The 57,671-nt window shown below is 46.1% G+C and carries 48 protein-coding genes (1 of these 48 running past the window's edge); 23 read left to right on the top strand and 25 right to left on the bottom strand.

The window, feature by feature from the left end:
• Together FCL48_RS16395 and asnB are read left to right on the top strand one after the other, a co-directional pair.
• A protein-coding gene (locus FCL48_RS16395) for an FAD-dependent oxidoreductase (RefSeq protein WP_136873587.1) crosses the window boundary here: on the top strand, positions 1-339 show its 3' end. It extends 1,146 nt beyond the left edge of the window; the window shows 339 of its 1,485 coding nt (coding positions 1,147-1,485); the start codon falls outside the window, past its left edge; its stop codon occupies positions 337-339.
• Positions 340-376: 37 nt separating this feature from the next.
• Positions 377-2,230, top strand: a complete 1,854-nt coding sequence (asnB, locus tag FCL48_RS16390) for an asparagine synthase (glutamine-hydrolyzing) (protein WP_136873584.1) — start codon at positions 377-379, stop codon at positions 2,228-2,230.
• Between the two features lie 141 nt (positions 2,231-2,371).
• Here the strand turns inward: asnB and FCL48_RS16385 are convergent, their stop codons facing one another.
• The 4 genes from FCL48_RS16385 to FCL48_RS16370 form a co-directional block, all read right to left on the bottom strand.
• Entirely contained in the window at positions 2,372-3,466 is a 1,095-nt protein-coding gene (locus FCL48_RS16385; protein ID WP_136873582.1) for a Xaa-Pro peptidase family protein, read from the bottom strand.
• A gap of 169 nt (positions 3,467-3,635) precedes the next feature.
• The gene (locus FCL48_RS16380; RefSeq protein WP_136873580.1) at positions 3,636-4,916 is read right to left on the bottom strand and encodes a TRAP transporter large permease; all 1,281 of its coding nucleotides are present in this window, start codon (positions 4,914-4,916) and stop codon (positions 3,636-3,638) included.
• A complete protein-coding gene (locus FCL48_RS16375) occupies positions 4,916-5,389 on the bottom strand; it encodes a TRAP transporter small permease (RefSeq protein ID WP_136873578.1) in 474 nt (157 codons plus the stop codon). Before FCL48_RS16375 ends, FCL48_RS16380 begins: the two co-directional genes overlap by 1 nt.
• A gap of 94 nt (positions 5,390-5,483) precedes the next feature.
• Positions 5,484-6,509: a DctP family TRAP transporter solute-binding subunit gene (locus tag FCL48_RS16370; protein ID WP_136873576.1), complete on the bottom strand. Its 1,026-nt coding sequence runs from the start codon at positions 6,507-6,509 to the stop codon at positions 5,484-5,486.
• A 447-nt stretch (positions 6,510-6,956) separates the two neighbouring features.
• Between FCL48_RS16370 and FCL48_RS16365 the strand changes: the two genes are divergently transcribed.
• Positions 6,957-9,086: a bacteriohemerythrin gene (locus FCL48_RS16365; protein ID WP_136873574.1), complete on the top strand. Its 2,130-nt coding sequence runs from the start codon at positions 6,957-6,959 to the stop codon at positions 9,084-9,086.
• 90 nt (positions 9,087-9,176) lie between these two features.
• Here FCL48_RS16365 and FCL48_RS16360 read toward each other — a convergent pair whose 3' ends face one another.
• The 4 genes from FCL48_RS16360 to FCL48_RS16345 all read right to left on the bottom strand — a co-directional run bounded on the left by FCL48_RS16360 (position 9,177) and on the right by FCL48_RS16345 (position 14,236).
• A complete protein-coding gene (locus FCL48_RS16360) occupies positions 9,177-10,136 on the bottom strand; it encodes an NADPH:quinone reductase (RefSeq protein WP_136873572.1) in 960 nt (319 codons plus the stop codon).
• A 112-nt stretch (positions 10,137-10,248) separates the two neighbouring features.
• Positions 10,249-10,848 (bottom strand): glycerol-3-phosphate 1-O-acyltransferase PlsY, encoded by a 600-nt coding sequence (plsY, locus tag FCL48_RS16355; RefSeq protein WP_136873570.1) that lies wholly within the window; start codon positions 10,846-10,848, stop codon positions 10,249-10,251.
• Between the two features lie 212 nt (positions 10,849-11,060).
• Entirely contained in the window at positions 11,061-11,558 is a 498-nt protein-coding gene (locus FCL48_RS16350) for a universal stress protein (RefSeq protein ID WP_136873568.1), read from the bottom strand.
• A 95-nt stretch (positions 11,559-11,653) separates the two neighbouring features.
• Complete coding sequence (locus tag FCL48_RS16345; protein ID WP_136873566.1) at positions 11,654-14,236, bottom strand: TRAP transporter permease; 2,583 nt, start codon at positions 14,234-14,236, stop codon at positions 11,654-11,656.
• A gap of 503 nt (positions 14,237-14,739) precedes the next feature.
• Here FCL48_RS16345 and def point away from each other — a divergent pair.
• Genes def through FCL48_RS16325 form a run of 4 tightly spaced genes read left to right on the top strand, consistent with a single transcriptional unit; the run spans position 14,740 to position 17,863 of the window.
• Positions 14,740-15,246 (top strand): peptide deformylase, encoded by a 507-nt coding sequence (def, locus tag FCL48_RS16340; protein WP_136873564.1) that lies wholly within the window; start codon positions 14,740-14,742, stop codon positions 15,244-15,246.
• Between the two features lie 16 nt (positions 15,247-15,262).
• On the top strand, positions 15,263-16,201 hold the full coding sequence (gene fmt / locus FCL48_RS16335; protein ID WP_240744865.1) for a methionyl-tRNA formyltransferase: 939 nt from the start codon (positions 15,263-15,265) through the stop codon (positions 16,199-16,201).
• Positions 16,202-16,226: 25 nt separating this feature from the next.
• Positions 16,227-17,402 (top strand): nickel pincer cofactor biosynthesis protein LarC, encoded by a 1,176-nt coding sequence (gene larC / locus FCL48_RS16330; RefSeq protein ID WP_136873560.1) that lies wholly within the window; start codon positions 16,227-16,229, stop codon positions 17,400-17,402.
• The gene (locus FCL48_RS16325; RefSeq protein ID WP_136873558.1) at positions 17,399-17,863 is read left to right on the top strand and encodes a phosphatidylglycerophosphatase A; all 465 of its coding nucleotides are present in this window, start codon (positions 17,399-17,401) and stop codon (positions 17,861-17,863) included. Before larC ends, FCL48_RS16325 begins: the two co-directional genes overlap by 4 nt.
• A gap of 216 nt (positions 17,864-18,079) precedes the next feature.
• On the opposite strand, the gene cydB is transcribed toward FCL48_RS16325, so the two are convergent.
• The 5 genes from cydB to FCL48_RS16300 form a co-directional block, all read right to left on the bottom strand.
• Positions 18,080-19,201, bottom strand: a complete 1,122-nt coding sequence (cydB, locus tag FCL48_RS16320) for a cytochrome d ubiquinol oxidase subunit II (RefSeq protein WP_136873556.1) — start codon at positions 19,199-19,201, stop codon at positions 18,080-18,082.
• A 1-nt stretch (position 19,202) separates the two neighbouring features.
• Positions 19,203-20,735, bottom strand: a complete 1,533-nt coding sequence (locus tag FCL48_RS16315; protein ID WP_136873554.1) for a cytochrome ubiquinol oxidase subunit I — start codon at positions 20,733-20,735, stop codon at positions 19,203-19,205.
• Between the two features lie 17 nt (positions 20,736-20,752).
• Positions 20,753-20,980 carry a DUF4492 domain-containing protein gene (locus tag FCL48_RS16310; RefSeq protein ID WP_136873552.1) on the bottom strand — a complete coding sequence of 76 codons (228 nt, stop codon included), beginning with the start codon at positions 20,978-20,980 and terminating at the stop codon, positions 20,753-20,755.
• A gap of 343 nt (positions 20,981-21,323) precedes the next feature.
• Positions 21,324-21,662 (bottom strand): P-II family nitrogen regulator, encoded by a 339-nt coding sequence (locus FCL48_RS16305; protein WP_136873550.1) that lies wholly within the window; start codon positions 21,660-21,662, stop codon positions 21,324-21,326.
• 15 nt (positions 21,663-21,677) lie between these two features.
• The gene (locus FCL48_RS16300; RefSeq protein ID WP_136873738.1) at positions 21,678-22,979 is read right to left on the bottom strand and encodes an ammonium transporter; all 1,302 of its coding nucleotides are present in this window, start codon (positions 22,977-22,979) and stop codon (positions 21,678-21,680) included.
• A 614-nt stretch (positions 22,980-23,593) separates the two neighbouring features.
• On the opposite strand from FCL48_RS16300, the gene FCL48_RS16295 reads away from it, so the two are divergent.
• Positions 23,594-23,983, top strand: coding sequence for a hypothetical protein (locus FCL48_RS16295; protein ID WP_136873548.1), 390 nt, complete (start codon positions 23,594-23,596; stop codon positions 23,981-23,983).
• Positions 23,984-24,050: 67 nt separating this feature from the next.
• Here FCL48_RS16295 and FCL48_RS16290 read toward each other — a convergent pair whose 3' ends face one another.
• A complete protein-coding gene (locus FCL48_RS16290; protein ID WP_136873546.1) occupies positions 24,051-25,205 on the bottom strand; it encodes a hypothetical protein in 1,155 nt (384 codons plus the stop codon).
• A gap of 163 nt (positions 25,206-25,368) precedes the next feature.
• Between FCL48_RS16290 and FCL48_RS16285 the strand changes: the two genes are divergently transcribed.
• Positions 25,369-26,514 carry a glycosyltransferase family 4 protein gene (locus FCL48_RS16285; RefSeq protein ID WP_136873544.1) on the top strand — a complete coding sequence of 382 codons (1,146 nt, stop codon included), beginning with the start codon at positions 25,369-25,371 and terminating at the stop codon, positions 26,512-26,514.
• A gap of 143 nt (positions 26,515-26,657) precedes the next feature.
• Here FCL48_RS16285 and FCL48_RS16280 read toward each other — a convergent pair whose 3' ends face one another.
• Positions 26,658-28,541, bottom strand: a complete 1,884-nt coding sequence (locus FCL48_RS16280; RefSeq protein WP_136873542.1) for an AAA family ATPase — start codon at positions 28,539-28,541, stop codon at positions 26,658-26,660.
• Between the two features lie 323 nt (positions 28,542-28,864).
• Here FCL48_RS16280 and FCL48_RS16275 point away from each other — a divergent pair, with 323 nt between their 5' ends.
• Entirely contained in the window at positions 28,865-30,196 is a 1,332-nt protein-coding gene (locus tag FCL48_RS16275; protein ID WP_136873540.1) for a lipopolysaccharide assembly protein LapB, read from the top strand.
• 70 nt (positions 30,197-30,266) lie between these two features.
• Here FCL48_RS16275 and FCL48_RS16270 read toward each other — a convergent pair whose 3' ends face one another.
• Positions 30,267-31,157, bottom strand: a complete 891-nt coding sequence (locus FCL48_RS16270) for a M15 family metallopeptidase (RefSeq protein WP_169309252.1) — start codon at positions 31,155-31,157, stop codon at positions 30,267-30,269.
• A gap of 325 nt (positions 31,158-31,482) precedes the next feature.
• Here FCL48_RS16270 and FCL48_RS16265 point away from each other — a divergent pair, with 325 nt between their 5' ends.
• From FCL48_RS16265 to FCL48_RS16250, 4 genes are all read left to right on the top strand, one after another.
• Positions 31,483-32,199, top strand: a complete 717-nt coding sequence (locus FCL48_RS16265) for a glycosyltransferase family 2 protein (protein WP_136873536.1) — start codon at positions 31,483-31,485, stop codon at positions 32,197-32,199.
• Positions 32,196-32,858, top strand: coding sequence for a lipid-A-disaccharide synthase N-terminal domain-containing protein (locus FCL48_RS16260; protein ID WP_136873534.1), 663 nt, complete (start codon positions 32,196-32,198; stop codon positions 32,856-32,858). Before FCL48_RS16265 ends, FCL48_RS16260 begins: the two co-directional genes overlap by 4 nt.
• Positions 32,836-34,320: a glycosyltransferase family 39 protein gene (locus FCL48_RS16255; RefSeq protein ID WP_169309251.1), complete on the top strand. Its 1,485-nt coding sequence runs from the start codon at positions 32,836-32,838 to the stop codon at positions 34,318-34,320. Before FCL48_RS16260 ends, FCL48_RS16255 begins: the two co-directional genes overlap by 23 nt.
• 179 nt (positions 34,321-34,499) lie before the next feature.
• Positions 34,500-35,087, top strand: a complete 588-nt coding sequence (locus FCL48_RS16250; RefSeq protein ID WP_136873530.1) for a DUF2062 domain-containing protein — start codon at positions 34,500-34,502, stop codon at positions 35,085-35,087.
• A gap of 253 nt (positions 35,088-35,340) precedes the next feature.
• Here FCL48_RS16250 and FCL48_RS16245 read toward each other — a convergent pair whose 3' ends face one another.
• Positions 35,341-35,979, bottom strand: a complete 639-nt coding sequence (locus FCL48_RS16245) for a bifunctional 2-polyprenyl-6-hydroxyphenol methylase/3-demethylubiquinol 3-O-methyltransferase UbiG (protein WP_136873528.1) — start codon at positions 35,977-35,979, stop codon at positions 35,341-35,343.
• Between the two features lie 413 nt (positions 35,980-36,392).
• Here FCL48_RS16245 and FCL48_RS16240 point away from each other — a divergent pair, with 413 nt between their 5' ends.
• Positions 36,393-37,055: a CAAX prenyl protease-related protein gene (locus FCL48_RS16240; protein ID WP_136873526.1), complete on the top strand. Its 663-nt coding sequence runs from the start codon at positions 36,393-36,395 to the stop codon at positions 37,053-37,055.
• A gap of 473 nt (positions 37,056-37,528) precedes the next feature.
• Here the strand turns inward: FCL48_RS16240 and FCL48_RS16235 are convergent, their stop codons facing one another.
• From FCL48_RS16235 to FCL48_RS16205, 7 genes are all read right to left on the bottom strand, one after another.
• Entirely contained in the window at positions 37,529-39,376 is a 1,848-nt protein-coding gene (locus FCL48_RS16235; RefSeq protein ID WP_136873524.1) for a U32 family peptidase, read from the bottom strand.
• Positions 39,377-40,030, bottom strand: a complete 654-nt coding sequence (locus tag FCL48_RS16230) for a lactate utilization protein (protein ID WP_136873522.1) — start codon at positions 40,028-40,030, stop codon at positions 39,377-39,379.
• 118 nt (positions 40,031-40,148) lie between these two features.
• Positions 40,149-40,496: a DsrE family protein gene (locus FCL48_RS16225; RefSeq protein WP_136873520.1), complete on the bottom strand. Its 348-nt coding sequence runs from the start codon at positions 40,494-40,496 to the stop codon at positions 40,149-40,151.
• A 49-nt stretch (positions 40,497-40,545) separates the two neighbouring features.
• The gene (locus tag FCL48_RS16220) at positions 40,546-41,112 is read right to left on the bottom strand and encodes a DOMON-like domain-containing protein (RefSeq protein WP_136873518.1); all 567 of its coding nucleotides are present in this window, start codon (positions 41,110-41,112) and stop codon (positions 40,546-40,548) included.
• A gap of 198 nt (positions 41,113-41,310) precedes the next feature.
• A complete protein-coding gene (locus tag FCL48_RS16215; protein WP_136873516.1) occupies positions 41,311-42,888 on the bottom strand; it encodes an MBL fold metallo-hydrolase RNA specificity domain-containing protein in 1,578 nt (525 codons plus the stop codon).
• Positions 42,889-43,015: 127 nt separating this feature from the next.
• A complete protein-coding gene (locus tag FCL48_RS16210) occupies positions 43,016-43,849 on the bottom strand; it encodes a class I SAM-dependent methyltransferase family protein (RefSeq protein ID WP_169309250.1) in 834 nt (277 codons plus the stop codon).
• Positions 43,850-44,281: 432 nt separating this feature from the next.
• On the bottom strand, positions 44,282-44,482 hold the full coding sequence (locus tag FCL48_RS16205; RefSeq protein WP_136873512.1) for a cold-shock protein: 201 nt from the start codon (positions 44,480-44,482) through the stop codon (positions 44,282-44,284).
• 403 nt (positions 44,483-44,885) lie between these two features.
• On the opposite strand from FCL48_RS16205, the gene FCL48_RS16200 reads away from it, so the two are divergent.
• A complete protein-coding gene (locus FCL48_RS16200) occupies positions 44,886-46,424 on the top strand; it encodes a bifunctional GNAT family N-acetyltransferase/carbon-nitrogen hydrolase family protein (protein WP_136873510.1) in 1,539 nt (512 codons plus the stop codon).
• A gap of 57 nt (positions 46,425-46,481) precedes the next feature.
• Here FCL48_RS16200 and mgtE read toward each other — a convergent pair whose 3' ends face one another.
• Complete coding sequence (gene mgtE / locus FCL48_RS16195) at positions 46,482-47,846, bottom strand: magnesium transporter (protein WP_136873508.1); 1,365 nt, start codon at positions 47,844-47,846, stop codon at positions 46,482-46,484.
• A 527-nt stretch (positions 47,847-48,373) separates the two neighbouring features.
• Here mgtE and FCL48_RS16190 point away from each other — a divergent pair.
• From FCL48_RS16190 to FCL48_RS16160, 7 genes are all read left to right on the top strand, one after another.
• Entirely contained in the window at positions 48,374-49,018 is a 645-nt protein-coding gene (locus FCL48_RS16190; RefSeq protein ID WP_136873506.1) for a DUF599 domain-containing protein, read from the top strand.
• 765 nt (positions 49,019-49,783) lie between these two features.
• Entirely contained in the window at positions 49,784-51,076 is a 1,293-nt protein-coding gene (gene nhaD / locus FCL48_RS16185; protein ID WP_136873504.1) for a sodium:proton antiporter NhaD, read from the top strand.
• Between the two features lie 174 nt (positions 51,077-51,250).
• A complete protein-coding gene (locus tag FCL48_RS16180) occupies positions 51,251-52,600 on the top strand; it encodes a sigma-54 dependent transcriptional regulator (protein ID WP_136873502.1) in 1,350 nt (449 codons plus the stop codon).
• 190 nt (positions 52,601-52,790) lie between these two features.
• Positions 52,791-54,632: an ATP-binding protein gene (locus tag FCL48_RS16175; RefSeq protein ID WP_136873500.1), complete on the top strand. Its 1,842-nt coding sequence runs from the start codon at positions 52,791-52,793 to the stop codon at positions 54,630-54,632.
• A 136-nt stretch (positions 54,633-54,768) separates the two neighbouring features.
• Positions 54,769-55,209: a response regulator gene (locus tag FCL48_RS16170; RefSeq protein ID WP_136873499.1), complete on the top strand. Its 441-nt coding sequence runs from the start codon at positions 54,769-54,771 to the stop codon at positions 55,207-55,209.
• A 67-nt stretch (positions 55,210-55,276) separates the two neighbouring features.
• On the top strand, positions 55,277-55,819 hold the full coding sequence (locus FCL48_RS16165; protein ID WP_136873497.1) for a CBS domain-containing protein: 543 nt from the start codon (positions 55,277-55,279) through the stop codon (positions 55,817-55,819).
• Positions 55,820-55,835: 16 nt separating this feature from the next.
• On the top strand, positions 55,836-57,317 hold the full coding sequence (locus tag FCL48_RS16160) for an SLC13 family permease (RefSeq protein WP_136873496.1): 1,482 nt from the start codon (positions 55,836-55,838) through the stop codon (positions 57,315-57,317).
• Positions 57,318-57,671 lie beyond the last annotated feature (354 nt).

Genomic DNA, 57,671 nt, shown 5'->3' with positions numbered 1-57,671 from the left:
TTTACAACAGCACGACTGGTCGCCGAAAAAATCTGGGGCATGGTCGGAGGAAAGAATCCGGCATTTTTGTCAAAGCCTGCGCCGATGCCTGTGGTCAGGCAGAGTTTTTATGAAAGCGGTCCCATGACGACGGAGGCTATTGCAAAGCTCAAAGCAGAAGACCCGACTATTGTTCATCTTGATGACCTGTTACTGCGTAGATCGACACTCTACGAAGACGCTGATCATAATGAAATGCAAAGAGTCGCTATCGCCCTTGGTCTTGAAGAACCGGAAATAGCCGAAGAAATAGCGCGTTGCACCCCCAAACTCCAACACCTCGCTCTAGAGCAGAAGTAAGTGTTGAGCTGAACAGACAGATTATGAGGCACCCACAATGATTTCAGGCATATTTAGGAGTTCAGGCGGATCAGCCGTTGCCGATAAGGCGTTTGCATTTGCCAGGACAGCGAGTTCCGGCACGATGGTCTTCACGGATGAAAACCTTCTGCTTTTTGACGCTGCAGACCCGGATAAACTTGGTCAATATCCATGTGAAGTTGCAAGGGACGAACAGGCCCAGACAACGGTTCTTTTTTGTGGCAGATTGTACGATACAGATACTCTCCATGATTACACTGGAAAGATCGCAGATAATTCTGCTGAGCTGGTTGCCGCTTTATATCGCAAGGAAAAGGAACAGTTCGTACAGCGACTCAACGGTACCTATGCGATTGCCATATACGACAGGAATGAGAAAAAACTGCTGCTATACAGAGACCGTTTCGGTGTTGAACCACTGTACTATCAGGACCAGCAGGGTTATCTCGCTTTTTCCTCCACGATCAAAGGAATAGCCGGGCTGACGGGACAACAGGGAGAGCTGAATAAACAGTCCGTCGCCAAGATTCTGCTTTTTAACTATAACCCCGGCTGTAACACCATTGTAGCGGGCGTTAAAAGTGTTCCTCCAGCACACTTTCTATCACAGCTGGAGGACCAGCAACCTGTTTTGCAGCGCTACTGGAATGTCAGCTTTGAACAATCCGCCATGACGGAGCAGGAGGTTAGAACCGAACTCCTCAATAAGCTTCGTTCCGCCGTAGGACGCTGCACAGGCAAGGACGAGAAGGCTGGGGTATTTCTCAGTGGAGGTATGGACTCAAGTACCGTCCTTGCTCTCTCGGGCGAGAGGAAAATGAAACTTGATACCTTCTCGTACAGATGCCGCGCCGCATCTTTTGACGAATCACATTACGCAAGAGCCATGTCAGATTTTGTCGGCACCAGTCATCATGAATGTGATTACGGCAGTGCCGAGGTGATGCTCATGCCTGAAGTCGTCAAGGGCATGAATGAACCTTTCTGCGATGTCGGCATTAATATTGCCACTTTTCTCCTGGGAAAAACCGCTGCTGCAAGCAATGCATCACTCATTATGACCGGCGATGGAGGGGATGAACTCTTTGGTGGGCATCCTGTCTATGAGGCGGATAAAATTGCGGCATATGCCGACGCGCTGCCAGGTTTTCTCCTTAAACCTGTTCTTTCACTCTGCAAAAAATTACCGGATTCCGATCAGAAAAAAAGTCTGCCGGTTAAGCTCAAAAGATTTGCAGAGAGTATGAGCTACCCGCGCGAGTTGCTGTCTCATCGATGGAGAATTTATTACGATGCAGCAGAACTGACTGCTTTGGCTACCCCCTCATTTCAGGGGGATGCCCAGTGGCAGAGTTTACTTGGCGACATTCTCACCATCAACAGTGAAGTCAAGCAGTGGGATATGCTGTCAAAAAGCCTGTACAGCGACTACCAGACCGTTGTTGACTTCTACCTGAGACGAAATGATCTGGTCCGTCGTTTTGGCCTGGAAATACGCTACCCGCTCCTCGACCATGAACTGGTCGAATTTTGTGCCTCCATGCCAACAAACATGAAAATTAAAGATTGGTTTGACACAAAATATATCTTTAAAAAAACCATGGAAGGCGTGCTTCCCAATACAATTATCTACCGTAAAGACAAGCTCGGACACTCCATTCCTCTGAAGAACTGGATCCGTGACGAGAAAGCAGTACGGGAAATGATCCTCGATCATCTATCAGAAGAAACGGTACTCAGAAGAGGAATGTTTAATCCTGGCTATATCGCGACTCTGGTTAACGACCACCTCTCCAAAAAACGCAACAATTCACATCGCCTCTGGACCCTTGCTGTGCTGGAAATGTGGATGCGGGAACATATGAACTAAAAAATCTGATCTTGCTGATGGCTCGTCTTACCGGTACTCGCATATCGGTAGCGGTAAGACTGAGAATTTACAAGAAAAAAAACGAAGTATGAGCAAATGTGCTGGCTCCTGCATGGTCAATTAGATATACCTCTGGAGATTTTAACCCAGCTGCCTGAGCTCTCTCGTCATGGTCGAAAGTGACACCGGGCCCTGAGCTGTTATGAGCACATCATCTTCAATCCGTACCCCGTTTTGGCCCGGAAGGTAGATGCCCGGCTCCACCGTATAGGTCATACCTACTTCAAGGAGCTGGCCATTGCCCTGACGCATGTAGGGATCTTCATGGCATTCAAGACCGATACCATGGCCTGTTCTGTGGGTAAAATATTGCCCGTACCCACCCTTTTCGATCACCTCACGGGTCTGTCGGTCCACTTCCTCGCATGCCACTCCAACACCACCTGCCAGACGGCCTGCTCTGTTTGCCCTATGAACAAGACCATATATTTCTTTTTCTGTGGCCCCCGTATCCCCTATGCCAAAGGTTCTGGTAAGATCCGAGGCGTAGCCATTCCAACAGGCTCCCCAATCGATAATAAGCAGATCTCCATTCATGAACTTCCTCGAAGATGGGGTCGAGTGTGGATTGGCGCCATTGGGACCTGCTGCCACAATGGGTGAAAACGGCAGGGAATTTTCTGACCCATATCGCATGAGCTGTAAAAACAGTTCTGAGGCTATTTCCTTTTCGTCAACCCCTACTTTCACAAGAGGCAGGGTCGCTTCGAGTGCATCTTCGGCAATTTTTACCGCTTTTTGCATACATGCGATTTCCTCCTCACCTTTCACTGCCCGAAGTGCAGCAAGAACGGGTGTGCCATCGACAAAATCGGCGGCGACCGCCTGTTTCAACAGCTCATACTCAAGAACCCGGAGTTGTCTTGGCTCAATACCAATTTTCTGCTTTCCAAGATTCATATCCTGTAATGCCTCGCAAAACACCTGCCGCCAGGAATCTGGGTTTTCACCATAGGAAAATACCTCTGCATCAAATTGCAGCTGGTTCAGTTTTGTTTTTTCCAGTTGCGGTAGAATAATCACCGGTTTTCCCTCGCATGGAAAGACAATGACCACCGGTCTCTCCATAAGGTGAAAATGAAGTCCCGTCAGATAGGTAAGACTTGGGCCTGCATTGACCGCAATAGCTGCAAGCGCATGCTCATCCATAAAGCGTGTCAGTTTTTCTCTACGCATAATTTTCACTAAAATAAAGTAAGAGTATCTCCCCAGCGCAGCTCTCAAGCCTCAGCTTATACAGCGGCGCTTAAGGCACCGATTACCGGCCCCGGATAAAGCCAGTCCATCCACTAAAGACAATCAAACAGCCGAAACAAACACTGCCGGCTGCTTGACTATATATCTACTACATCAGACCAAAAAATTGAGGAATAAAAAGAGAGAGTGATGGGAAAATAACCACAACCACAAGCGCGACCAGCATGGCAATAACCATGGGCCAGACTGCTTTAAACGTTTCTTCCAGTCGAATATCAGCCAGCTGGGTGGTAACATAAAGATTGACGGCCACAGGTGGGGTGAACTGGCCGATTGCAAGATTCAGGGTCATCATAACCCCAAACCATACCGGGTCCCAGCCATAATGCGCCATTATAGGAAGAAAAATTGGCAAAAAGATGTAAAAAATCGAAATGGCATCAATGAGCATTCCGCCAACAAAAATAAGCAGGTTAATGATAAACAGTACAACCCATTCGTTGCTGCTGATGCCCATAACAAGGCCTGCCAGAGAATCCAGTATGCCAACTGTTGACCCTGCCCAGGAAAATAGTCCGGCAAAGGCCACAATGAGCATTACAATTGCCGAGGCTTCACTGGCGTCGACTAAAATTTCATAAATTCTCTTGAAACTCAAGGTTCGATAAATAACAACTCCAAGAAAAAGACTGTAGAAAACTGCAACGACGGCAGCTTCTGTCGGAGTAAAGATTCCTCCATAAAGACCACCGAGAATGATAACCGGAGCAAGAAGACCCCAAAAAGCCTCAATAAATGAATCCTTAAGGCTTATCTCGTCTTCCCCCTCCTGTTCAGAGCCGTAGCCCCTCTTTCTGGCAATCCAGATTGCGGGGATGAGCAGTGACATTCCTGCCAGAAAGCCAGGTATGGCCCCCGCCGCAAAAAGTGCTGGTACGGAGGTGTTGGTTATTGCCCCATAAACAATCAGAGCAATAGATGGGGGGACAATGATGGCGGTCGAGCCCGCGGCTGCTATAAGGGCAGCACTGTAGCCCTTGCTGTATCCCTGGGCAAACATGGCGGGAATCAGAATCGCCCCGATGGCCGCTGAATCGGCAGGCCCTGAGCCGGAAACTCCCCCAAAAAAGACACAGACACCAATGGCTACGATGGCAAGGCCACCTCTCCGCCTGCCCACCAGGATGTTGGCAAATCTGATAATACGCTGGGAAATACCGCATCTTTCAAGAATAAACCCGGCAAGAATAAAAAGTGGGATGGCAAGCAGGGGGAATTTGGCAATCCCTGAAAAGAAATTCGGGGCAATAACCGCAGTTCCCAGATCAGCTCCCCAGATAACCAGAAAAGAAGGTACTGCAATGGCAATAGCAATGGGAACACCAAGAATCAACAGCGCAAAAAAGCCTATAAAAAGAGCAATACCCATTACAGTTGCTCCTTTATTTCCCTAAAACTTGCCTGGATAATTCTAAAAACAATCATAGAACAGCCAACGGGAATGCCGACGGTATAGTACCATTGCGGTATCCCAAGAGATTCAGAGGTAATTTCAAGAATTCGTTCATCGACGATCTGCAGATAACCTAAAAAACCAAGAGTAGTAAAAAGACCTATGCCCATACAAGGAATGAGAACCTTTAACGCCCGGCGAAGAGAACCGGGAAGCTTATCCTGGAAATAGAGCATGCTTAGGTGCTTGCGCCTTCTAAAAGCAGAAGAGGTGCCAAACATGGTCAGCCAGACCAGGGCATTGACTTCTAATTCCTCTGTAAAGGCCAGGGGATACTGAAAGACATATCTCGTGATAACGTTTGCAAAAGCAAAACAGGCCATGACAGCCAGCAGTGATGCTCCGAGCATTTCTTCGATATGCTCTATAATCCAGGTTAAATTAAACAACGTTTCCTCTCTTTGCGGTTCTATTGTCAGGTTATTTTTTTTGAATGGGAAGCACAAAATGCCCGGGATAATACCTCATCCCGGGAAATGAGCATTAGCGGGTCGTAGCAATGGCCGCTTCAGCTTTTTTAACGAGATCAGCTCCAATGACCTCTGTCCATTTTTCATACACTGCACTGGTTTTGGCCCTGAAGATATCACGGTCTGCCTGACTGAGCTCAACCACCTCCATACCATTTTCACGCAGAGTATCCAGAGCACTCAGGTCAGGTGCAATCAAACCTTTACGGACGATACCTCGCTGGGTCGTTGCCGCTTCCATGGCTGCCTGACGAATAATTTCCTGATCTTCAGGAGTAAAGCTTGCCATCACCTCATTATTAACGGTGAGCATCAGGGGGTCGATAACATAGCGCCAGATGGTTGCATACTTGTGGAACTGCCAGATTTTAACCGGAATTTCAATGGCTACGACTGGGTTTTCCTGACCATCAACGACTCCTTGCTGAAAAGCCACCTGAGCATCACCCCAATTCATATTCACAGGATTGGCCCCCAGTGCCTGCATGGTTTCTATAAAAATTGGCGTACCGACAACACGGATTTTTAAGCCTTCAAGATCCGCTGGCGTTTTTATAGACCGCTTTGAATTTGTAATTTCCCGAAATCCATTCTCACCCCAGGCAAGGACAGTAACGCCTTTCTGCTGGAGCATTTCTTCCAGTTCCTTCCCTGGCTGGCCTGTGATTACAGCATCAAGAGCTGTATAGTCTGGAAAAAAGAATGGAAGATTAAAGAGATTCAGAGGCTTAATGGTCGTTGACCAGTTGATGGTCGAGGCGAAACAAAAATCCGCAACACCCTGTCTATGCAACAGGAACTCATTGGTCTGTTTGCCGGCCATGAGTGCTGAAGAAGTGTAGACTTTTATGTTAATTCTGCCATCTGTCCGCTCACGGACGAGGTCCGCAAAGGCTGTGGCCCCTTCACCCCATGGAAGTTTGGGACCCACCACCACACTCATTTTATATTCATCTTTATACTTTGCCTGTGCAAATACAAGGCTTGGCAGTAATACCAGACATGCCATCAAAGTGAAAAGTGACAATCGTGTTTTCATACTTCCTCCAGAATTGTGTGTTTACGAAAAAATTGAGCTTCTCCAGGACAGTCATCGCACATTCGTGCTGTCATAACCTCAAAACCAGATCATAAATAAAGCAGATCCAGCTAAAAACCGTAGAAAATTAAGACCCAGGCATAATAGAGTATAAGGTCTATTCGGTCAACCAGTTGTGACAGGATAAAACACTGAAAAGTGTCAGCAGAAACTGCTGCAATCGCCATCAGACCATTCAGGGCACCATGGATCAGCTGTTAACACCGATATCTTTAAAAGATGTAAACCTGCTTTTTTCTACCTTTTCGGTAGCTCACCAAAATAAATCAGTTGAAAATTTGATTTTTCCATTAGCGCAGAGATATACTTCAACAGAATTCCTCTCTCAGATTTACCGTATAACCTTTGTCTTCAATTGAATGTAAAAATATAACCGAAGGAGCATCTATGCGCTGGAAAGATTCATCTATAAAAACCAAACTCTTCATAGGTTTTGGTCTTATCTTAATTTTCCTCACAATTATAGGGGGATTTAGCTGGTATGGTTTTCACACTTTCTCAGAAGAAATCGCCCATGAGAAGGCGCATATCGAGGTGATGAAAGAGATGGGGGAAAGAGAAATAGACCATCTTGTCTGGCAAGCTTCCATATCCAAACTCTTTATTGATGAAAACACTAATAGTCTCACAACCCAGGACGACCACACTAAATGCGGTCTCGGAAAATGGCTCTACGGGGAAGGACGTAAAACTGCTGAAAAAGACATCCCCGCAATTGCCAGGCTCATAAAAGAAATGGAAGCACCTCACCAGAGACTCCATGAAACCGTAACAGAGATGAAACAAGTCATCGCACAGAACAATGGCAACCGAGAGAATTTCCTCGCATCGGTAAGAGATATTTATAACAACAAAACCCTGCAAGAACTCGATACAGTAAGGGGTAAGTTACAATCAATCGCCTCAGAAGTTGATGGTGAAGTACTGGGCCTTCAACAACACATCGTCAATCTCTCCGGGAAGATGCAACAATTGATCGTTGTTCTTTTTGCCATTTCTCTTACCATTGGAATTGCTCTCAGCTTTTTCATAAGCCGGATGATCGTTAAAATCCTTGGTCAGGCGGTGAGTTTTTCGCAGAGAATGGCAGATGGAGATTTTTCACAGAAACTCGAGCTTCAACGTAAAGATGAATTTGGCGTCCTCGCCCAGGCACTCAACGAAATGAGCACTAAAGTAGGGAATATTATAGGGAAAATGAACGACGAAGTTGTAACACTTTCCTCCACCTCCAACGAATTGTCCGTCATCTCACAAAATATGACAGAGGGTGCAAACGAAGTTGCCAATCATTCCACCAGCGTGGCCGCCGCAACAGAGGAGATGAGTTCCAATATGAATACAGTAGCAGCCGCCAGTGAGCAGGCTTCTACAAACGTCAATATTGTGGCGACCGCCTCAGAAGAGGTTTCATCTTCCATCGACATCGTTGCAGGTAAAACCAAAGAAGCACGAGAAATCACCCACGATGCTGTAAATCTCGCCAGTAGTTCTCAGGAAAAGGTTGACGCTCTTGGCAACGCTGCCAACGAAATCAGCAAAGTTACTGAGGTCATAACCGAAATATCAGAGCAGACCAACCTGCTGGCACTCAATGCGACAATAGAAGCCGCGCGAGCGGGTGAAGCGGGGAAAGGCTTTGCAGTGGTCGCAAACGAAATAAAAGAGCTGGCCCGCCAGACCGCAGCTGCAACCGGTGAAATTCGTGCCAAAATTGATTCCATCCAATACTCAACTGGCGCGACTGTTACAGAAATTCGTCAAATTACTGCGGTTATCAATAAAGTGGATGCCATCGTCGCAGATATCGCTATCTCTGTTGAAGAACAGAGTGCCACGACCTCAGAGATTTCAGAAAACGTTCTCCAGGCCGCTCAAGGGATAAGTGAGGTGAACGAAAACGTTGCCCAAAGTTCAGCGGTAGCTGATAAAGTCGCAAAAGATATTGCAGATGTCAGTCAATCTGCATCGGCTCTTGCAAAAAATGGTGAAGACGTCGAGGAGAGTTCTAAAGAGCTGCAAACCGTTGCGAACCGTCTTCAAGCTATGATCAGCCAATTTAAGATCAATGTAAATAATGAAATGCCCGCTCAATCCACAGTACATATTCCGGACCTGATGCCGTGGGGAACCAACCTGATGATTGGAATCAAGCGTGTTGACGACCAGCACAAAATTCTGGTTCGTATGATCAACGATCTGCATAAAGCCATGAAAACACGGCAGGGAAAACCCGCTCTCGAAAAAATTATGGCTGAACTTGTCGACTACACAGTGATGCATTTTGGTATGGAGGAAAAAATCTTCGCTCAGTATGGATATGAGGAAGAAACACAACATAAGGCTATCCATAAAAAGCTTGTGGATCAGGTTCTGGATTACCAGAAAAGACTTATTGCGGGTGATCCCACAGTCTCTATTAACCTTATGACCTTCTTAAAAGATTGGCTCACCAGCCACATTAAGGGAATAGACACCAAGTACGTGCCGTTTATGAAAGAACACGGCATCAAGTAAGATTAGCCAGATACGAGTAATGCAGGTTCCGCTCCTCTCTTTAAGACCATGGTATGGGAATAAAGGGAGGAGAACAGAAGATTTCAAAACTTATGGGATGAGAACAATCTTCCCCCCATTGCCATCTTTCATGACCTGTACATGGGCTGCAGGAGCATCTTGTAGAGAAAACTCCCGGCTGATCTGGGGAGACAAGATCCCATCTGCCATCGCTTTTGCCAGACCATCATGAGTTACTGCCAGCTCTGCCCTGGTTGCATTAAAGAGTGCCAGCCCTCTGATGTCGCTTTCCTTGCCCATGGTGGCCCTGGGATCTATTTCAATACGCCCTCGACTTCCGATAATGACAACCCGGCCTCGCACAGCCAGCATATCCAGATCCTTTTCAAGATTTTTATTGGCCAGCATTTCCAAAATAAGATCAAAGCCTTTTCCGGAGGTTGCTTCCATCAGCACCTTTTCATAGCCGGGCGTATTATGATTACAAGAAAGTGCCCCAAGCTGTTCCACCATCCGACAACCTTCAGCCGACCCTGCTGTACCAAACACTTCCATTCCAGCAGCCCTGGCCAACTGCAGTGCCGCCTGACCAACAGAACCACTAGCCCCATGGATCAGTACCCGCTCCCCTGTTTTTGCTTCTCCACGGAGAAACAATCCCCGCCATGCTGTAGCCGCAGGAACACCTAATGCAGTCCCCTGAGCAAAAGAGATAGTCTCAGGTAAAAAAAACACATCATCGCTTTGGCAAATCGTTTTTTCTGCATAGGCCCCGGTAACTGTTGCAGCGCTGTACACCCGGTCTCCTGCTTTAAAACTGGTCACTCCTTCGCCACATGCTTCAATCGTACCAGAAACATTACCACCCGGCGTATACGGGAGTTGCGGTAATCTGGGGTAGGTCCCTGCACGGATATAGGTTTCAACGGGATTTACTCCAATCGCTTCGACTGCGATCAAAACCTCGCCTGCTCCTGGCGCTCTCAGCTCACAATCAAGGACCTTCATCACCTCAGGGGAGCCAAATTCTTTTACAACTATAGCTTTCACAGCACCCTCCATGTATAAAACTTTATATCGAATGTATTCTCGCCACGACCCAGAACAGCCTTCGATGAAGATGAATTGCTCTCCTCCTCACAATTACAGTCCTCCGGGTTCTCTACTGCTTGGCTTTCTTCCAGCTTTTTTCTTTGCCCTGAAGCAGCCGGCCAATATTTTCGTGGTGTTTGATCCAGATAAGCAGTGCCACCAGGAAGGCTGCCAGAATTGTCGTTTTTGATGCACCAAGGAAATACAGCCAGAACGGGATCAAGCCTGAAGCCAAAAGCGAACCAACGGAGACAAAACCGCTGAGAGCAACCGAAGCCACAAAGACAACAAGGCTGAGAACTATTGCAACAGGAGAAAGATAGAAGAATACCCCCAGCCCCGTGGCAACACCTTTGCCGCCTTTAAACTTGAGATATATGGGAAACATATGGCCGACAACAGCCATAACACCGGTGATTGCCATGACCATTTCCCTTGATTCACTTTCCGGAAGCACGTAAGAAACCAGAGCCATAGGTATAAATCCCTTCAAACAGTCGCAGACAAGCGTCAGAAACCCCAGCTTTTTGCCGAGCACCCGGCTGACATTCGTCGCACCAATGTTACGACTTCCTTCCTGACGAACATCGGCCCCAACCATTTTGCCAATGACCAGACCAAAAGGAATAGAGCCCAATAAATAGCCAATGACAGGAAATAATATTTGCATAATCGTTCAATAAAAAAAATTTCTCTAATACAACCTGATATCAACAACATGATCGATTGCAACACTCTGGAAACCAACACCCAACAATGGCCTTTTATTGTTGCCCACAAGCTTTAGTCCATAAAGTACTCCAGCGAATGAGAGACAGTTGAACAGGCCTGTTCAACTGTCTCTCATTCTTCCAACACACCGAACGGAAAGGATCTTCTTGATCACTCTTTTTCCCGCTGTTTTTCAAAATTCTTGCGTAAACGCAAGGCAACATCATCTCCACGATAAGAGACAAGAGTCACCGGACATTTTCGAAACATTCTCTCTGCCACAGATCCTGTAAAAATATGACTGAGGCTATTGCCCTTCACTCCCATGACAACCATGTCAACATTCCGATCAACGACCAGTTTCAATAATTCATTTGTTGGCTCACCCACGCAAAAGGTGTAGGTCACTTTATTATCTGCCAGAGTAAGGTCGGCAAGCAGCTTATCAAGTTCCTCCTTACGCTCTTTCTTAATGGTTTCAACGTAATGTGCGACATCTACCTTGTAACCGTACGAGGTGATTTTATCGACGGCTTCAAGGTCTCTTTCGTTGATGACATGCGCCACAATAAGTTCAGCTTCGCTAAATTTTGCCAATTCTGCGGCATAGTTCAAAATACCTTTCGAGTACTTTGTAAATGCGATCGGAACCAATATTTTTTGAACCATGAAGTAATCTCCAGTAAATTTTCATGCAAAAGGTGGTTCTGGTACGAAATTGGAAAAGCCTGTTTCGAATGATTTTACGACCTTCCCAGTTATATTTATACGACTGCTGCTTCGTGTTTTTTTACTCTGGCTTTCTGTAATCGCCAGACAAGAGCAAGAAGAAGTAATGCCGGGATAAACATAAGTTCTTTATTGGGTCGGTCCAATGGCATCTGGATACTTAAAATTTCCTGGTCAAAATCAATCTTAGCCTTTTTTGCAGGACTGCCAAAACCCACCATATCAACAAAGATCCGACCATCTTCATCTCTTGTCTCTATCCCGAGGCCACTGAGCTTCTCAGCGCCTGTCGGCTCATTACCTACAGCTAACATGACAGTCTTCTGATACTCGTCTCCCCTCATATTTTCGCCTTTCAGTTTCAACCGAAGCTGGGAGCCAGGCTCAAGCCTGTCAAGCACCTGAACCAGCTGCAGGGGAGATTCATCGGTAAGAGGTGGATATATTTCATCCCAGAAAAAACCTGGCCTGAAAAGAGTAAAGGCGATACACAGCAAAGCAATTGTTTCCCACCAACGAGACTTTGTCACAAACCAGCCTTGGGTCGCCGCGGCAAAGACCAGCATCGCAATAATGGCACCAACAACAACCACCACGAAGTGAAACCAATTATCGATACCGATCATCAACAGTTCGTTGTTAAAAATAAAAATAAAAGGCAGAATCGCTGTACGTATATCGTAGGCAAACCCCTGAATACCCGTACGAATCGGATCACCTCCCGAAATTCCTGCAGCAGCGAAAGCGGCAAGTCCCACCGGCGGGGTGTCATCTGCCAATATTCCAAAATAAAAAACAAAGAGATGGACCGCAATTAAAGGCACGATCAAACCATTCTGGGCACCCAAACTTACAATAACGGGCGCCATCAGAGTTGAAACAACGATGTAGTTTGCCGTAGTCGGCAAGCCCATTCCCAGGAGAAGACTGATGAAGGCGGTAAAAACAAGAATCAACATCAGGTTACCGCCGGAGATAAATTCCACAAACTCAGTCATAACCAGACCGATACCTGTAAGGGTAACCGTACCGACCACGATACCAGCCGTCGCTGTCGCAACTCCGATGCCAATCATGTTTCTGCCACCGGAAACCATTCCAAGTATCATCTCTTTCCAACCTCTGGAAAAACTGTACTCGCTTCCCTGAATTTTTCTAAAAAACCCTTTTAAAGGATGCTGAGTCAGGACAATGACTATAAGCAGCACAGTCGCATAAAAGGCAGAAAGTGCAGGGGAGAGTCTCTCTACTACCAGACACCACATCAAAACAACGATGGGTAGCAAGTAATAATATCCGGCCTGTGCTGTGGAACCAAGATCGGGGAGTTCTGTAATCTCTGTTGAAACCTCAAGATCGGGCACTTTGCAGGCAAGATAGATGAGCAGAAGATAGGCCACTGTCAATAACGCACAAATAATCCATATGGCTTTGTCACCTGCAAAGGTTTTTATCCAGCCGAGCCCGTAATAGGTCACGCCACCCATGACTATCAGGCTGAGAACAACAAAGACGAAAGTAAGAAGTGACTGCGCCAGGGTTTTGGTCTTCCTCTTTGGCAGCCCTTGAAGATCCATCTTACACGCTTCGAGATGAACGATATAAACAAGAGCAATATAGGAGATAATTGCTGGGAGAAAAGCATGCTTGATGACTTCAATGTAGGAGATACCTACATATTCAACCATCAAAAACGCTGCGGCCCCCATAACCGGAGGAGTGAGCTGCCCGTTCGTTGAGGAAGCGACTTCAACGGCCCCTGCTTTTTCGGCTGAAAAACCGACTTTTTTCATAAGGGGGATGGTAAAGGTTCCTGTGGTTACCACATTAGCAATAGAAGACCCGGAAACAAGGCCGGTCAGAGCAGAAGAGACCACCGCCGCCTTGGCAGGCCCCCCTTTCAAGTGACCAAGGCCCGCAAAGGCTGTCCTGATAAAATAGTTTCCAGCACCAGCTGCCTCAAGCAGAGAACCGAAGAGGACAAACATAAAGACCATCCCCGTCGACACCCCAAGCGCCACGCCATAGACACCTTCTGTTGTCAGCCAGTAGTGGGACATTCCCTTTACCAGGCTGGCTCCCTGGTGGGCGATAACCTCGGGCATATAAGGCCCGGCAAAGGTATAGATGATAAACACGGTCGCGACAATCATGAGCGGTGGCCCAAGAGCCCTTCGTGTCGCCTCCAACAAGAGGATAAGCCCCATTACCGACACAACAAGATCTATGGTCGTTGGTCTTCCTGGTCGTTCTGCCAGCCCTGCATAAAATATAAAAATATACCCGGCACAAAACGCTGCGATAAAGGCTACCACCCAATCCTGATACGGAATATGTTTTCTTGGAGATGATTTAAATGTAGGAAATGCTGTATAGGCCAGAAAAACTGCAAAAGCCAGATGAATAGAACGGGCTTCAGTGTCATTAATGACAAAAATATTCAGCATAAAAGGTAAAGGAGATGCATACCAGAGCTGAAAAAGTGTCCAGACCAAAGGAACAAAAAATAATACATTCCTCGAAATCGCTCCCTGGGGATTACGCCCACCAGTATCAACTTCTGCGACCAGGTCCTCCACCAGATCTCCAGGGACCGGGTTTTCTGTGGCTTTTGTCATATCTACCTCTTCTCCTGTGAATATCTGAACAATTAGGTTAAATAACTGTAGCAGGCTCTTCCCGCCTCACAGTCTTTTCGACTCTATTCGAGATCGTTTCCGCTGCACTTCAAATAAAAAAACACATATTATTTTATATCGTTAAGCTATTAGCAAAGTTGAAAAACCTGTGCTCCGCAACTCAATGCTAACATAGGAAGGGAAATAATTTGACCCTGGTATACGCATGCAAGTTCACCTTTTTTCCCTAAAAATGTCAAGCTTTTTGAGCATTTGGACAGGAATTTATGGCTTCAGGCAGCTCGCTTTCCTGTTACCTGAACCCCAGTCCGATAACCGACCGTTCCTGCAGATAGCCCATCAACCATTCTACTTTGCTGTTAACATATGCTCATATTATGCTTATCCTCTGTATGCGTGGCAGAAAAAATACTGTTGTGGTACATTGTTTTCGTTTTTTAAACAATTAACATCCAATCAAATATACGTGAATTAAGAGTAAAATGAGTATTCTAAAAATATATGAGTACCCCGAGCCGGTACTGCGCCAGGAAACAAAAAAGATCACCGAATTTGATGAGAATCTAACCCAGCTCGTAAACGACATGGGAGAAACCATGTACGATGCACCGGGGATTGGACTTGCAGCACCGCAGGTTGGAAAGTCTGTTAAGTTGATTATTGTGGACACCTCAAAGGACCGTGAAGAAAAAAAAGAATTCATGGCCATGGTTAATCCGGAAATCATTAGCCATGAAGGAAAACAGCTTGATGAGGAGGGATGCCTCAGCGTTCCAGAACTCACCGCAAACGTCAACCGCTACAAAAGGATCACAGTTGCTTATCAGGACCTTCAGGGAACACCACATGAGCTGACAACAGAGGATCGATTCGCTGTCGTTTTACAGCATGAAATAGATCATCTCAATGGTATTCTTTTTCTTGATCACCTGAGTAGCCTGAAAAGAAACCTCTATAAGAAAAAAGTTAAAAAATGGCTTAAACAGTAAGAGGAGAAAAATGTCGATGCAACCGCTACGCATTATTTTCATGGGTACGCCTGATTTTGCAGCAGCAACACTCCAAGCGCTCATTGATGGTCCCGATGAAGTTGTCGCAGTTGTTACTCAGCCAGACAGAGCCAAAGGAAGAGGTAAAAAACTCACCCCTCCGCCAACTAAAATTATTGCCGAAAAAGCGGGAATACCTGTTCTTCAGCCCACAAAAATAAAAACAGAAGAATTTAAAAACGGACTACTTACTTACCAGCCCGATCTGTTTGTCGTCGCTGCCTATGGCCGAATTCTACCTCCTTCAATACTAGGCCTTGCCCCCATGGGCTGCATAAATGTGCACGGTTCCCTTCTCCCAAAATACCGCGGTGCCGCACCTATCCAGTGGGCAGTTATCAATCGGGATAAAGAAGTTGGTGTTACCATCATTCAGATGGACGAAGGTATGGACACCGGTGACATACTTCTCAAAAGTTCCATAATCACAGAGCCTGACGAGACTGCAGGCTCTCTCTTTACCAAACTTGCACAACTTGGCAGTACCACGCTTTTAAAGGCTGTCAAGGGCCTCAAAGAGGGAACGGTAATCCCAATACCTCAGGACCACTCAGAGGCAACCCATGCACCGATGTTTAAAAAAGACGATGGCTGTATAGACTGGCACAAAGATGCGGAACAGCTCGAAGGACTTATCCGTGGCCTTGATCCCTGGCCAACCGCATTTTGTTTTTTAAACGGCAAACGGTTGCGCTTGTTCAGTCCGGAAGTCGTTTACAAAGACTCTGATTTTGATCCAGGAGTAGTCATCCAGGCCGACAAACGTGGCATTCTGGTATCCTGCGAAACCAATTGCCTGCAGATCCGCGAAATACAACCGGAAGGCAAAAAGCGCATGCCGGTGGATGCCTTTCTCTGCGGTTGCAGCATCCCACCCGGAACTCAACTCACCTAAACGCCGACCAGACACTTAATATTCTATGACACCTAAAACAGCCTATCTGGACTGCTTCTCCGGTATCAGCGGAGATATGCTCCTCGGTGCCCTGATTCACTGCGGCCTGGAAAAAAAAATTCTTGTTGAAGAACTTGAAAAACTCCAACTGCCCGGCATGGATATTTCTTTTATGGAGCACAAGGAGTGTTCCATAAATGCATGCAAAGTATCCATAGACCAAACAAAACGGCAGGACCTGCGCACACTGCCTGCAATCGAAAAACTGTTGAAAGCAAGTGAACTCAGCACCGCAGTTATCGATCGATCCCTGAAAATTTTTAACCTGCTTGGCCTGGCCGAGGCAAAGGTTCACGGGATAGCAATAGACAAGGTTCATTTCCATGAAGTGGGGGCACTCGATACTATTATCGATATAGTCGGTGCGGTTGTTGGCTTTGAACAGCTGGGGATTGCCAGAGTGGTCTGCTCACCTTTGCCAAGCGGACATGGCTTTGTCGAGTGTGACCATGGCATGCTGCCGCTCCCTGCTCCCGCGGTTTGTGAGCTGCTGAGCGGGCTGCCGACCTATGGCGTTGACCTGCAGCAGGAACTGGTCACCCCAACTGGAGCGGCACTCATCCGCGGCCTTTGTGACGATTTTGGAGCTACGCCCCCCATGACTGTGGAAAAAACCGGCTATGGTGCCGGAAGCCAGAAACTTGCGAATGGCCAACCTAATCTGCTCCGCTTAATCCTGGGTACTGAACTGAATGTAGCTGAAAAACAAACGGTTGAAGTCATAGAAACCAACCTTGATGACTGGAGGAGTGAAGGCTTTCCCTATCTCACGGAGCTCCTTTTTAGAAGAGGTGCACTCGACGTCACTCTTACTCCAATACTGATGAAAAAAGGTCGTCCCGGATATACTCTCCAGGTCATCACCTCCCCTGCCTACAGACAACAGATCCAGGAAACCATCTTCAGTGAGACCTCGGCAATTGGTGTTCGGTTCCGGACAGAATCCAGACGGACTCTGCAACGAAGGCCTGTGACTGTTGAGACCCCCTGGGGAAAAATTATGGCAAAAGAGGTCATCGGCACAGACAGGGTTACAATCTATCCGGAATATGAGGAGTGTCGTAAAATTGCAGATACATATAAAGTATCCCTTCAGGAAGTATATCACGAAGTTCAGACATACAGGGGTGGTAAAAAATGAACCAGTTCATCATGGCAATTGCCACCGGACTCTATGCCGGTAAGATGAAAAAGGCACCGGGCACCTGGGGTTCTCTCGCGGCATTTGTACCCTGGTTTTTTCTCAAGGATCTTTCTCTTACCAGCTACCTGGTCATGCTTGTCTGCGTTTTTGTTCTCGGCTTTTTCGTTTCCGGTTCTGCCGAAAAAATTCTCGATACCCCAGATGCCGGCTGTATCGTCATCGACGAGATTCTGGGCATGTTTATCACCCTGCTCGCGGCACCCGCCCATCCCATCGCCTGGCTCTTAGGTTTTGCCCTGTTTCGGCTCTTTGATATCTTCAAGCCTTTTCCGGTATCCTGGTTTGATCAGCGCATTCATGGCGGCATTGGTATCATGATGGACGATGTTGTCGCAGGTATTTACGCACTCATCTGCCTGCAGGTTCTCTGGAGAACTGGCGGTTTCCTTCTGGCATAGATCTGCAAAGGATGATTCCTCCTTTTGAAAGGCAAAAAAAAGCCCCCTGTCTCTATCAAGAAAAGACAGGGGGCTTTTTGGGTAGCGGGCTTTATAGGTTATCTGTTTTTTCCAGTACAACCACCGACAATTTATAGGTGGCAACGATCAGAACAACCCAGCCTATGAGCAACACTGCATTCATCATAATAAACTCCTCTAATAGACAGAAATATCTTAATATTTGATGTCATCTGTATCTAGCTTTCTAAAATCCATCACATGCCACACATAGGCAATATAGCCAACCACGACAGGGATCACCATGGCGACATAGGTCATCGCCGTCAAAGTATAGTGACTTGAAGAGGCGTTATAGATAGTCAGACTTGACTGCAGATCCACTTTTGATGGATAGAAAGCGGTGTTGTTAAAGCCGGCGGTAAACAAAATTGCAAGACCGACCAGAACAGTACCAGGACCACCAAACCAGATACCGGTGGTACCATTGCCAAGACCCGTTCTGGTAACACCCAGGATAACCAGGACCAGACCGACAAGCAGCAAGCCGAGAACAACAGGCATGGCAAGCAGGTTGCCGATGTATTTATTGGCAACCATAGAGACAACTCCATTGGCATCGGTGCCATAACCGTCAATAAAGATGAGGCTTACAACAATATACAACAGAAATGGCAGGGCACAGAGAAAGCTTGTTAAACAGGATTTTCTCAAACGAGCTTCCAGCTCAGGAACCCCATTAAAATTAATGTTGTTCACAAGATACATCGCTCCCAGCGCCCTCGCATTAAATACCAGAAAGAGCCCCATAGACAGATTGAACAGCGAAAATGCCGCCTCAACTCCCCGCAACGGATTGGTCCAGGTAACGTTGTTAAAATCGTTGAGGGTAAAATTGGAGCCGGTGAAAAAGGTTCCAATCGCTGCGCCAATAAGGAGAATACCGACAGAACCATTGATGAACAGGAACGATTCATAGGTTTTTGCACCGAGAAGATTATTTGGCTTCTTCCGGTACTCATAGCTGACCGCCTGGATGATAAAGGTAAAGAGGATCAGCATCCAGACCCAGTAAGCTCCACCAAAACTTGTAGCGTAGAATTTTGGAAAGGCGGCAAAAAGAGCCCCGCCAAAGAGTACCAGGGTGGTGAAAGTGAGCTCCCATTTCCGTCCAAGGGAGTTTATAACAAGTGATTTTTCTGTATCACTTTTAGCCACCTGCCACAGAAGGGTCTGTCCTCCCTGGACAAAGTTAAGAAAGAGAAAGAGGGATCCTACCACTGAGCAGAGGATCCACCAGATCTGCTGTAGTGTTGCTGTATCGAGATTTCCGATCATATCAGACGCCCTCCGGACCAATGTTTATTTGTTTGAGCATAATCTTTACCTCTGCAATCATCAGGACTGTGAAGAGTGCAAGGAAAATAAAAAAGGTTGCAGCTACGTTTCCTGAGGCAATATTAGTCGTTGCCATCTTCACCGGCAGCATATCCTGAATAGCCCAGGGCTGTCTCCCCACTTCAGCGACAACCCAACCAAACTCAGAGGACAGCAGCATCATAAAAAACGAAAAGACCCCGAAGACCTGCAGCCATTTCTGATCAACAAGGGTGTTTTTCAGGGTAGAACGAAGAAGAAGCAGCATCAGCAGGATAATTGCTGTTCCCGCATACACCATATAATGGAAAGAATAGTAGATGGAAGCGACAGGCGGAACAATCTCTTCGGGACTGTCCATATAGCCAAAGCCCATATATGGCTGATTGACAGTAAAACGCTCAAGGGCCTCAGCTTTTGCCGTTTCATCACCTGCTTTTCCCGCCGCTTTATAGGCAGCGAGATCAGCTATCGCCAGCTTGCCTTTTGCAATTTTTTCAGCAGCAGGCATTATCCCTTCTTCTTCATTGCCATAAACAAGATCTTCAATACCCGGAACAAAAGCGTTCAACTCACGTTTGGCAAGAAGAGACAGGCCTTTTGGCAAGGTTATTTCAAATGCAAAAGGCTCCTGCCCATCACCGACTTTCTTGCCACTAGTCAACACCCCCAGGGCAACGATATCAGCGCCTTTAGAACCCTTGTACAAACCCTCGTAGCCTGCCATTTTCATTGGCTGATAATGGCCATTGGCAAATGCGGATTCATCACCTGTGATGGCCGTTGCAATACCTGAAAGCAGACCGAATACCGAGGCGACCGCAATGGATTTTTTCGCCATATCTACATGGCGACCTTTTAAAAGATACCATGAGGAGACCGCAATAACAAAACAGGAACCAACAACAAAACTTGAAGTTGTCGTATGGGTGAATTTTGCAACCGCCACCGAGGAGAAAATAACCTCCCAGATGTTCTCCATCTCAAACCGTGCTGAGTCCGGATTAAATGCCATCCCAACAGGCAGTTGCATCCAGCCGTTGGCAATCAGGATCCAGAGGGCCGAGAGATTTGAACCTATGGCAACCATCCAGGTGGAAAACAGATGGAAACCTTTCGATGCACGTTCCCAGCCAAAAAACATCACCGCAAAAAATGTTGCTTCCAGGAAAAAAGCGACGATACCCTCGATAGCAAGAGGAGCACCAAAAATATCACCAACCATCCAGGAATAATTCGACCAGTTTGTACCGAACTCAAACTCCATGATTATCCCTGTCGCTACACCGATAGCAAAATTGATACCGAACAGGGTCATCCAGAACTTGGTCAGATTTTTCCATTCCTGTTTTCCTGTGCGCACATAAATCGTCTCAAAAAATGCACACAAAAAAGAGAGCCCGAGCGTTATCGGGACAAACAGCCAGTGATACATCGCGGTCAGAGTAAACTGCGCTCGTGCCCAGTTTACAGTGCCCAGATCTATTTCACCCATTACAACATCCTCCGTAGTTAATTATTTTTCACTGACCCGGTCAGCTGTTCGATGACATGGTCAGCCCTTTGTTGATCATTTGAAAAATTGGTTTTTAGATAATTGGGAAAAAAGAATAATTTTAATACGGCAAACATCACAAACAGTTTTATTAAAATAATTTTCCACAGCGTCCGGCCAACAGTCATACGCTTAAAACCGTCACGATAAAATCGATATATACGTAACGGTGAGTGCAGTGTCATGGCTACTGTCCTCATCGGTTAATTGTAAATTCAGAGCATTTGTACTCTTGTCATTATAGCTCTCAATACAGCAAAGTACAGACCTTGCTGTAAACTCTAGGAACAAGCCTGTAAAATACTTAAATTGCGCACAGTTTGTCAAGAATAATTATCATTAGCAGTGGGTCTATATAACTAAAAAAACCCTCTGTCACACATTGCGTGGAACAGAGGGTTTCTCTAAAGAGACACCACAAAATACTGAGGGTCTATCCTGTCGAGGCAGGGCGACAGGGCATTTTCATCACGACAGACAGGGGAGGCCTGTGCGAGATGAATGAGTGGGTACTACAAACAACACGCCTTAAATGGCATCTTTCCCTCTCTCTCCAGTTCGAACCCGCATCACGTCTTCAATAGGCAGAACAAAGATTTTACCATCACCAATTTTTTCGGTATTAGCTGCATTGCGAATCGTATCCACGACCTTATCAACCAGGTCTGCTGCTATTGCCAGTTCAATTTTAATTTTAGGGTTAAAATCCACATTATACTCAGCACCCCGGTACATTTCTTTATGTCCTTTCTGGCGCCCATATCCCTTGACTTCTGATACCGTCATTCCGGTAATACCAATTTCTGTTAAAGCCTCTTTCACAGCCTCAAGCTTAAAGGGCTTAATGATCGCTTCTATTTTCTTCACAAGTATTCTCCCTTATCAATCTTTTGTAAATTCTGGATATGCTGCAAGACCACATTCCGCGACATCAACACCTTCAAGTTCTTCTTCCGCACTCACTCGAATACCCATTACGGCCTTGATGATCAGCCACAATACAAAGCTTGTTGCAAAAACCCAACAAAAGATAACTCCGATCCCGGTCAACTGCGCAACCAGTGAGCCTTCAGGGTTGGTAAAAGCTACGGCAATCAACCCCCAGATACCACACACTCCATGTACAGATATTGCACCAACCGGATCATCAATTTTCAATTTATCAATAGTGATGATCGCAAAGACAACCAAGAGACCGGCAACCGCACCAACGAGTGTTGCAACAAGAGGGCTTGGGGTCAAAGGTTCGGCTGTGATTGCCACAAGACCGGCCAGGGCTCCGTTTAAGATCATGGTAAGGTCAGCCTTGCCAAACCAGATCTGCGACAGGAAAAGTGCTGCAACAAGACCACCTGCTGCTGCTGTATTTGTATTCACAAAAACCATTGATACTGCATTCGCTTCTTCGATATTGCTGATCTTCAGTTCCGATCCTCCGTTGAATCCGAACCAGCCGAGCCACAGGATAAAGGTACCAAGTGTTGCAAGTGGCAGATTAGAGCCTGGGATAGCTTTAATTACACCTTTTGAATATTTCCCGGTACGAGCACCAAGTAAGAGAACTCCCGCCAGAGCCGCCGAAGCACCACAGAGATGAACAACACCAGAACCAGCAAAGTCCAAAAAGCCAAGAGCATCGAGAAAACCTCCGCCCCACTTCCAATAGCCCTGCACAGGGTAGATAAAACCGGTCATCACGACAGCGAACAAAAGAAACGCCCATAGCTTCATACGCTCAGCTACAGCACCAGAGACAATTGACATTGCTGTTGCAACGAAAACAACCTGAAAGAAAAAATCTGACATGTTTGAGTAATATGTCTCTCCAGCACTTTTCAACACCTCGTCGACCGTATTGTCCCCTCCCAGTAAAAAACTGAGCCCAGGGATGAAGCTGTTTACCGCATCACCATACATAATATTGTAGCCGACAATCATATACATAACACAGGCAATCGCATAGAGTGCTATATTTTTCGTTAGAATTTCTACGGTATTCTTACTCCTGACCAAACCGGCCTCCAGCATTGCGAAACCCGCCGCCATCCACATGACCAGAGCGCCTGACATCAGAAAATAAAAAGTGTCAATGGAATAGGCTAACTGAATCACGGTATCACCAACACTCGCCTCTTCTGCCAGGGCAGGAACAGCAACAGCGGTAGCGCCAAGAAAAGCGGCCATCCCCCAATACTTTCGGTACTTCATTTTATCCTTCACTGTATTCCTCCGTTAAGGTTATTTCCACTCTGCAACGCAAAGTCTATTAAGTAGCAAACTGCTCACCTGACTCTTACATTACAAATCTGGTGCCACTTCAGAGAAATTAATATAAAGATATATATTATCGGGATGTTACATACGTAAAAGTTAATTTATTATCATAATTCAAGGTAGGTTTATTTCATTTTTGCATGTTTCAAGCCATAATTTTTTACATAAATGTAATTTTTATTGCAGGCTTGCGTTAACCTGATCCTCGTTTTTTCAGCTCTCCAGTTTGACGGAAACCGACTTTCTGCGCTATGATCCATCAATGGCTTCAAATATGACTCCAAAACCGGATAAAAGAGGAGGGAATGGACAATATAACCGGACAAAAAACGACCTCAGGACACCTTGAATATCTCAATAGATCGGGGAAAAGTCTCACCTGTAAGAAAATATATCACAAGTATACACAAGGTATAGGAACCTGTATTTCCCACGGATGTTATATTTCTTGCTTCGCACAGGAACAGGGCCGATAAGAAATGAAGGTGGCCTGCAATGCATTCATCTTACAATAAAGGAAAATTATGCTACGGGATTTAGCTCTCGCTGCAAAAGCATCATGTAGCCGTGAAGATCAGGAGTCACTCGTCGATCTGGTTCTCCAGCTGAAATATTTATCAGAACTGGTAACTAAACAGGGACTACTGGCCCTTGAAAACGAACTCTCCACCATCAGAGATCCCTTTTTAAATCTTGCTGTTCAACTCATCATTGACCGGGTAGAGCCGGCAAACATAAAAGACATTCTCGACTCAGACATTTATTATAACGAATCAAACGGCAGGGAATTACTTAAAAAAGTAATAATTAGAGAAGGATTGCTCCGTATTCAGGCTGGTGACACACCTCGAAATGTTCTCATTTGCACAAAGATATTTCTTGGAAAAGTCGATAACTCCATGTTTCGTAATTAAAATAGGTCCGGTTCTTTTCCTGAGGTGTTGGCGAGAGACAATGCGTCAAAGAGAAGGGCAGAACCGGTTATCTCAGTTTTGCGTGCAGATAGTGTGCTGCACAACTGGCACCATCAATGTTCACACCAACCTGCCTCACTTTGCTCACTGAAAGATTCTGCAGCAGAATTGCTTTAAGCGACTCGACCCCGACCTCAGTTTCCGGCACACTTGTCAGGAGTCCAACCAGCTTGGCCTCAAGATGCTCGACGTGGATCTGTTGTTCCTTGTCCTGCATTTCACGCAGGAGAACCAGAGTCGGAATACCAGCAAAGAGAATATCCACAAGACTATTATAACCACCATAGATAACCGCACTCCTGGCGTTCATCAACGCGTCTCCATATCTGTTACCAGGAGTTTCAAGCTGGCAATGTTCAAGCTCAAAAAAAAGTTCTTCTACTGCGGTTTTCATCTCCCCCACATCTGGATCAATAAAAAGACACCAGCTCCCATAAGCACCGGGAATTTCAGCTAGAGCCGCGGCCAGACATCTCAAAAAAGACAGGCTCTCTTGTCCGTGCCATGGCACTGAAACAACCCCGGCCCATTTGTGCTTTGCGCTTTTTCCACCATTCCACTCCCTGTATTCCTTAAGCCTTGAGACATAGCCACATTCGTAAGGTTCAAGACAATACTGCCGGGCCAACAGCTGACAATGTTCGTCTCCCAGGACTGCCCTGTCCCCATACCAGAGCAGATCACTATAATATTTCTTGAAAATACCCTGGGTTACCTCTATTGCCGCCTGCTTCACAGTCCCCACAACTCCCCGGACCCCCAACACCCATTGACAGTCATCACCTGCTGTTTCAAGAGCCTGTAACAACTCCCTGTGTTTGCCCTGGGGGGTATGATCCACAAGCACCAGCCTCGGCCGGTAAAGCCCAACGAAATGAGCAAGATCCTGGCGGCGCATCTCCCCTAATTCCTGATCCTGAAGCATTGAGTTTCCTGAAATCCCGCGAGAAATTCCATTGACCACCTCTGTCTTATAAGAAGGCAACTTCACCCAGTCCAAAGGAGCTCTACCAAGCAATTCTAAGGTGAAGGTGCTGCCGGAGATAAACAAAACTTTGAGCTCAGGATATAGTCTCCGAAGTGCCATGCCGATACCAAGACTACGGCTTACATGGCCAAGCCCCCTTCCATCGTGGGCATATATCAGGATATCCAATCGCACGACGTCTTCTCCTCTCCAAGTAATTTTCTGTCTGTGTACAAGGTCATTGGCTCCCTAAAAATGAGGAAAAACTCTAAACCAGAGAAAACCGGTGCAAAAGACAAAAATATTTGTTTTTCTGTGCCTCTACAATCAGTTTCACCTGCAATCGGAACAATCTTTAGTGAAACATAAGCCAACCGACACTTCCATGAAAATTGCCTATTATATGCCTTTTAAAACCATGGGACACCCCAATCCATCCGGAGATCTGATTATCGGAAGTGAACTATACGAACACCTCAACAAAAACAATAGCGTCGAGCTTGTAAGCCCTCTCCGGGCAAGGTGGATCTACTTCAATCCCCTGCGCCTCCTGCAGCTGTTTTTTGAACGGCAAAGGATCATCAATCGCCTGAAAAACAGTCCTCCGGACCTCTGGTTCAGCTATCATTCCTACTACAAGGCTCCGGACTTACTCGGTCCCTACTGCAGTAACAAACTCAAGAGACCTTATGTGATCTTCCAGGCAATCTATTCGACCAAAAGACGAAAAAATTTATGGACCCTGCCAGGATTTCTTCTCAACAAGGCAACCCTTGAGCACGCCACCCATATCTTTACCAATAAACGGGTCGACCACAAAAATCTCCTGCGGCTTATCCCGGAAGAAAAACTCACCTACATAGCACCGGGAATTCGTCCTGGTGATTTTGAATTTTCAGCTGAGAAAAGAAAGGAATTACGACCGCAATGGGCCGCAAAAGATGAAGTCCTGATTATAACGGCTGCAATGATGCGCCCCGGGGTAAAAACTGATGGAATCTCAAAGGTAATCGAGGCCTGCTCCAGCCTGCAAAAAAAAGGGCACCAGCTCAAACTCCTCATCATAGGTGACGGGGAAAGCAGAGCAGGACTAACAAGACAGGCAAAACAACTGCTCCCCGGCAGGGTACATTTTTTAGGCAAAATACCAAGAAAAGAGTTGTATCAATATTTTAGCTGCGCTGATATTTTTGCCTTCCCAGGAATCCAGGAATCCCTGGGGATGGTCTACCTCGAGGCCCAATCCTGCAGGTTACCGGCGGTAGCGTTTGAAGACTGGGGTGGCAAGGAAGCGATAGTGCACAACCAGACAGGACTTCTTTCCCCCGCCGGAGAACCAGAGCGTTTCAGAGATAACATTGAACGACTCATCGTTGACTCGAAATTACGTCACACCCTTGCAGGCAAAGCTGAACAACATATCAGGGCCAACCATAACCTTAAATATAATTACAACACCCTCGACAAGAAACTTCAGGAGCTGTGCGATGCAGCGAAAAATTAATATGAGTTCCCACTGTTACAGGGTAAACATTACAGGCCGTCTTTTTGTGACCTCAACGGATTAAAGGGGAGATGAAAATCTTTTCCCATGCTTTTTCCCGTTCCCACCCAAAAAATTAACGCGCCGGAACAAACAAAACGAAACTATATTCCATCGGTTATAACAAGGATCTCCACACGTCGATTTTTCGCCCGCCCTTCTCTGGTATTGTTGGAGGCAATAGGCTCTCGGTTACCCATCGCCTCAATTTCCACCTGCTCCGGATCAATGCCGTCGGCAAGAAGCATCTTATAGATACTGAGTGCTCTCTCTTCTGACAGCTTGATATTTTCAGCTGAATTTGTTTTTGCAGAGACAAAGCCTTTGACAAGAATCGTTGCCTTTGGATAAATCTTTAACTTTTTCACAAAACTGTTCAATGCGGTTTTACCCGCTTTAGTCAGCTCGAGAGAATTCGGCTGTAATGGCAGGATAACCTTTCTCGGTTCAAGGGGAGGCAACTGAACCGCCGGTTGGACGTCCACCGTCGGGCTCTCCACTTCAGGTTCCACGAGCACAACATCTGGTTCCGAAGAGTTCAGACTACCTGCCTGCTGCGTTTCCTGTGCAACAGCCGCCTGCCCTTCTGCGCTTGGAATGATTGTATTTTCTTGCTGGTTTTCAGAAACGACAGCAACGGCCTCACTTGTCAATACAGGTTCTGGTGTGGCCTCCTCGGTCCTGGTCACACTCTGAGCATCAGCCCTGACCTCTGCCACAGCTTCAGATGCAAGCTGGCCTTCCCCTGCAGCTGCAGTCTCCGTAACCGCCTCTTGCGGCTGCACCGGATGATCTTCATTGTAGGCTTTTTCAAGTATTGCAGATTTCAGTTCATCAACCTTGACCTTATTGATTTCCTCAGAATTTTTTTCCAGCATCGTAACAGCAGGGGATGTTGAAACGGAAGACAATTTCCGAGCAGGTGCCACCTGCTCCACAACAGGGGGAGGTGTTTCTCTAGTAGCTTCCTGGGTAAAATTGGATTTGAAAAAATAGCCTCCCACAAGCACTAGAGCAAGAGCGGCAAAACCAATTTTCAACCACCCGCTTTTTCGTTCCGCGTCAAGATTAAATCCGGTAATTTGAGAATCCGGACCATCGCCAAGCTTAAACTGAGCGAATTGTTTTAATGGGGGGATTTCCTCAGCATGCACTTCAGTTTGCACCTCGGTTTCGGCAGAGGCGGTCGCCATATCGACCTTGTTGAGACAACGTTCAATGATTGCTGGAGAAATAGTGGGTTCCTCTTCGCTTGCCCCCAATTTTAAGGCAGCATCACATATTTTGTTGATCTGTAATGGTACACCAGCTGCATAGAGATGCACTTTCTGGCAGGCCTTGGAGGTAAATATCTTCTCCTCTGCACCGGCAACGCTTAATCTGTGACGGATATAATCCTCTGTTTCATTGGCAGTCAGAGGTTTCATATCAGCGGCCAGTGAAAGACGCTGACGAACCGCCCTGTTTTTAGGCAAGCTCAACAGCTCATTGAAACTGCTCTCACCCACAAAGAAAATGTTTATCAGCTTCGTGTCCGCTTTTTCAATGTTGGAGAGCAGGCGCAGCTCTTCAAGCATCTCCTGACTGAGAAGATGGCACTCATCGACGAGCAGGAGAACTTTTTTATTCTCATCATCTGCCTTGTGTAGAAAATGGCTGAACTGAATGAGAAACTGGACCTTTGAGGTAAACTTCTTGTCTATCCTGAAATTTCTGGCAATGTCGTTATAAAAATCGATGCGCTCAAGGCTAGGATCGTCAATTACCGCCCAGAGAACCTCTGGGCCAAAGCCTTTGGTCAAAGTTTTGATCAACGAGGTCTTTCCAACCCCGGATTCGCCGGTCAGAAGTAAAAAGCCTTTATTGTCAAGAATACCGTATCGAAGAAGTGAAAGAACTTCTTTTTGATTGTCTCCAACCCAGTAAAACGACGGGTCTGGTATAATTTCAAACGGTTTTCTGTTCAGATTATAAAATGTTTTATACATACAAACCTTCAAATGAGAGCGGGAAAATCAGCCAAAGAATGCTTCTTTGACAATCAAAAGTGTACGACCACTTTTTCCTAACACTAACTAACCAATATTGCAATTATTTTGCGTAACCATTATGATGGTTGCAATTTTTTGACAAATCCGACAAGGTTTGTCGAGGCTAGAGTATACTACAATATCATTTTCAGTAAAAACAATGACCCAAATATTGGGTAAATATTTCCAAGACCCCACCAGGGTATTCTTTTCTCTTGAAACCCAATGGATATTTGTCTTTTGAGATATCAACATACACCTACTAAAAAACTGTGATAGCTATGACCAGACACTTCATTATTGCAAACATCCTGATTTCATTTCTATCTTCTACAGTGGTAATGGCGGACGACACCGCTTCGTCCTTTAAAAACTATCTCGAACAGGCAAATGACTATATTAAATCATACCGACACTATGAAGCCAGTGATGCCTTAAAAGAAGCCACAAAACTTGGCGGCGCAGAACACCCTTCACTGCATATGAGGCTTGGAATTCTCTACTACGGACTTGGTTTAATCCCTGAAGCTATTGAACAGGGAGAAAGAGCAGTTCATCTGGCTCCCGCTTCCAAATGGTACAAATTCGACCTTGCCAAATTTTATTTTGTCGACAAGCAGTTTGATAAGGCAGAGCAGCAGTTCACAACCCTGTTAAGAATTGACCCCGGCTTTACCTTCGCCTATTATTATCTGGCTGAACTCTACTTTAAAAATCAGAAATATGACATGGCATGGCTCAGCATGCAAAGGGCCTATCAACTTGGTTACAAAGGCAGGCATCTCGAAGATAAGATTGCACCGCTATCCTCTCAGCCGAAAGAAAACCTTGATCCACCGGCAGAAAGCCCAAAGCTGTTTCGCTTTATTAAACTGGCCAGCGCAGAACAGGCTCAAAAAATCAATGATGAGATCTGGAACGGAAAACTTTTTGAAAATGTCGAACTCGAACTCAAAAAAGAACAATCCCCTTCTGCTGAATTCGGCATCTTAACCCTTGATGAATTAAGAGCCAGTGTTGCTGACTCGCTCCGCGATAAAAAACCGTACTCCCGGCCTCTGATCATCCAAACCGGTCCGGACTATCGAATCCTCCAGCGAATCCTGCCATTTGACCCAAAAACCTGGCAGGAGACTCTTATGGAAGCGCCTCCAGTTCAACGCACAAATGCAACTACCAGCAAAACGGAACAACCAGACCCGCGTCAACAAAACGTGACCGCAACAGCGAAACAGCCAAATGCCGATATTCAGATCTCCAACAAACTGGCAGCATTTTACGCCCTTGAAGCCTGGAAAGACGCCTGGGAGACCCAGGATGCCAATTCCTACCTTGGTGCGTACAGCAAAAATTTCACCCCGGAAGATGGACTCTCCCTCAGTGTCTGGAAGGACAAACGGACCAGAAGCATTTACAGGCCCAGTTCCATAAAAATCGATATCGAAAACCCTGTGGTTGAAACATTGGAAGAGAACCAACTGCTCATCACCTTCAAACAGAGCTATACTTCCAATAGCTATCATGACATCGTCATGAAAGCTCTGACCATGGAAAAAGAAGAAAACGGCTGGAAGATAATCAGAGAAAGGGAGATAAAAAAGTTTACCGATTGAAACGGGTTAAACTTCACTGCATAAAAGCCCAAACATCTAAACATCACTCGCGAAATCGGCGTGATTTATCTCAGAGTTTAACGTGCCAGGGTTCGTAGCGAACCCCAAGCATATTATCACGCTGATAGCGGTATTCCACATATCCCTGTGCTGCGAGCTTTTGAAATACCGGGGTGCCTATAAATTTTTCCGAAAAATTATTATTGCCAAAACCGGCCTGACCAATATCAAAATCTCCTGTTGCATGATAGGAATATCCCGGTGGAGCGAGAGACCTCGAGGCCAGAGAAAGGTTGCCATCATGACGTGCAACTTTATTGAGGTAGAGATAGAACTGTTTCACCAGCCCCCGAATCCCTGAGGTAAGCAGCACCTCTTCGCCAAGGTCTTTCTTTATCTCCTCATATTTAGCAAAAGAAGACCCTTTAAAGAGATAGTTGCCGCTGTACGGAACTTTGTAGATATCCTTTTTATTGATATGCTGGGTAAGTTTCACCACCCGCTTCTCGCCATAAAAGCCATAATCCCGAGCATTTCGGTAGTATATCATCTCAAGGAATTCAAGTTCTGCAGGTGTGAATTCCCCCACAATCGGGTAGTCCCTGGCGATTTTCAGGGCATTGTCAAAACTAACCACCCCAAAATTTCCATACCCTATGTTTTTATAGAGGCGCTGAAACCGGGCAACAATTGTAACCAGCAGCTGATTGTCTTTTTCGGCAAGAATAATATCGGTAGGATGCAAAATATCCGGATGACGGATTTTGCTCAGGTAGTCTTTGATTTTGTCATCAGTTATCTTTTGGGCAGGTACCGGAAGACCTGAAAGATGAACATCCTGTGTTGGCAGAACGGGATTTTTTTCCTGATCTGTTGCAAGCAAATGCAGAGCAGCAGAAACATCCATGGGATAAACACACGCTGTCAACGCTGCCAGTTTACAAAAATTTCTTCGGTTCAAAACAATCTTCCTCTGCCACCCGTTTTTAAAAAACGAATTTTTTCCGCCCTCACCTGTCCTTTTCTGCACCATCAGTCTGCCAAAGTACCGAAGCCTCATGTTGTTGTCAATCTTCAAGTGGTTGGCTATCTGTTCGCCACTTTGAGGGATCACGATTTGGCCAAAAAGTTGCCGTTAATTGTTCAGGAAAATCGGTTTAAACGAGGAAAAACCAAAATAACTTGAGTTTTTTTAATGTTGCTGGTAGATGTATGAGGTTGTTTTCTGATAAAAACAGACCATTTCCACGGAAAAAAGGCTAACCCTCCGCCTGATATGTTCGTATATGACTGATGACCTGACCATTATTGTGCCAGTTTTCAATGAAGAAGAGAGCCTTTTATCCTTCTTTACGGAAATGGACAAATTTCTCAAGATAACTCCACTTGCCACAAAAGTGCTTTTCGTCAATGATGGCTCATCAGATGGCAGTCTGGATATTATACGTAAGAAATGTTCGATTTCAAGCGACTATCAGGTTATCAGTCTCGACAGGAATTATGGTTTGAGTAGTGCTGTAAAAGCGGGCATCGACCACTGTACGACCTCGCTTGTTGGTTATATCGATGCTGATCTACAGACAGATCCTGCCGATTTCATGAGCTACTTCCCTTATTTTCCTGAATTTGACATGGTGAACGGTATTCGGGCAAAACGGCAGGACAGTCTTGTGAAAAGAATTTCTTCGAAACTTGGCAATGGTTACAGACGGCTCATGATAGACGATGGCATCAAAGACACCTGCTGCCCGCTGAAAATCATGAAAACAGAATTTGCGCTCAGGATTCCGTTCTTTCACGGTATGCACCGTTTTATTCCCGCGCTCATTCAACTGGAGGGAGGTAAGGTTAAACAACTGCCAATCTCTCACTATCCCCGCCGGGCAGGAACCAGTAAATACCATCTCTGGAACCGTCTTGTCGGCCCTTTTTTTGACACACTTGCCTTCCGCTGGATGCGCAATCGCTATATCCGTTATAGCGTTATCGACTCGATTTCATGAACCAAAACGTCATATTTGCCATTGGATTTTTAGCACAAATCCTCTTCTCGGCACGCCAGCTTACCCAGTGGATATCTTCGGAAAAAGCAGGAAAGATTCTCTCCCCTCTGCTTTTCTGGCAACTCAGTATCTTTGCCTCATTCCTGCTCATCGTCTATGGCATCTTACGTAATGATCTTGCCATCATTATGGGCCAGGTGATTACCTATGGTGTTTATATCCGCAACCTCTACTATTTTGGCTTCTGGAATAAAATTCCCCGGTTGGTGCGAATTCTGGCCTACACTTTTCCTGTACTTGCGGCAACCATTCTGCTTATGGGACAAACCCATAATTTTCAAACGGTTTTAACCAACAGCGACATCTCCAGGACACTCATGGTCTGGGGGGTTATCGGCCAGGTTGTCTTTACCTTTCGTTTTGTCTATCAGTGGTATTACAGTGAAAAACGGAAACAGTCTATCCTGCCCATGGGATTTTGGCTCATCAGTCTGACCGGATCTCTTATGGTCCTTAGCTATGCCATCGTCAGACGGGATCCGGTGCTCTTTACAGGCCAGGTCTTTGGCCTTGTTGTCTACAGCAGGAATATCATCATCGGCCTCAGACAGAAAAATTCTATTCAGGATGAGGACCATGCAAGCAAACAACACAGATAATGGTATTCAAGGTCTAAAGTTTCTTCTGATTCTTGCCTGCTACTTCGGTCTGCACATACTCCTTCGGGTCACAATCTCCGACTCTCTCGATTATGACGAAGCGGAGCAGGCCTTGCTTGGCCAGTGGCTCCTTGCGGGTTACACAGAACAACCACCGCTCTACACCTGGGTACAGCACTATCTTTTCCAGGTCTTCGGCGAAAATGTTTTTTCTGTCAGCCTGATGAAGAATCTCCTCCTCTATCTGACCTATGTTTTTGTCTTTCTCAGCAGTCGAATTATTCTCAAAAACACCCGGGCCGCTATTCTCGCCACCTGTTCTCTGCTCCTGATTCCCCAGATCGCCTGGGAGTCCCAGCGGGACATGACCCATACTACCCTTGTGGTATTGGCGGCTGCGGCAAGCCTGTATCAGGCCGTTCGGCTGATGAACAGGCAGTCCTGCCTCAATTACTTATTCTGGGGCCTCTGTATTGGTGTTGGTTTTATGGCAAAAGCTAATTTCAGCCTGTTCCTTCTCGTCCTGCTGCTTACCCTTGCAAGCCTGCCGGAGGGGAGGAAAATTATCTTCAACTGGAAGTTAATTTTCTCTGTAATTGTCATTTTCGCCCTCGCTGGTAACTATTTCTACTGGATGCTCAACAACCAGGATATTGTCTTTTCGGCCACCAATAAATTTAAAAGAGCCATAGATAACTACTACGTGGCTGGAAGCCTGAGCATGCTCAGAGCTATCTTTCTTTTTCTCACGCCTCTCTGGTTCTTTTACCTGATCCTCTTCCCCTCAGGATATGATGCAAAATGGTGGGAAGAACGGACATTACAGCAGAAATTCATTGGCCGATATATAGCTTTATTTTGCATCGTCCTTCTTATATTCGTACTCCTGTTTAAAGTCACTTACGTGAAAGACAGATGGCTGCAACCCCTGCTTTTTGCCGTACCGATCTTCTTTTTTTCACGGGTTCCCGTTGAAAAAATAACACGAGGACGCGCAAAAGCTTTTCTGTCAGTAACTGTCATTGCTGCAATGGCTGTCTATATCGCCTTTACGCTTCGCGTTACTGCGGCAAGCTATATCAACGAGTTCTGCCGGATGAACTATCCTTTCTCAGCAATGGCTGAAGATATCCGTCAAAACGGCTTTGACTCAGGCCTCATCATCTCTGACAACCGGTTTCTTGCAGGTAACATGCATTTCCAATTTCCACAAAGCCCCGCCCTGATACCTGAATATCGGTTTGAAAATCTGCCGGCGACTCAGGGTTATGACAATGGTATTGTTATCTGGATGGCCGACAAATCTCCTGCCATCCCGGAAAATCTTTCACTTTTCCTCAGCGAAAAATATGCGGTCAATGTAAAAGAGCATGATATTAAATACTTCGAACACAGATATAAATTCGGCAGAACCGAAACAGTCAAACTGGCCGTAATGCCAATCCCTCTCTCTCAGCCTTAACCGTACCCCTGTGACAATTGATTTACTCTCAACCTAGAATGAATATAATGTGCTCGTTGTACACACAACTATTACATGAGCGCTGCAGAACTGCTATACTGATCAGATGATACCTGCATCCAAAATTATTTTTTAAGACCACAGTGATAACTTGAAGTACACCACCATTGAGAGCACCGATGCAAGACCTTCCCACACCAAAAAGAAACCGTAATCTTCTCATCCGTCTGCGTCCAGTTTTGCGCTGGGTGATACGTTTACGCAGCTCTCCACGGGCCATTGCTGGGGGACTTGCCATCGGGACTTTTATTGCCTTCACACCCACGGTTGGTGTCCAGCTGATCCTTGCATTGTTTGCAGCCACGCTGTTTAATATGAACCGCCCCGCATCAATGATCCCGGTCTGGATCACCAACCCACTCACTGTTGCTCCGATTTATACTTTTAATTACTGGATCGGTTTGAAAATGTGGAGTGGACCTCCACTGCATGAAGTCTCCGGAATGTTCATTGACATCGGTAAAACAATGGCCAAACTGGAATTCTGGAATATAAAAGATCAATTCATGGCAATCCTGCACATGGGCTGGGAGATCCTCATTCCCCTCATCCTTGGCAGTATTGCAGTGGGTGTGGTCAGCGGAATACTTGTCTTTATCTTCACCCGTAAACTCCTCTCCATTTTTCTGACCAGACGTGCAGAAAAACATCTGTTGAACCCAAGAAAAACGAAAGCAAAAGCAAGCCCTAAAAAGTCAGATAAGTAGTTCAACGATTACGCTGTCGACCCACCTTACGGCTTTCAGCCAGCAGTTACGTTTGATAGTATTTGCGGCTTTAAAAATCCACATGCGGATAGTGGTGTCTTGCATGAAGACTAACATCTTTCCTCAAGGAAATATTAAAGAAAATCTGGACTTAGCTTGGAAATAAGTAAGGTCGGCAAAGAGTTGCGTTATGAAACAATTCATCGACGATCGTCAGTTACTATCTTGAAGAGTGCCCGACAATTTTGAGCCATTATTCTTTCAGTGCGTAGATAAAAATATCCGAGGTGATTGATCCATCCTGCTCTAAATAATCTTCCTTGCTTATCATCTTTGGAATCAAATCATTTTCCTTCAATAGTCCCAATACATAATCAAGCTGATAGTAATTGAAGTAAATCTCCTCTGTTGAAAAAGATGTTGTTTCAAAACCGGATACTGTGCCTTCCATGAAACTTAAATAAAGAGAGCCACCTTGCACAAGACTTTCGGATATGAATTTCAGAACATTTACAGTTTCTTCATTGTCCAAATGAACGATACAAAAGGATGCAATAACCGCTTCGTACAGTTCAAGGCCCTTCGCACTTAGATCACAAATATTCTGATTAATGAACTCACATGAAGGGTGAATCTTCTTTGCAATGGCTAGAAGACCCTCAGAAAGATCTATACCAGTAAATTGGCATGAATCATCGAGGGATTTGATGGTTGTAATGTTGTTTCCAGGACCACATCCCAAATCTAATATCCTTGCACCTTTTGGTATGAATTGATCTTGGAACTCTATGATTTTTTTCTTGTATGGTGAAAAATCATTGAATTTTTCTTTATATTTTGTGGCATTTTTATTGTATGCCTGAATTGTCTTCTCTGTTTTCAAAATTGTCATTGAAAGCCTAAATATTGGAAAATTGTGTATCTGATAAAGTCAGACTGCGGTTAAGGTAACGCTACAACCAGCCCGCAGGGAAGGAAAAAATAATCCTGGATGAATCAGGTTGTGTAGTCTTGGTTCATTTTAAAAATGAAAATATAAACGAAATGTTGCTTCATTCAAAATACTACCGGTGCAGGATAGTACTTTCCATTCCAGGGTATCAGCTGCACAAAATAGTTAAACTCTATTATCTACAGACAACAGGTAAGGCACATAGTTACACAAATACACGTCTTTTCCAGATGCCACTAAACATTTGACTTTTACCTCTAAGTGGGTAAAAAGTGAGTGATATCGGTTCTATTACTTTCCTGCAACGACGGACTAACCCCCATAAATCAGCAGGCAATTCCAGGGATACCTCAATGCTTACTTACATTGCACCGTTTGCCCTCTACCTCATTTTCAGCCAGCTCCTTCTCCAGGTACCGCAATACTATTCAGTGCTATACCCGGCCGCTGTTGCGATAACGGCAATAGCCACATTTATCTTACTGCGAAATAAAAATATCATCCGCATCCACCTCAATGTTGGACCAGGCCTTATTGCAGGTGTGGTGGGCATTGCATTATGGATTGGGGTTTCCGCACTGCAACTTGAGCAAGTGCTGGCAGGTTTTCTGCCCGAATGGCTCCAGCCGGAATCCCGCGCAGCATTCAATCCCTTTACCGCCATTGACGGTCGATCAGCTCAGTGGACTTTTATCACCATGCGAATGCTTGGTCTTGCCGTACTTGTTCCTGTAATCGAGGAGGTTTTCTGGCGTGGCTTTCTTATGCGATGGATTATCAATCCTGACTGGGAAAAACAGCCCATCGGTCAATTTACACCCGCATCTTTTCTCTGGATCACCCTGCTGTTTACCCTGGCCCATCCGGAATGGTTTGCTGCGGCAATCTATTGCATGCTCATAAATCTCCTGCTGTACTGGAAAAAAGATTTATGGAACTGTGTTGTGGCCCATGCAACAAGCAATCTACTTTTAGGAATCTATGTCCTCTACTTTGAAACATGGGAGCTCTGGTAAATAATGAGTTCGCTGTTTTAACAACCTCGGATCTGCAAAAGAAAAGACCACATTAAAACAGCCTGACGCCCCCAAGCCAAAGGGCTATGATCACTGCAAGACAGCTTGATTCCCTGAAAAACAAGAAACCAGGCTGTAACGTATTAATCCGCTTCCCTTTTCTGCCACGAATGCATTATAGTGGGTTTTCATTGTCATAATTTTCTCTGATGGAGCCCCAAGGTATGCCAATCCTCAAGTTATGTTGTGCAGACTGCGACGTAGTTTTTGACAAAATCCTCGTCTCTTCAGATATATCAGGGGTGTATTGCATCAAATGCAACTCCACTGCCATCAAAAGAGTAGTACCCGACCAAAAAGATAACTTTCAAACCGTATCCTCAAGCATTCCTTCAGGAGCGCTTTCTGGTGGTTCCTGTTCCTCAGGCTTTTCGTGACGCTGACAGACATCCTCAGGGCTTGAGGAATTACATTCAGGGTTTTTTCAGCCGAAGCTGCATTTCACATTTTTTACAGTCAAAATCCAGGGCATACTCTCCGGTATTATCCGCCAGGAGAAGAGGTCTGTCCATGTCTCTGAGGCTTCCTTTTATTTTCGGACATCTCCCGAGCTGGGCCTTGATACAGTACTTTGTCGTCATGAGTGTTGCATCCTTTAACTCTGCTGCTGCAACCAACGCAGAGGAAGTCTCTGTCACTCCATGTTTTTGGTAAAACTCCAGGGCTTTTGTATTCCGAATATTGTCGAGATAATCAACATGATCTACCGGCCAGATTCCCGTATCTTTTCGTGGTGGAGCAGGCTTGCTTCTAAAATGGGCGATGCGCAGTTGCTGATGGTTGTCAAAGGCCTTCCTGCGGAGGTCGTTGAAGACAGCACTTGCAAAAAACAGCTCAGAAGGCAAATTGACCTCAACATTATTTACCGTAAAGACAGTGCCTCCAGACTTTTTCAGCTGTTTCTCGGCAACCTGCCCGATGGTTCCGGGATTTTTTGCCCGCTGTCCAGCAACTTCCAACCGCGTTTCAGATCTTACACCATCGCTATCCCAGGCGGTCAACAACAGCCCCCCATCAATATCAGAGACGATGACATCAAGAGAAATTGTTCTGCACTGCTCACTGCGATTCAACTGTTTATTAAAGGCACTGTCTGAGTTTCTATACAGCTCCATCCCGACCCTGAGGCCAAGACGGGCCACCTCATCCTTGGGATAGAGAGTGTTGCCGTCAGCTCTATTTACCCGTATACCCACAAGGTCGTTTTTTCCGCCATAAAAACAGAGACCGTCACCATTTGCGATATTGTGCACGGTATCAACGGTAAAGGAGCTTTTATCCACCCGCAAGACACGTCCGAGATATTGGCCTTTAGATTTTGGACTTCTCGGATCTCCGACTACATTTCTTTGGTCCTGGATAAAATAATCCGTCTGCCCCCGGTTAAAAGATTTCAAGGGATCAGGGACAAAATCAAAGTTGCATCTGCCCGATGCGGCAGCGACAAGATCAGACCGCTTGCCGAGAATTAGATCGAGAGTTCTCCGATAATGGGCGGTTACATTTTTTACATAATTTTCATCTTTTAGGCGACCTTCAATCTTCAGGGAACCTATCCCCGCATCGATGAGTGCCTCCAGATGAGAAGAGAGATCAAGATCTTTCAGGCTCAGGAGATAACTGTCTTTTGCGAGGATGTTCCCGGTATGGTCTTTCAGATCAAATTTATGCCGACAGAACTGAGCACATTCACCTCTATTGGCACTGCGCCCAGCCATCACTTCACTGATATAGCACTGGCCACTGTAAGAAACACAGAGCGCCCCATGGACAAAAAACTCAAGTATCACAGAACTTTTTTCCCGAATCTTGCGTATCTGCTCAAGACTCAGCTCCCGGGCGAGCACCACCTGTTCAAATCCCACATCTTCCCAGAATCGCACCCTCTCCGGAGTCCGGTTATTCATCTGGGTGGAGGAATGCAGCGGGATAGGTGTCAGGTCCGACTGAAGAAGACCGGTGTCCTGAATAATCAGGGCATCGACACCCGCGTTGTATAAGCTGTGACAGAGCGTCACCGCACTAGCCAGTTCAGAGTCAGTAAAAATTGTGTTGAGCGCCACATACACCTTGGCCCCGAAAAGATGAGCATGGCGCACAAGTTGGGCGATATCTTCGATGCTGTTTGCTGCAGCGGCCCTGGCACTAAAGCCCGGACCGCCGATGTAGACCGCATCCGCGCCGTGATTGATCGCCGCGATACCGCAGGAGAGGTTCTTTGCAGGGGCAAGAAGCTCTATTTTCCGAACTGCACTCTTCATCTACAAACCAAGCTCTTCGTCAATCAAGATGACTGTAATACGATTTTTAGGAAAGGATTTTTCGGTGATTGCCCAGGAATTACAGATTCTGCCGGGGCTCTTACAGTCAGCACACTCCGAGGTTTTTGCGCAAGGGGTCTTACAGTCAAGACGCATAGCGTTGGTGGGTGCGGCATAATCCTTGATGCGGTACATGGCCGACTCCAGGTCTGGAACAATCTTGTTGCGGCCGATAAGGACTACCACTTTTTTGGGCCCAAAGGTGAGCGCTGCCACCCGGTTACCGATCATGTCCAGATTAACCAGATGGCCGTCTTCTGTAAGGGCATTGGTTCCAGTCAGGTAAAAATCCACGAGTAATCCCTGCCGTCTTCTCTCGAGTTTCTCCTCCATGGAAAGCTTTGGATCATCAGGAATAATCATTTCAACGCCATCAACTGCTGCAATGGCTTCTAAGACTCCTGTTGCTTTCAGCGTCATGGAGCCGCCGTAGGAAACACTCTTGGCTTTACAGGCCGGAAAAATCTCATGTATGATGAGCTGTGCCGCTTCTGCTTTATCTTTGACGACAAACGCTTCAAAATTATTTGAATTCAACTGCGCCTTCATCTGTTCAAGACGCAGCTTCCAGAAATTTTCACTTGGGTTGTCCACTCACTCTACCTCTTTAAATATTTTTTTTATAAACTAAAAGCCCGGCAAACGTTAATTGAGCCAGGACAGGCACATACAGATTCATTGCTTGTTTTCCAGGCAATGAATCTGTGGGGAATTAAAATGAAATTATCTCATAACCATCGGCTACAAACTGATCGATAGAGGGATGGCCCTGCATATCACCAACGATAGTCAGGCCCTGTCTTTCAGCCTCATCAAAGGTACCCATTTTCTGGGAGCAGGCCTTACAGATACAGGTCAGTAGCCCCTTTTCTTTAACCAGCTTATAAATATTGGCAAAAGGCGCATCCGGTTTTGCCAACTCGGTGATGAGTTTTGTGGCCGAACCTTCAATTACAACCTTGACCTCATAACCTTTTTTATCAAAATCGAGTGCATAGAGCAGCACATGGGCAAAACACATCAGCTCTCCATTATAGGCAAGCATTGCGACTTTTTTCATTGTCTTCTCCTTCGGTAATTTTTTATTGTCACTCAACGTTCAATCCCATTTAGTGAATTTGGTGTGCGTCTTCTGCACTCAAACGTATTTCAAAAGATCTCGGATCATGAAAATCGGCGGCCTCACCAGGGTGGGATAAAGCCCAGTAGCCCAGTTTTCCTTCCAAGCTTTCCACAACACAGCTCACTCCAGCGTCAATGGCGGCGGCTTCAGAAATAAGACCCGCTGTCTCAATTTCTGCTTTCAGAGAAAAGATTTTCCCCGTTTTTACAACTGTTATCTCAGGGGCACGGACAAGTTCTGCCGGTTCCATCTCTTTTCTGTAGGAAGAAAACCTGTATACATTCCAAGTCCCTGCAGGGGAAAAATTACATTCAAGATAACTTGAGCTATGGTCACCGAGCTCTTTTAAAAATATTTCAAAACAGGTATGGAGCCATAATTCGTTACATCTCTTGTCTTCACGTGCAGTGGTAGCCGGTATAGCAAGATATTCGAGTGCGCCATAGAGGTCATACTCAACGGAAATACAGCCATCTTTTCGTCGCACTTCATACTCAATACCTTCAACAGCATCAACCTCATTGCCTTTATGTGGCCGTAACGTCCTTTTCATCGGTAACTTCTCCTGATATCCCTCATGTATCCTTCATACCTCTCATGGATAATTGTTTCCATCCTCAGGGCAACTTCATAGATTTCAGAGCCGTAAAGCAAACCATCTCACGGCTCAAACGACTCTTACCACGGCATCAATATAAATGTCTTCTCACTATCATAAAAAACACACCCGTAAAGGCATGGCCTGTGAGATCTACACAACGATACTCTGACCGTGAAGCGGAACAACGACATCAAACCCATTGCTCTTGAGATGATCCTGAAAGGCGAAGGTCTGTTCCTCTTCCCCGTGAACCAGCGCTATTTTTTTAATATTCAGATTAGACTCTTTTACCACCCTTGTCATTTCGTCTCTGTCTCCATGGGCCGAAAAACCGCCAAGGATGATAACATGGGCATTGAGGGGGTAATCCTTATTATAAAAGCGAACAGACGGTGGTACTCCTTGGCGGCCTCTGGCGGCATAGGCCTCGCCCTTATCCTGAAGCTGCCGGCCAAAGGTGTTCTGCCCCATGTAACCTACCAAGAGCACCGTATTACGCGGGTCATGAATTTTATGCCGCAGATGGTGCAATACACGGCCACCCTCACACATCCCCGACCCGGCAAGAACAATATGGGGTGTGGTATCGCGGTTTAAGGCCATTGACTCTTCAACACTTTGGACAAACTTCAAATGTGCGAATTTAAAGGGATTGAGCCCATTACGTAAAAAAACCTGATGGGTTTCTTCATCGTAGGTTTCCGGATGCTCTCCAAAGACATGGGTAATATTGGTTGCCAGAGGACTATCCACCCAGACAGGCATGAGAGGGACATCACCTTCAAGATACAGTTCATGTAGGAAATAAATAAGTTCCTGGGTACGGCCATAGGCAAAAGCGGGTATAATTATTGATCCACCTCTATCGTAAGTCTCCAGGATTACCTGTTTCAGCAGGGGTTTCATATTCACGACCGGCTCGTGCAACCTGTTGCCGTAGGTGCTTTCCATGATCATGAGATCAATGTCCCGATGCTCTTCTAAAAACTCCAGCGTCGGATCGTTTATAATGGGTTTATTAAAACGCCCCAGGTCTCCTGAATAGAGCACCGTTTTGCTCCCGCCTGGTCCTGTGTATTTTAACACAGACATGGCAGAGCCCAGAATATGGCCTGCCACATAAAATGTGCAGGTCAGGTTTTGTCCGATGGTAATCGTCTCTTTAAATGGAATACCACGGAAATAGTCCAGGGATTCTTCTGCTTCTTCGATCGTATAGAGAGGTTCTACGGTCTTTAGGTTTTCTTTGTGCAGCAGCTTGTTGATCACTTCATCCCGAAGGTCATAATCTCCAGATTTCAACATCGATCTGATCTCTTCCGCTTCGGCCGGGGTCACTTTACTATCACCACCTCCGGTTTTCAGTTTGCCGAGAAACGCCTTGGCTGTCTTATAATTCAGATAAGACGCATCGCCTTCCTGAATCTTTGCCGAATCTTTGAGGAGATATTCACAGGCCGCAGCGGTGGCTCTGGTGCAGTAAATATGGCCATTGAACCCACTTTTACAGAGTACAGGAATACGGCCGGAGTGATCGATATGGGCGTGAGAAAGAACCATATTGGTAAGGATTCTCGGATCAACAGGTAATGCCCGGTTTTTGATTTCCGTCTCTCTTCTTCTGCCCTGAAAAAGCCCGCAATCCAGAAGAATATTATCATGATCCGTTGTGACAGTGTGAAATGACCCGGTAACCTCACGGGTTGCCCCATAAAATGATACGTGCATATCTACTCCTTCAAAAGAATCTCATTTGCTTCAAACGTGCCGGAAGGCACCGCATAACTCCTGTTGTACATAACAAACAGGAGGGTAAATCTCAACCGCAATGGCCGGGAGAATGCCGCTTCATTTCTTAAATAATCCGGGCATCAACGCAGATCCTATAGGTTTTGGGGCCACAGTGCCCACAACGTATCACCCGGGCCTCCAGCAGAGTTCTCCCCGCATCATCACAGGCCCTTGTCATCTCGGATACAGCATCCTCAAAACGACCGGTCTCGGCCATAGCATAATAATGAATCCAGCCACCATCCTTTTCCAACATTGTAAGTGCCACCGGTAAAAATTCTCCTGCCATTGTCGGTAGAGGCATGGCAATGCGATCAAAGCGCTCAGCAATAAAAAAGGGAAGGTTACCCGCATCTTCTAAATATAAGCGTACATTATTTATTTTCTTATTGAGTTTCACATTAGTTAAAGCATATTCATGGGCGAGAGGATTTTTTTCCACCCCCACAACCCATGCGGCTTCACTGTGCCTGGCAATCAATAGTGGATAAGGACCAACCCCTGAAAACATGACAAGCACCTTCTCTTTTGCCTTCACAAGAGAGGCGATCCGCCTTCGTTCATTACCACTTCTCACACTGAAATAGGTTTTTTCGACATCAAGGTGTAAACGAACCCCAAATTCAGTTACCAGAGTTTCCGTGCGATGTTCGCCTGCAAGGATTTCCAGAGCAATAGTTCGAAATTCCCCGTCGTAATTTCCTGCCCGCTTTGCCACGACATTCACCTTTGTATTGTTGGTAAGCAGCGTATCAGCAATAAGACGCTCTCTTGCCTGCAACTCTTCCGGGACAATGATTACAGCAATATCACCCACCACATCATAGCTGGAGACAAGGAGATCAAGCTCGCCTGCGCTCAGAACGGATGACAGGAGATCTTTAAGTTTACTGGTCATATTTGCAGAAGATCTAAGGGATGCCATTAGGCCGGATATTTTATGAATGAACGACAGCCATTTTAAAATGCGATACTATTCCAGGATCTTACCCATTAGTGACGGTTGGGATATCAAGGCACACAAGATAATCACCATAGAAACTTTCACCGTATTTTTTTGCCACCCTGGGGGCGATTCTGATCCCAACAAAATGAGCGAGCAAAGGGTTGCAGTAGATTCACCCCCCCTGACAGCTTGGTCTTCATCGATCCTAAACGGACCAGACCTATGGAATGTAGTGGTTAAATAAAAAAAGCGTCGTAAGATATGTCTTGTAGACCACTCACGACGCTTTAAGTACCGTATCCCCTCTACTACATGAAGATGAGAGTTCTTTGGCTGCGAGCGTTAGCCCGCCCTGCAATAAAGCCTGTTACAGTGTAATTCTGGTTATATCTTTTTCACATTCTCGGCGGCTGGACCTTTCTGCCCTTCGACCAGATCGAAGGTAACCCTCATACCTTCTTCAAGGGACTTAAATCCCTCCATCTGTATGGATGAATGGTGTACAAATACGTCTTTTCCACCATCCTGCTCAATAAAACCAAATCCTTTTGAATTGTTAAACCATTTCACCGTTCCTTCTGCCATTATGTAACTCCTCTGGTACAAAAGTGCATCTCTATGACCTTCCCGGGAAAAGTCACTCCGTTTTTTCGTTATACCTCTAGGGCCATAAATTTCAATGAAAAACTGACATTCAGATCCATAGTTCTAGAGGAAGAGTTAGAATTCCAGTGTTACAGCTAGCATCGAAGATTTTTTTGTAATCGATGGTCATATATGCTATAAAATAGTCTCAATCTTATCCTCCCTCATAGAAATGATGTGTATAAATACTTATAAAACACCACTCATTTCTATAGACAAATGACACATCTTAATTGTATTAGCATTTGTTAGAATGCAGCCCCTGGATCACCCAACTGTATAGTGCTGCATCGCGAATATTTTTTATATGTCCTATTAATTTTACCTTGAGGTCAAGGTTACAATGACAACTGAAATCGAACACAAATTACAAGTTAGAAATCTCACCCTTGATGACTACGAAACAGTCCGTGACATGAGTCTGCGGGTCTACAAGAGTGTTGCAAACCTTCAGTGGCCAGAAAAGACTTTTCGACTTTTGATCGAAACTTTTCCGGAAGGTCAGGTATGTATTGAAGACCATGGAAAACCGGTTGCGGTCGCCTTTTCTCTTACTATTGATTATAGCCTTTTTGGCGACAGTCACTCTTACTCACAGATAACTGCAGATGGCAACTACACCACCCATGATCCCGAAGGTGACTACCTTTACGGCATTGAGGTTATTGTTGACCCCGAATATCAGGGCATGCGTCTTGGACGAAGACTCTATGATACTCGCAAGGAACTGGCGAAGAACCTCAATCTCAAGGGTATCCTCATTGGTGGACGTATTCCAGGATATCACAAGTATTCCGAGGAGATATCACCCGAAGAGTATATCATCAAGGTAAAACAACGGGAGATTTATGATCCTGTACTCACCTTCCAGATGTCCAATGACTTTCATGTGCTCAACATTCTTGATGACTACTGGCCTGATGACCATCATTCCCGCGGAAATGCCGTATTGCTTGAGTGGATTAATATTTATTACAGGAAAAGAACAAAACTGATCGGCCGCACCCAGTCTATTGCCCGAATTGGTGTCGTCCAGTGGCAGATGCGTCGGTTTGACTCCTTTGAAGACTTTCTGCAACAGGTCGAATTTTTTGTCGATACCGTCAGCGATTACAAAGCTGATATCGTGCTTTTTCCCGAACTATTCAATGCGCCACTTATCCATACCTATGAAGGCAACAATCCGATGGAAGCCATGCGCATGCTCGCCTCTCATACCGAGAATCTGCGTCTGGCGATGATTGAAATGGCCTTGAGCTACAATATCAACATTATTACCGGCAGTGTACCTGAACTGCGTGACGACGGTAACCTCTATAATGTCAGCTATCTTTGCAGACGTGACGGAACCTGGGATTATCAATCAAAGCTTCATATTACCCCCGACGAAGATAGCCATTGGGGCTTTAGCGGTGGCCATGATCTCAAAGTTTTCGATACCGATGTCGGTAAGATTGGAATTTTAATCTGCTATGATGTCGAATTTCCTGAACTGGCCCGAATTCAGGCAGAAAAAGGCATGAAGATGCTGTTTGTCCCCTTCTGGACAGATACCAAGACGGGATACCTCAGGGTCCGCCGCTGCGCTCAGGCGCGCGCCATTGAAAATGAGTGCTTCGTCGCCATATCCGGAAGCGTCGGCAATATTCCTAAAGTAGAGACCATGGGAATCCAGTATTCGCAAGCTGCGGTTTTCACCCCATCGGATTTCTCGTTTCCCCACGATGCAATAGCCTCTGAGGCAACACCTGGAATTGAGACAACACTCATCAACGACCTTGATCTTGATCTGATAAAAGAATTGCGACAGAAGGGAAGTGTGCGTAATGCCAAGAGCCGTAGAAATGATCTTTACGAGCTCCGCTGGAAAGGCAACAAATAAGACCTCTACTCAGCGGGCTGGCCACCTGGCCAGTCCGCTGTATTTTTCATTATATTTTCAGCTGCCGATCAGTTTTGGCAACACTGCTGCAGCAAAGCTGAGTACAAAAAAGAAACCGCACATATCAGTTACGGTCGTCAGTAATGGACTTGAAACCAGAGCCGGATCCAGTTTGAATCGCTTTAAAATAAGCGGCAACACCCCGCCAAGACAGACTGAAACAATGGTATTTGCTGCAAGCGCGCCGCCTACCACTGCACCAAGCCAGGGATTTCCCTGCCAGAGATAGGCAACCCCTCCAAGCATCACACCGAGCACCAACCCGTTGATCAAACCAACCCGTATCTCTTTGGCAAGGACCCAGAACAACTCATTGGGCCGCACCAGCCCAAGAGAGAGCTCCCGCATGGATACTGCCACAGCTTGATTTCCCGAACAACCACTCATATCACTGACCATCGGCAGAAAAACTGCAAGAGTGATAGCCGCAGCCAAGGTGTCCTGATACATGGCAATTACGCTTGCCGCGATGATATTAAGCACAATATTCATACTCAACCAGGACAAGCGTCTGCCGGATCGCGACAGCAGTCCCATGGTCCTGAATTCCTCTCCGCCGATGATACCACTGAGACGCAGAAAGGTACGGGTTGTCTGTTTAGATACCTGCTCTTCAACAGCACTGGCGAGGACCACCCCCACCAGCCGCTCTTTGTTATCTAGTACCGGAACCCCCAGAAAGTTATGTTCTTCAAAAAAGATCCGCAACTCTTTTAATGTGGCCTGATCCCGTACCGTCAGTGGCCCCGGAATCATCAGCTCGGACAGACGGGTGTTGCGCTTGGGAAACAGTATATCGTGCATGCGCAGAACACCGAGCAGGCGATCATCGGGGTCCGTCACATAAAAGTATTGCACATGATAGTCACTATATTCTTCACGGTTGGCATGAAGGTCGTCCAGTACATTCTGAACGGTAGCGTCAGCCTGATAGGCGAGGAACTCAGAAATCATCAAGCCCCCGGCACTTTCAGAGGGATATTCCAGCAACATGCGTGCCTCAGTGGCATCTTCATGCCCCATCTTCCTCAGAATGGCCTGACTGGCTTCCTCGTCTATTTCGCTGAGAACATCAACCAGAAAATCGCTGTCAAGTTCTTCCATGATCGCGGCAGCCTGACTGGAGTTCATCTCCTCTACAAGCTCAACTGCGTGGGCCTCTGGAATGTCTTCTATTATATCGGCAGCATCCTCCGGGCTGAGCATCGAGAGCAATCGAAGCTGCTCTTCAGAGGTAAGACGTGAGATAGCACGGGCCGTTTCCGGAGGCGTCATGCTGTCGAGATATTCAGTCAATTCAAGGCTGTTACCAGCTTTGATTAAATTGCTCAGTACTTCCCATGAAGAGGTGTTGGCGTCCATATCTGCCTCAGAAAAAGATTAAAGTGTACTTAAAATATCTGTATGGTCAGGAAAAGAGTCAGGTAGAGAAGCAGACAGGCCCAGGAAGATACCAGGGCCATAGTATTCTGGTCATACAACCGACATACAAAGCATCGTAAACCTTTACAAAACCTACAACAGAATATAACTGACTTTTTAACAATCTATCAGCTAAGGGTGAATAGTACTTCTCTCCTCCCTTCACTTCAAGATCCATTATTTGACTTGAGAATTAAATAAGGATAAACCTGCGTGTTACAATTCTTTGATCTATGAGATAGAGTCGCTGTGCTGTCGATACCCTGATAAAAAAACAAAACAGGGACAACACTTTTGCCCGGCTTGCAGAAAAACACCACACAATCTTGTTCTTCTCTCAGCTCCACAGCAGAAAGAGGTGAAAACCAGATACAATCAAAAAAACACGCAAACGCCCTTGCAGTTGAACAAACAGATAACCCCTGCAGACCATAAAATTAACAATTTAAAGGAGTACGTAAAAAATCATGTTTCTCATTTCATGGCAGGAATGGATACTTGCCGGTTCAGGCGCACTTTTAGTTATTGTCTACCACATCTACCTGTACCTAAGAGTCAGACGTCATCCACTGTCTACTTCAATTGGCATCACCAATCATGCACGTAAAATCTGGGTTGAGGAAATCAGAAAAGACAGACGTGATATCCTGGCGGTGCAGACCATCCGGAATCAGATGATGGCTGCGACCTTTCTGGCCTCAACATCCATCATCATCAGTCTTGGAGCATTCGGCGCCGCATTTCGGCCGGGAACCTTTCAGGAGGTTTCCCATTTTCTTAATTTTTTTGGCACCAAAACCGAATCTCTGTGGATGTTCAAACTGATGTTGCTTGGGATACTGTTTTTTTATGCTTTTTTTAATTTTACTCTTTCCATACGCTACTACAACCACACAGGATTCATGATCAATACCTATGCACAAAATGATTCCACCGTCTCAGATAAAGCGATAACCCAAATCATCAATCACGGAGCATTGCATTATACTATCGGCATGCGGGGATTCTACCTGTCGATACCAATGGCGCTCTGGATGTTTGGACCAATCTGGATGCTGTGTGGCAGCATTGCTATGGTCATCACTTTATATCGACTGGACCAGGAGGCGTAACTCCGCTATATCGTGAAAAATGGGCGGGCTTACTGGCTCCGGAAAGTAGAATCTAGTCGGATACTCTGCGCTCTGTTGATAGAGAAAAACAAATGAATACCGCCTAAAAACCAAGCGGCCAGGCGCGAATTACTAATGTATATAACCACCAGAAGCAGCACTGTGAGGGCTTGATGTATGAAAGAAATCAAAGGTATCGTCAGTTTCGCTATAGTCCGGAAATGAAACAGCTCCTATGGTGGGCACCGGTCGCAGCGGTGCATTATTTGGTTATTAAAAATTTACCCCATGATGCAAAAGTCGACCAGACCTGTATTGACCTTTTTTCTTGTTTCCTGTTGTTATAAGGAGTCTGCTCCATGAAGGGGATCTCCCTTGTCGTTGTCCTATTTTTCAATGCGCAATCCGTCACAGAACAATCGAATTGATCGTGTCATTGCATTGTCATCGTTATCACTTGGGAGAAACCTACGGTAACGGAAGTGTTTTCAGCATAGCTAACCTTGCATTTTTCAAGATCCCTTTCCTCCGGCCTTTCAATTTTCAATCCTCAAAGGGCTGCCATTTTATAAATATCATTGATATCAAAACGATACAGAGTGGCATAAGATTTGCTCAAGAAGCTGTGTCGGCTGGTGTAGCATAACCGGCAGCTTGGAAGATATAGACCTGATTTTTAGCAAAAATACATTTAACGGCAAATAATTCCGGCATTTTTGGGTGATCGTTTAAGAGATTCAAAATTATGTTTTAAAAGGAGTAGACATGCTTACTATCCTGGTCATTGTCTTTGTGATTGCCTATGCGTCCATAGCTCTTGAGCATCCGCTCAAGGTTAACAAATCAGCTTCGGCACTCATTGCTGCCGGACTGCTGTGGACAGTTTACGCGCTGATGGGAGGTGATCATCATCTCATTTCGGAAAATCTCAATGAATCGGTGGCAGCTACTGCCCAGATTGTTTTCTTTCTTATGGGCGCCATGACTATCGTTGAGGTTGTTGATGCCCACAACGGTTTTTATGTCATTACCTCCCGCATCAAGACAAAAAAACTTACAACACTGCTCTGGCTGGTCGGTTTTGTCAGCTTTTTCCTCAGTTCGATTCTTGATAATCTAACCACCACTATCGTCATGATTTCGCTCATGAAAAAACTGATTGATCCGCACGATGATCGTTTATTCTTCGCCGGCATCATCGTTATTGCCGCCAATGCCGGTGGTGCGTGGACGCCGATCGGTGATGTAACAACAACCATGCTGTGGATCGGCGGTCAGATTACCACGCTGAATATCATGCAGGGAGTCTTCCTGCCATCAATTGCCTGTCTTATTGTCCCCTTAGCCCTGATGTCTTATGTCCTGCGTGGAAAGATGGTCATAGAACCGAAAAAGAACGGTAACGGCAAAAAAATCCAGACGACTCTGTTTGAACAGAATTTTATGTTTTGCATGGGAATCGGTACCCTTGTTGCCGTGCCGATTTTCAAGTCTATAACCCATTTGCCGCCTTTTTTGGGAATACTGTTCGGCCTTGGCGTTCTTTGGCTGGTCGGCGAGATACTGCATCGCAATAAACTCGACGAATTCAAAGAGCATCTCACGCTCGTCGCCGCATTAAAACGCATCGATATGAGCTGCATAATCTTCTTCGTCGGGATTCTGCTGGCGGTTGCCACCCTGGAACACAGTCATATTCTCGCAGCTGTCGCACTGTGGCTTAATAATACTGTTGGCAGTATGGGTATCATCGTCACCCTCATAGGTCTCGCCAGCGCGATTGTCGATAACGTCCCCTTAGTCGCTGCTTCAATGGGTATGTATAGCATGCAGACCTATCCCACCGACAGTTTTCTCTGGGAGTTCATGGCGTACTGTGCCGGAACCGGTGGCTCCATCCTCATCATTGGCTCTGCTGCGGGGGTTGCCGCCATGGGCTTGGAAAAAATCCATTTTATCTGGTATGCGAAAAAAATCGGTGGACTCGCAGCTCTGGGTTATTTTTCCGGAATTGTAATATATATATTGCAATACAAGATGCTGCATGCGGCCGGTTAGAGACAACCAGCAAGGGCAAAGCAGGTTCTCGACAGATTATCGTCTTGTGAGAATGAGTAGAGCAGAAAAAATAAATATGCTAATGTCCAGAGGTGGTAAAGATATCTTGTAAATGTAAGTGTGTATCGGCCAGTCTCAGCGCGTCTCATTTCTTTCTCAACTTGTAGCGGATCAATGACATATACACAGGGAGTTCTCAATATACTGGTTGTTGATGATGAGAAAAATATCCGCAAAACTCTCTCGTATTGCCTCGAAACCGAGGGCCATACGGTTGTTGCCGTCGCCAACTCCCAGGAAGCCCTCAAAGAGGCAAGAAGATGCTCTTTCGATATAGCCTTCATTGACCTCAGGCTCGACGGAGAAAACGGGATGGATCTTATCCCGCCGCTGTTAACCGAATTACCCTGGTTGAAAATTGTCGTCATCACCGCAAATGCGACAATTGAGAGCGCTGTCCAGGCGATGCGGCGTGGTGCATCCGATTACATTGAAAAGCCCTTTACCAGTGCCCAGGTTAAGCTTCTGGTGCGGACACTGGGCCATATCCGGGATCTCGAAAATGAGATAACTGTTCTGAAAGAAGACAGCCGGAGGTTTGCGCCCGAAGCATTGTTACAGAGCAAAAATCCAGAAATGTTCCGAATACTTGAGATGCTTCGAAAAGCAGCTCTCTCTGAAGCGATTATCCTGCTGCGGGGTGAAAGCGGCACCGGAAAATCCATCTTCGCCAAGACCATTCATAATTCGAGTCCAAGAGCGAAGAAACCGATGATGATAGTCTCATGTCCTGCGGTCCCCAATGAACTTCTCGAAAGTGAATTGTTTGGCCACGCCAAGGGGTCATTTACCGGGGCAGTGAAAGAGAGTCCGGGACGCATTGCTGCATGTGAGGGCGGCACCCTGTTTTTGGATGAAATTGGTGATATGGCCCTGCCTATTCAAGCAAAATTACTGCGCTTTATCCAGGATAAGGAATATGAGCGTCTCGGTGAATCACTGTCCCGAAAAGCTAATGTGAGGATCGTTACCGCCACCAATGTCAACCTGGAACAACGGGTAGCTGAAGGGTTGTTTCGCGAAGACCTGTTTTACCGGATAAATGTTATCAGTGTAAACGTCCCGCCTCTGAGAAAGAGGCAGGAAGATATCATGGCCATAGCCCAGGACTTCTGCGCTTTTTTTAGTCTTGCCAACCACAAGAACATTACCGGTTTTGATGAAAGCGCTGAACGAGCACTGCTGGATCATTCATGGCCTGGCAATGTAAGAGAGCTTCGAAATGCTATCGAACGGGCGGTGATTCTAGGAAGCGGTCACCTGATAACCGCCGATGATCTGCCGGAAAAGGTTGTTCCATCTACCAATTCCCCTGTACTTGGTGATCTTTTACCCTTATCGACTATTGAAGAACTCCATATCAAAAAAGTCTTGAAAAAAACCGCTTCAATCCAGGAAGCAGCCGATATTCTTGGTATAGATCAGGCCACTTTATGGCGAAGAAGGAAAACATACGGAATCTGAACCGGTTTCCGCATGCAGCATGCCTTGCATTTTTCAAGGATCTTTCCCACCGACCTTTCATTATTCAATCCTCAAAAGGCTGATTTTTATGAATATCAGCTATTTTCGTACAACCAGGAGATGGCATAATATTTGCTATTTCGCTTATGTCGGCTGAAACGCCGTCATTGACAGGACAAAGGATGGTGCGATGAATTTAAAAAAGAAAATATTAGTAGGCTATGGGGTGGCTTTAACCCTGATGGGTCTTGTTGTTACCTGGGCGATCCTGAATTTATGGTCCCTGGGGCAAACGACAGACGCTATTTTACATGATTACTATCGAAGTATCCTTGCTGTTGAAAATATGCAAGATGCCCTGGCAAAACAGGACAGTGGCATACTGCTCATGTTTTTGGGGGACATGAACAAAGGTATTGCTCAGTACCGCGACAATGAACAGCTTTTTCTGGAAGGTCTTGAACGGGCAAAAAAAAGTATCACCGTCCAGGGGGAGTCGGAAGTTGTCATTGAAATCGAAAAACTTTACAGCGACTACCGCAGGCAGTTTGTGCTCCTAAGCGGTGGGCAGGATCAGCATAGTCCGATATACCCCTTGACCCTTGAAACCTATAACAGGGTCATTTTTCCGGTATTCAGCCAGGTCAGGGCAACCTGTATGAAGCTAAGAAACATGAATGAAAAGACCATGTACACGGTCAGTGAAAAAGCGGGAAAAATATCTCGACGCGCGATCTGGTCAACACTGGCAGTCGCCTCAACTGCCTCAATTATCGCCCTCATTTTCAGCCTTGTTTTTGCCGAAAAGCTGGTACTTCCATTGCGACGCTTTGTGGATGCGGCCAAGAAAATAACTGCCGGTGAATATTCGATTCAGCTTTCCGTCCAAACAACGGATGAACTGGGACACCTTGCTGTGGAATTTAACCGGATGACCGCTCAGCTCCGACAGTATCACGTAATGAACGTTCATCGAATCATTGCTGAGAAAAATAAGGCTGATGCGATCCTTGCCAGTATCGAGGACGGCATGATCGTCTTTGATACGGAACATAAAGTGACTGGTATCAATCCGGCCGGTCGCCGCATCCTCAACATAGATTTCAACGAGAAGGATGTTCTGTACTGTGAACAGATTCTTTCTGAACAAAACATCTGTGAAATAATCGCAGAAACAATAACAGCCGGAAAACCACCCGATATTCCAGAGGATCTCAGGATAACCACCTTTCAATTGGATGAGAGTACTCGTCATTACCTCTTTTCGGTAACGGCCATTGGGCAAAGTCCTGAAAAACTCTCTGGAGTCGTTCTGTTGCTAAAAGACATTACCCAGTTACGCGAGGTCGAGAGGCTTAAAAACGAATTCGTCATGGCTGCCTCACATGAGTTGCGCACCCCTCTTACCAGCCTGGGGATGGGAATTGATCTTCTTCTCGAACATGCTGTTCAATTTCTCCCTGACAAAGAAAAAGAGCTTCTTAAAGCCGCCCATGACGAGGTTCATCGCATGAAAACAATGGTCCACGACCTGCTGGATCTGTCAAAAATTGAGGCGGGCAGAACTGATCTGGAATTTGAAAGTATCCCGGTTGGTGCGCTGTTTGAACATGCACGCCATACTTTTAAAGGCCAGGTCAGTATGAAGCATATCCATTTGCATATTGACGATACGGAAAATCTGCCATCTGTTCGGGCGGACGCCAGCAAGATAGTCTGGGTTCTCTCGAATCTTGTGTCAAACGCCCTCAGGTATGTCGATCAGGGGAGCTACATACGGCTTACCGCCAAAAGAGTGGGGGCTAATATCCACATTTCCGTCGAGGATGATGGTATAGGCATACCGCTTGAACATCAGACTCGAATATTTCAAAAATTTGTTCAGGTCAACAAACAGGAAGGCGGGAGGACAGGACTTGGCCTGGCTATCTCAAAGGAAATAGTTCGTGCGCATGGCGGCACAATCTGGGTTGAATCCAGCCCGGGAAAGGGAAGTGTCTTCACTTTCACCGTACCGATATACCAGTGTTAAATGACCAGGGTAGACACGTTCAGAGCTTACAAATACCGGCTGGCGTAACCCCGAAAATTTTAATGATTGTAACCATCAAGGTGCGTTGTCAATACACGTACCTCTAACATCTGCTCTACTGAAAAAGGATTCTAAAATGGCGGAAATTTTAAAGGCGAAGGTGCTGCTGGTTGATGACGAAGAGTTGTTTTTGGCGGCACTGGCAAAAAGACTCGAAGTGCGTGGGATGCAGGTCAGCACAGTGACAAGAGGAGAAGATGCGGTGGCCATAGCCGATAAACAGGCGTTTGATCTCGTCGTTCTCGACTTGTCTATGCCCGGCATAGACGGTCTGGAAACCTTGAAACGGATTAAAGCCAGGCAGCCGGATGCTGAAATTATCATACTCACGGGGGAGGGCTCCATCAGAACCAGCATTGAGGCGATGAAGGCAGGAGCCGAAGACTTCTTGCAGAAACCGGTCAGCATTGTTGAGCTGGTTAATAAAATCAGTGAGGCCAAGGATAAACGGACGCATATCCTGGAAAAAAAGAGTGTCAAAGAGATCGAACAGATTCTGCAAACCAAGGCCTGGTAGAGACAAGAGCATTGCAGCCGTCAACCAAAATTGTGAAATAGAGCGATTGAGCAGAAGGAGACAACCCATGAAGAATGAACAACAAACTATTCGAGACATCATGATTCCTTTGACAGGGTTTCCCTGTTTAAAGGAGAGTAGCACGGTCCGGGAGGCGATCCAGCAACTGCGGTCGTTCTGTCCTATCGGCAGTTCCGCGCCCTGTGGTTTCAATGAATTGATGGTAGTAAACGACCAGGACAGACTTGTTGGCCGGGTCACCCAACAGGGTATTTTAAAGGTGCTTTTTGCTACCCTTCTCGATCCAGCCGGCATTAAACCCTTTGAGGGGAGGACCCTGCAGTACAGCGACCTGTCAACCCTGCTGAACGGAGTTCTGATCAGAGAAGGAGTCAATCACCTCGAGGCCAGCATCTCCTCGGTAATAGAAAAAGACATCAGAGTACTGCCCGTATCCTTCGACCTGATCCAGGCCATGTCGGTCATGGTAATGGGGGAAGAAACCGTTCTCCCGGTTGAAGAACAGGGTGTGCTTTGCGGAGTTGTCAAGTTAGCCGAGATCTTTTACGCCATCGGTGACACGCTTTTATCAATAAATCATAAATTGTGAAGGAAGGACAGATACTATGTCATCAACATTAAGCGCAGCAGTGGAAGTGACAACCCCGTTTGACTGGAAGAGGGTATTCTTTCTCTTTCTTGGAATAGCTTTGTTCAGTATCGTTTATTATTCGCCTCCGTGGCCGGATGCTATCGATCCGATGGGCAAGCATTTCACCTTGTCCCTGCAGGGTAAGGGGGCACTGGCGCTCTTTGCCCTTGCCGCCACCTGGTGGATTTTTGAGGTTCTGCCTATTGGTGTTACCGGAATTGCCATTGGGGTAATACAAGCCATGTTTTTAATCCGAAAGCCAGAGGTTGCCTTCAAGGATTTTATGGATCCCTCGGTCCTTTTTATCTTTGGTTCAATCGTTATTGGTCTGGTATTTACCAAGAGTGGACTGACGAAAAGGATGGCCTATAAAATGCTGTCGGTTGTCGGAGAGCGGACCAGCATGATCTATCTCGGTTGTTTCGTCATGACCGTCGCCCTGACCCACCTGATGGCCCATACTGCGGTGGCCGCCACCATGTTTCCGCTTTTGATGGCGATTAACGCCCTCTACTCCGAGGACGACAAGCCGACCAAGTTCGGTAAAGGTCTTTTTATCGGTATGGCCTATGTGGCCGGTGCCGGCAGCATCATCACCCTGCTGGGTTCTGCCCGCGCTGCTGTGGGTATCGCCTTTTTTAAGGAGATGACCGGCGTTGAAATCAGTTTTTTCCAACTCACCTACTATTTGTTCCCGTTAGGCTGGATTATGGTTGGTTTGTTATGGGCAATGATGATGGTTTTTTTCAAGCCGGAAAAAGCAGTAATCCCAGGACTCAAAGAACGCGCCCAACTGATGTATACTGAACTGGGTAACTGGAGCAGAAACGAAATAATGACCCTGGTAATCGTTCTCTCTGTCATCGTACTGATCGCCGCAAAAAACTTTGTCCCGGCCCTGAAGACGATTGACAAAACCGCAATCCTTTTGTCTTCAACCCTGTTGTTCTTTGTATTCAACATCCTGAAGGTCGAGGATCTTGAAGATATCCCATGGAATATCATCCTGCTCTTCGGTGGGGCGATGTCTATCGGTTTCTGTCTCTGGCAGACCCATGCCGCCGAGTGGCTGGCGGTTAACTGGCTGGGGCTCTTTAAAGAGGCACCGGCAATTTTGTTCATTCTGAGCATAGCCTTTTTTGTTATGGTCATGACCAATTTTATCATGAACGTGGCGGCGATCGCTATTTCCCTGCCGGTGGCCCTGGTTGTCGCGCCATATCTTGGTGTTGCTGGTGACGTTATTTTCTTCTCAGCTCTGGCAACTGCAGGAATGCCTTTCTTTTTGTTGATCGGAGCCGCACCCAACGCCATCGCCTACGGCTCGAAACAATTCACCGCCGGCGAATTTTTCCGTTATGGTGTTCTGGCAAGTATTGTACTGATGTTTGTGGTATGGGTGATGGTCACGGTTATCTGGCCGATCATGGGGATGCCTATTCTGCTGGCAAAGTAATTCTTCTGCAGGGAGAACATCAGTAGTACACGAGCCTGTTTGGCACGCCTGCTGATGTTCTATTGATCAGAGTACTATTCACTGGACTGAGCTCACCACTGAAGCAGATAAATGAATCCTCTCTTTTCTTCTTGTATTATCGGGTTGTAAAGCGGAACTGCCAAAAATCCCGTTATCCTCACTCCAATCCTACGATGTATCGCCCAAGGTATTTTGAGTCTGTAATTCACCTGAAAATCGTATAAAGCGCACACTTTAAGCCCAAGAAACAACCCTACGAGCACGGTTTAGTTGAAAAACCGTGCTTTTTTCTTGCCTTTTTTGCGTGTACGTATTAAGCTTATACGCACACTT

It is taken from the genome of Desulforhopalus sp. IMCC35007 (genome assembly GCF_005116575.1).
Classification (GTDB): Bacteria; Desulfobacterota; Desulfobulbia; order Desulfobulbales; family Desulfocapsaceae; genus Desulforhopalus_A.
The sequence above is the reverse complement of the archived record's forward strand: the minus strand, read 5'-3'. Positions and strand labels throughout refer to the sequence as shown.

Bases quoted from the DNA above. Each gene is read 5' to 3' on its own strand.
- FCL48_RS16325 (WP_136873558.1), top strand. From the start codon at position 17,399: ATGAACCAGTTCATCATGGCAATTGCCACCGGACTCTATGCCGGTAAG.
- def (WP_136873564.1), top strand. From the start codon at position 14,740: ATGAGTATTCTAAAAATATATGAGTACCCCGAGCCGGTACTGCGCCAG.
- FCL48_RS16260 (WP_136873534.1), top strand. From the start codon at position 32,196: ATGAACCAAAACGTCATATTTGCCATTGGATTTTTAGCACAAATCCTC.
- FCL48_RS16255 (WP_169309251.1), top strand. From the start codon at position 32,836: ATGCAAGCAAACAACACAGATAATGGTATTCAAGGTCTAAAGTTTCTT.
- FCL48_RS16310 (WP_136873552.1), bottom strand. From the start codon at position 20,980: ATGACACTGCACTCACCGTTACGTATATATCGATTTTATCGTGACGGT.
- FCL48_RS16200 (WP_136873510.1), top strand. From the start codon at position 44,886: ATGACAACTGAAATCGAACACAAATTACAAGTTAGAAATCTCACCCTT.
- plsY (WP_136873570.1), bottom strand. From the start codon at position 10,848: ATGCAAATATTATTTCCTGTCATTGGCTATTTATTGGGCTCTATTCCT.
- FCL48_RS16235 (WP_136873524.1), bottom strand. From the start codon at position 39,376: ATGAAGAGTGCAGTTCGGAAAATAGAGCTTCTTGCCCCTGCAAAGAAC.
- FCL48_RS16175 (WP_136873500.1), top strand. From the start codon at position 52,791: ATGAATTTAAAAAAGAAAATATTAGTAGGCTATGGGGTGGCTTTAACC.
- FCL48_RS16220 (WP_136873518.1), bottom strand. From the start codon at position 41,112: ATGAAAAGGACGTTACGGCCACATAAAGGCAATGAGGTTGATGCTGTT.
- FCL48_RS16190 (WP_136873506.1), top strand. From the start codon at position 48,374: ATGTTTCTCATTTCATGGCAGGAATGGATACTTGCCGGTTCAGGCGCA.
- FCL48_RS16380 (WP_136873580.1), bottom strand. From the start codon at position 4,916: ATGGGTATTGCTCTTTTTATAGGCTTTTTTGCGCTGTTGATTCTTGGT.
- nhaD (WP_136873504.1), top strand. From the start codon at position 49,784: ATGCTTACTATCCTGGTCATTGTCTTTGTGATTGCCTATGCGTCCATA.
- FCL48_RS16180 (WP_136873502.1), top strand. From the start codon at position 51,251: ATGACATATACACAGGGAGTTCTCAATATACTGGTTGTTGATGATGAG.
- FCL48_RS16350 (WP_136873568.1), bottom strand. From the start codon at position 11,558: ATGGTTCAAAAAATATTGGTTCCGATCGCATTTACAAAGTACTCGAAA.
- FCL48_RS16385 (WP_136873582.1), bottom strand. From the start codon at position 3,466: ATGCGTAGAGAAAAACTGACACGCTTTATGGATGAGCATGCGCTTGCA.
- FCL48_RS16265 (WP_136873536.1), top strand. From the start codon at position 31,483: ATGACTGATGACCTGACCATTATTGTGCCAGTTTTCAATGAAGAAGAG.
- FCL48_RS16300 (WP_136873738.1), bottom strand. From the start codon at position 22,979: ATGGCCGCTTTTCTTGGCGCTACCGCTGTTGCTGTTCCTGCCCTGGCA.
- asnB (WP_136873584.1), top strand. From the start codon at position 377: ATGATTTCAGGCATATTTAGGAGTTCAGGCGGATCAGCCGTTGCCGAT.
- larC (WP_136873560.1), top strand. From the start codon at position 16,227: ATGACACCTAAAACAGCCTATCTGGACTGCTTCTCCGGTATCAGCGGA.
- FCL48_RS16365 (WP_136873574.1), top strand. From the start codon at position 6,957: ATGCGCTGGAAAGATTCATCTATAAAAACCAAACTCTTCATAGGTTTT.
- FCL48_RS16315 (WP_136873554.1), bottom strand. From the start codon at position 20,735: ATGGGTGAAATAGATCTGGGCACTGTAAACTGGGCACGAGCGCAGTTT.
- FCL48_RS16295 (WP_136873548.1), top strand. From the start codon at position 23,594: ATGCTACGGGATTTAGCTCTCGCTGCAAAAGCATCATGTAGCCGTGAA.
- FCL48_RS16170 (WP_136873499.1), top strand. From the start codon at position 54,769: ATGGCGGAAATTTTAAAGGCGAAGGTGCTGCTGGTTGATGACGAAGAG.
- FCL48_RS16275 (WP_136873540.1), top strand. From the start codon at position 28,865: ATGACCAGACACTTCATTATTGCAAACATCCTGATTTCATTTCTATCT.
- FCL48_RS16280 (WP_136873542.1), bottom strand. From the start codon at position 28,541: ATGTATAAAACATTTTATAATCTGAACAGAAAACCGTTTGAAATTATA.
- FCL48_RS16210 (WP_169309250.1), bottom strand. From the start codon at position 43,849: ATGACCAGTAAACTTAAAGATCTCCTGTCATCCGTTCTGAGCGCAGGC.
- FCL48_RS16240 (WP_136873526.1), top strand. From the start codon at position 36,393: ATGCTTACTTACATTGCACCGTTTGCCCTCTACCTCATTTTCAGCCAG.
- cydB (WP_136873556.1), bottom strand. From the start codon at position 19,201: ATGATCGGAAATCTCGATACAGCAACACTACAGCAGATCTGGTGGATC.
- FCL48_RS16370 (WP_136873576.1), bottom strand. From the start codon at position 6,509: ATGAAAACACGATTGTCACTTTTCACTTTGATGGCATGTCTGGTATTA.
- FCL48_RS16205 (WP_136873512.1), bottom strand. From the start codon at position 44,482: ATGGCAGAAGGAACGGTGAAATGGTTTAACAATTCAAAAGGATTTGGT.
- FCL48_RS16225 (WP_136873520.1), bottom strand. From the start codon at position 40,496: ATGAAAAAAGTCGCAATGCTTGCCTATAATGGAGAGCTGATGTGTTTT.
- mgtE (WP_136873508.1), bottom strand. From the start codon at position 47,846: ATGGACGCCAACACCTCTTCATGGGAAGTACTGAGCAATTTAATCAAA.
- FCL48_RS16250 (WP_136873530.1), top strand. From the start codon at position 34,500: ATGCAAGACCTTCCCACACCAAAAAGAAACCGTAATCTTCTCATCCGT.
- FCL48_RS16165 (WP_136873497.1), top strand. From the start codon at position 55,277: ATGAAGAATGAACAACAAACTATTCGAGACATCATGATTCCTTTGACA.
- FCL48_RS16345 (WP_136873566.1), bottom strand. From the start codon at position 14,236: ATGACAAAAGCCACAGAAAACCCGGTCCCTGGAGATCTGGTGGAGGAC.
- FCL48_RS16215 (WP_136873516.1), bottom strand. From the start codon at position 42,888: ATGCACGTATCATTTTATGGGGCAACCCGTGAGGTTACCGGGTCATTT.
- fmt (WP_240744865.1), top strand. From the start codon at position 15,263: ATGCAACCGCTACGCATTATTTTCATGGGTACGCCTGATTTTGCAGCA.
- FCL48_RS16160 (WP_136873496.1), top strand. From the start codon at position 55,836: ATGTCATCAACATTAAGCGCAGCAGTGGAAGTGACAACCCCGTTTGAC.
- FCL48_RS16245 (WP_136873528.1), bottom strand. From the start codon at position 35,979: ATGACAATTTTGAAAACAGAGAAGACAATTCAGGCATACAATAAAAAT.